A 57671-nucleotide genomic window follows, 5' to 3' on the forward strand; every position below is an offset into this window, starting at 1 on the left:
AAAAATCAAAGCTTTCAGGGCTCAGTTCCGTGGTGTTAAATGCGTTAAGTTTTTCCTCTATAGACTAACGCAATTATATGCTTAATACGTTTATCCCACAACTTTTGGTATTGATCCGAATTATCTACAATCGTGTCAAATCGCAGGAACATCCGGTTGTCGCTCCATAGTCGGGTAGTTAGGATAAAGTGTAAACAAAGAATTTAACTTGAAATGGCTATAAACAACGAAACCTTTCATTTCTGAAAGGTTTCTGATCGATTTTTTGTGAGTACTCGGGGCGGGAATCGAACCCGCACGCCTTTGAAAGCACAGGATTTTAAGTCCTGCGTGTCTACCAGTTCCACCACCCGAGCATTAGCCGCTGCCGATCTCCATCGGCTTGGTTAACTTTAAAATAAATGCCTTCTGGTAGGAAGGCATTTTAGAGCGAAAGACGAGATTCGAACTCGCGACCCCGACCTTGGCAAGGTCGTGCTCTACCAACTGAGCTACTTTCGCATTTACAAAACTGATGTTGTTGTTTCGTTTTGGTGATGCAAATATAGGCAGATTTATATTTCTGTCAAGAGATTTTTTATTAAAAATTTAATATTTAATTTAAATTGCTGGCTTTCAGTACCAGTAAAATTAAATCAGTTTCAAATCCTTTTGCCTGAAGGTAGCTCATCAGCCTATTTTTCCTTTTAAAAGGATCATTTTCACTCAGACTTCGCGCTTTTTTTACCGCTAATTTTTCTATCGTTTGCAAATAATCATCTTCATCGATACTGTAAATTGCTTTTTGCAGAATTTTATCAGGAACACCTTTTAATTTTAGCCCCTGTTTAATTTTAATCCGACCCCAATGTTTGATGTTAAATTTACCTGATGCATAACTTTTGGCAAATCTTTCTTCATTTAAAAAATTGTTAATGATCAGGTCGGTAATAATTTCTTCCAGTTCGTCGCCACGCATGCCCCATTCAACCAATTTATAGCGTACCTCTTTTTGCGAACGCTCCTGGTAAACACAAAAACTTTCGGCTTTAGCCAAAGCTTGTTTTTTATCTAATAATACTGCTTCTTGTTTACCGCTTTTCATAATTAATTACTGAAATTCGTAAAAATAAAAGCGATTACCGTATTTTTCTGAATATAATAGCATGCAAAATCCAATATATACCGTTGCCAAAATAGCTGAAATTTTAAATGCCAATACTAAATTAGTTGATGGCGAGGTTATTATCCACTATCTGGTAATTGATAGCCGTTCGGTTTTGGTGCCTGAAAATTCGATGTTTTTTGCGCTTTCTTCGCACCGCGATGGGCACGAATTTATTAAAGATGCTTATGCAAAAGAAATCAGAAATTTTGTGGTTACCGAAGCAAAATACATTCATGAATATCCTGACTGCAATTTTTTATTGGTAAATGATGCCCTGGAAGCACTACAAAAGATAAGTGCTTATCATCGAAATCAATTTGATTTAAAAACAATCGGTATTACTGGCAGCAATGGGAAAACCATCGTTAAAGAATGGTTGTATCAGCTTTTAACAGCTGATTTCAATATTGTTAAAAGTCCGAAAAGTTATAATTCGCAAATTGGGGTACCGCTTTCTGTATGGCAAATTGAGGCCGACCATACCTTGGGCATTTTTGAAGCCGGTATTTCTGCCGTTAATGAAATGCAGCATCTGGCAGAAATTATCTGTCCTGAAATCGGAATTTTAACCAACATCGGTGAGGCACATGCTGAAGGATTCAGCTCCAAAAAAGAAAAACTCACCGAAAAACTAAAACTTTTTGCAACTTCTGAACTATTTATTTATTCACCAGAGTATGTAAATGAAATTAGCGTAAAAAACCTGCCGGGTAAAAAACAGTTTAGCTGGAGCAGCAAGCAGGCAGCAGATCTGCAAATCACTACGGTTGAACCTATTGAAGGGAAATGTTATTTAAGGGCCATTTATCAAAACAGGGAAATTGAATGCATTTTGCCTTTTAAAGATAAGGCTTCGATAGAGAATGGCATGATCTGCTGGGCAACTTTATTGGCTTTAGGGTATACACCGGATCAGGCCGACCTGCGTTTAGAGAAACTGAGCCATGTAAGCATGCGCCTGGAACTGAAAAATGGCATCAATCAATGTTCCATTATTGACGATTCGTACAGCGCCGATATCTCTTCCTTAGCCATTGCCCTGGATTTTTTAAATCAACAGAACCAGCATCCTAAGAAAACCGTTATCCTTTCCGAATTATTCGAAACCGGAAGAGACGATTTTGATTTGTATACTGAAATAGCAGAGTTGCTCTCGCAAAAAAAGATAAACCGATTAATCGGCATCGGTACAAACATTGCGCGTTATGCCGAAATTTTTAAATTCGAAACCCAGTTTTTTGATGATACCAGTGCTTTTATAGAGGCTTTTCCAGGTTTACACTTTAGCCACGAAACCATATTGGTAAAAGGGGCCAGGCGTTTCGAATTTGGGCGCATTAGTAAATTACTTACGCAAAAAATACATGATACGGTTTTAGAAATCGACCTGAACGCCATGGTGGGCAATCTGCAGTTTTACCGGTCTAAAATTAAGCCGGGCGTTAAAATCATGGCAATGGTTAAGGCCTTTTCTTATGGAAGCGGAAGTTTCGAAATCGCCAATTTATTGCAGTTCCACAAGGTAGATTATCTTGCGGTAGCTTATGCCGATGAGGGTATTGCTTTGCGTAAAGCCGGAATTACTTTGCCTATTATGGTGATGAGCCCGGAAGAATCTGCCTTCGAAGCCATTATCAAACACAGGCTCGAACCTGAAATCTATAGTGTAGAAATCCTAAGCAGCTTCTTAAATGCACTATCAGATTATGATTTCGATTATCCTATCCACATTAAAATAGATAGTGGCATGCACCGCTTGGGCTTCGATCAAGCCGAAATGGATGCCTTATCTGTCTTGTTAAAAGATTCTGCCAGGGTAAAAGTGCAGAGTATTTTTTCCCACCTGGTGGCTAGTGATGCTGCAGCGCATGACGGATTTACCCGGCAGCAGATCGATAAATTTAAAATCGTCGCCAATCAATTGGTTAACATTTTAAGTTATAAGCCACTATTGCATATCTCAAATACCTCTGGGATCTCACGCTGGCCAGATGCGCAAATGGATATGGTTCGTTTGGGCATAGGTTTGTATGGTTTTGATTCTGCTTTAGCCAATAACCGGGGTTTGCAAACGGTAATGGTCCTTAAAACTACGGTTACCCAGGTGAAAACTTTAGCTCCGGGAGAAACTGTAGGTTACGGTAGGAGAGGACTCATGCCAAATGGTGGAAAAATAGCAACGGTAAAAATTGGCTATGCGGACGGATACACCCGATATTTTGGCAATGGCGTAGGCAAAATGCTAGTTAATGGCCATTTGGTGCCTACTATTGGCTCCATCTGTATGGATATGACCATGCTGGATATTACCGGCATAGAGGTGAAACCCGGCGATGAGGCTATTGTCTTTAATAAAGAGCATACTATCATGCAGCTGGCGAAAGATATAGGTACCATTCCGTATGAAATCCTGACCAATATTTCGCAGCGGGTTAAAAGGGTTTATTTCTATGAGTAAGAGTTCATTGGTTCATTGGTCATTAGTGTAGCAAATTGCCTTATTCGCTCTTTTGTTCGATAGTTCATTGGCATGGTGAATTGCCTGGGTAGACGTTAGGTGCAATAAACCAGGTAAATGTGCTAATAAAATCTCTTATACGTATTGCAAGGCTATGCGCCCAGCACAAATGAACTAATGGCTAATGAACCATTGAACAGTATAATGAACTAAAATTTGTTATTTTTGCACCATGAATAAAGTCGGGAAAGCTATTTTAAACTATTTGATTAAAGGTTTATTAATTGTGGTACCCATTGCCGTGAGCATTTTTATTGTGGTTTGGGCAGTTACAACAGTTGATAGCTGGTTAAATGTAAATAATATCTTAGGCGTAAATCCGCATACAGGAGAAAGCCGTAATATTCCTGGTTTAGGTTTATTAACGGTTTTGACCATTATTCTGCTGGCCGGTATTTTTGTAACCAATTTGGTGACCGAACCGATGTACAACTGGTTCCAGCGGATGATGCAGCGCTTGCCTTTACTTAATTTCATCTACTCTTCCATAAAAGATTTAACCGAAGCCTTTGTGGGCGACGAAAAGAAATTTAACCATCCTGTATTGGTTGAGGTAGAAGGCGGTTTAAAAAAGATTGGTTTTTTAACGCAGAACGATTTACATAAGCTCGATTTACCCAATGATGTAGCGGTTTATTTTCCGCTTTCCTATTCGTTTGCTGGTCAGCTATGTATAGTAAAGCGTGATAAGGTTACTGATTTAAAAATGTCAGCAGCGGATGCCATGAAACTGGTGGTAAGCGGTGGTGTAAGTGGACTTTAAATGCTTTCTAAATGATTACGATATACCATAATAAGAGGTGTACTAAAAGCCGGAGTGCCTTAGCTGAATTAGAAAACAGTGGAAAAGCTTTTGAGGCGGTTTATTATCTGGAAACTCCGCCCAATAAGAATGAACTGGAGGGAATTATCAGCAAACTGGACATTAAACCATTGGATTTGATCCGCAAAGGGGAAAAGGTTTTTATTGAAAATTATAAAGGAAAAAATTTAACCGATGAAGAATGGATTGATGCCATGATTACACATCCCATTTTAATCGAAAGGCCGATTATTATTTCAGGAGATCGGGCAGTTATTGCCAGGCCAACAGAAAAGATTAAGGAGATATTAGGTTAATTCAACTTCAGAAGTCTGGGAGCATAAGCGCAAGGGGAAGAGCTCAGAAGTCTCTCTCGTGATACGTCACCCTGAATTTATTTCAGGGTCTTTTTCCAAGATAAATGCTAACGCTAGTCGTAGCGTCTCGCTGCGACATTTTAAAATCAGCAAATATACTATTCAGCATATTGATATTTAACTTGTTAAGTTATGTTTTATTCCCGAGAAACTTAATCGAAATAAAAAGATTCTTCGAAGCGATCAGAATGAAAACTAAAATATGCTTTTAAAAGTGAGTAGTAAGAACAGGCAGATAATCAAGCCAAAAATCAATCTCGAATAATATTCCCGGACAAAAAGTCCACACAAAATTAGTAGATCATCATCTACATTGGTGTGTAACAAACCATTTCCTGTTGAAGCATTGAACAGAATCTGTTTATCTTGATGATTATTTAAAGACCATCGCTTTAACCAGCTATTTTGAAAACTCCAATCAAAAGTATCGCCGGAAGCAAATACAATCTTAGCATGAAAACTAATCCAATCGTAAGTAATTATGGCTAAAACCTCGTTCTGATTGTTTAATAATTTAGTTTCAGGTTTAGAAAACCCTTCACTTTTAAATAGGTAAATACTAGCTTGCGTAGTGGCTATAGCCGAATTTTTCCAGGAAATAAAATTTAGCGAAGACTTTAATAATCCTTTGTTAAATACCTGATAGTTACTGTCAAATAAACCTTTTCTCCAACTTAATATCTGTTCCATCTCACAAAGATTTAAGTTACATCATTAATGATGACGAAGTGTGGATGTCGTAATAATAGGGATTATGCAGGCAATCAGGAGAACGGTCTGCCTATTGTAAACCTGTTTGATAAATAATCCTGCAATGATCAGTAATTTATTATCCGTATCGGAAGATATTACCCCACTATTGCTGCTCGAATTGTACATAATGTGCTCATCTTTATTATTGCTTACCGTCCAATGCGATTTCCAGATGCCGGTTGCTTTCCATTCGTACTGTTCTCCGCTATTTAAGCTGATTACCGCTTTTGACTTCCATGTATCATAATTAATCACCGCAACTACTTCATTTGTTTTTCTATCGATTACCTTTGTTCTCGATTGCCAGAAACCTTCGTTTACAAATTGATAGTTTTTATCTTCAAGCATACTTTCTGCATCGCTTCTCCAGCTGCTAAAAGAAATCATACCTTTTTGAACACCATCTGCAAAAAGCTGAAAGTTCCCGTTAAACCAATTACTTTTCCAGTTGATCAATTTCGACATATTAATTGCGTTTTATTTTAGATACCCTTTTGTTTAAATTGTTACAATAAAAAAGTGCTTATGGTTGGTAAGCACTTTTTCAGTTGGCAGTTTACAATTCTCAGTTAACCGATTTAAACAATAAGCGATTAACCAATTTGAACAATTAACCAGATTACAATTTTCAGTTATCAGTTTACAATTCTCAGTTAACCGATTTAAACAATTAACCGATTAACCAATTTCAACAATTAACCAGTTAACCAATAAAATTAGAAATTCGGTTTAAGTACATATTTATCGTAGAAACGGAAAATATGTTCTGCGGCTTCTTCTGCCGTATCAACCAATCTGAAGAGGTTTAAATCTTCTTCATGAATATTGTGTTCTTTTTGCAACATGGTTCCTTTAATCCAGTCAATTAGTCCGCCCCAATAATCAACGCCAACCAATACAATTGGAAAACGGGCGATTTTTCCGGTCTGGATCAGGGTTAAGGCTTCAAATAGTTCATCCATAGTGCCAAATCCACCTGGTAATACCACAAAACCCTGACTATATTTCATAAACATTACCTTACGCACAAAGAAATAATCAAACTCCAGTAACTTATTATGATCGATGTATTTATTGTGAAACTGCTCAAATGGCAACTCAATATTTAAACCTACTGATTTCCCTCCATTGGAATGCGCGCCTTTGTTACCCGCTTCCATGATACCCGGACCACCGCCAGTAATTACACCATAACCTCTATCGGTTAATAATTTACCGCATTGCTCGGCCAATTGGTAATACCGGTGTGTTTGGGCAGTACGCGCCGAACCATAAATGGTAACGCATGGCCCAATTTTAGCCAATTTTTCAAAGCCGTCTACAAATTCGGCCATGATTTTAAAAATTTGCCAGGAATCGGTTACTTTAATTTCCTGCCAGTCTTTGTTCTCAAAAGCACTTCTAATTTTTTCTTCACTCGTCATATAAAATAATGCTAAATATTAAAACCTGGTTTGCGCATCAGTCTTTTTACTGATGAATAATAAACCTATAAAAGTAATTAAACCGTTAATTAAAATCAGTTCAACACTAAAAACATATCCACCTAAAATTACGGCTGAATTGCTTGCAAGCAAGTAACATAAAAAAGGCGATAATAAGCAAACTATTGGGACTAATTTATCGTGAAGACCACGTTTTTTTACAAACAATCCAAAACTATATAAGCCTAAAAGCGGTCCGTAGGTGTAAGAGGCGATGGTAAAAATCAAACTCACAACGGATGAACTGTTCAACGCATTGATCACGAGAATAACCAGAAACATTAAAATAGAAAAGACTACGTGTACCGTATGACGTTTTTTAACCGCATCTTTAGCATTTACATTTTCTGCTTTAGCCATGCCTAAAAAGTCTACACAGAATGAGGTGGTTAAGGCCGTAAGGGCTGAGTCTGTTGTAGCAAATGTGGCCGCGGTTAAGCCCAGCATAAAAATAATGGCCGGTATAGCGCCAAGGTTGTTCAACGCAATTTCGGGGAATAACAAATCTGTACGCGGTTTACCTGTGATGTGATCTAATGGAATATCGATACCATTTTTTGCTGCGAAAATGTATAATAATGCGCCTACACTTAAGAAGAAAACATTTAAAATTACAAATACGCCAGTAAAGGTGAACATGTTTTTCTGTGCTTCTTTAATGGTACCCATGCTCAGATTTTTCTGCATCAGATCCTGATCTAAGCCTGTCATGGCAATGGTTACGAAAATACCGCCAATGAACTGTTTACTAAAGTAGAATTTGTTCGTTAAGAAATCATCTAAGAAGAATATTTTAGAATAACTACTGCTTTTTATGGTTTCGAATGCCTGCGGAATGCTGAAATTAAGACTGTTGCAGATAAAATAAATAGTAAGGAAAACGGAAAGCACCAGGAAAAATGTCTGCAAAGTATCGGTAATGATAATGGTTTTTAACCCACCTTTAAAGGTGTAAGACCATATGAGTACCAATGAAATTAGTACCGTTAACCAGAATGGGATGCCATAGGTGTCGAATATAAAACGTTGTAAAACAATCACTACGAGGTATAATCTGGTGGCAGAACCCAATGTGCGGCTTAGTAAAAATATCGATGCGGCTGTTTTATAGCTATAATAGCCTAATCTCTTTTCAATGTAGCTATAAATAGAGGTTAAGTTCATCCGATAATAGAGCGGGAGCAAAACTGTAGCGATTATGATAAAGCCGACCGCGTTACCCAGCACAAATTGGAAATATTGAAACTGGTTTCCGCTGGGGGCACCAACTTCTCCGGGTACCGAAATAAAAGTAACGCCAGAAAGTGCCGTTCCAATCATTCCAAAAGCCACCAGATACCATTTAGAATTTCTGTTGGCAACAAAGAAAGTGCTATTATCTGACGATTTTTGAGAGGTTACAAACGAAATGATAATCAGTAGCAGAAAGTAACCAATTAGAAAACACAAGAGAATGGTTGGTGACATAGTTTTGTTTTAAGCTGATAAATGTAAAGAAAACTATCAAATCAAGCAATATTCTTGTTAGTCCGAAGTCCGAAGTCTGGAGTCCGGAGTCAAAACGTCCAATAACCAATATGCAATTATCAATCCCTAATGAATCAATTACCAATAATCAATACATAAATGACCAATAAACGTTACTCAGTTTTCTGTTGGCAATTTGCAGTGACCAGTGAACGAATGACAAGTGAACTATTGAACTAATATTCAGGTTGCAATTTGTAGCTACTAATGAACGATTGAACTTATGGACCAATGAACTAATGGCTATTGAACCAATGAACCTTTTTATCTATTTTTGTATCATGAATTTTTCATCCAAACTGCTAGAAGATGCGGTAAACGAATTCTCAAAACTTCCTGGTGTAGGGCAAAAAACAGCTTTACGTTTGGTATTACATCTTTTAAATAAGGAACAAGAGGAAGTAAATCAGTTTGGTAATACGTTTATAAAACTTAAACAACAGATTAAACATTGCAGTACCTGCCATAATATTTCTGATTATACGGTTTGCGAAATCTGTACTTCGCATAAACGTGATAAAGAAACCATTTGTGTGGTAGAAGATACCCGTGATGTAATGGCCATTGAGAATACCGGCCAATATTTTGGCGTTTACCATGTTTTAGGTGGTTTAATTTCGCCAATGGATGGTATTGGTCCTTCCGATCTGTTTATTGATGGTTTGGTCGCCAGGATGGCAGCAGGAGGGATTAAAGAAGTGATTTTAGCTTTAAGTCCGAATATGGAAGGCGATACCACCTTGTTCTATCTCTATAAAAGACTAAAAGAATTTAATGTACCCGTAACTACCATTGCACGTGGAATTGCATTTGGGGGCGAACTCGAATACACCGACGAAATTACACTGGGCCGATCAATCATTACCCGCGTTCCTTACGAAACCGCGATGATGAAATAGTGATAATCTAACCTATAACAAATTATAATAAAGCAGTATCCAGTCTAGATACTTAATACTCCCTACTTGATACTCAAACCTTGCTAATAAATGAACCTAAAAAATAAAGTAATCATCATCACCGGCGCATCAAGCGGAATTGGAAAAGCCTGTGCAGAAGAGTTTGCTAAGCGCGGTGCCAACCTGGTTTTAGCTGCCCGTCAATACGTTACCCTGTGCGAAATTACCAGTGATTTGGAAAAGAAATATAATATTAGAGCTGTTGCGGTGCAGGCCGATGTCAGTAAAGAAGCCGATTGCGAGCTAATTATAAAACAAACCCTGGTTTCTTTTCAAAAAATAGATATCCTGGTAAATAATGCCGGATTATCAATGCGTGCCCTATTTAACGATTTGGATCTATCAGTGCTAAAAAACCTGATGGATGTTAACTTTTGGGGAACGGTATATTGCACCAAATATGCTTTGCCGGAGATTTTAAAAACAAAAGGAACAGTGGTAGGCGTCTCATCCATAGCAGGGTACCGTGGTTTGCCTGGGCGTACGGGTTATTCGGCATCTAAGTTTGCCATGAATGGCTTTATGGAATCTTTACGGACGGAATTGCTTAAAACCGGTGTAAATGTAATGGTGGCCTGTCCGGGATTTACGGCTTCAAATATTCGGGTAACGGCCTTATCAAAAGATGGCGCAGCACATGGCGAAACCAGTATGGATGAAGGTAAAATGATGTCATCCGAAGAAGTGGCCAGCATTATTGCCGATGGTATTGAACAACGCAAGCGTACTTTGGTTATGACCGGGCAAGGAAAACTGGCGGTGTGGATGAACAAACTTTTCCCGGCTTTTGTAGATAAAAAAGTTTTTGATTTGTTTTCGAAAGAGAAAAATCCGCTGATTTAGCAGATTACCTTGTAAATTATAGATGGAATAGACCCTGAAATAAATCCGATAGCTATCGGATCAGGGTGACGAATATATTCTCCATAAATCCACCCCCGCAACAATTTCGTTTATTAACTGTTCAGTTGGAAAACCTTTATGATGTATAAATACTTTGTTCTGTTAATGCTCTTGTTTCAAACGTTACTTTCTTCTGCCCAGGTTAAAAAGGTAAAAAACATCAATTATGCGGGCAATACCGATGAAGCCAATACGCTTAATATTTTTTACAAAAACGATAGTATCAAAAATAAACCCGTTTTAATTTTCATTCACGGTGGTTCGTGGAGCAGTGGAAAAAAAGAAACTTATTGGTGGTTGGGGAGGAATTTCGCGCGAAAAGGTGTAGTGACAGTCATCATCAATTATCCTTTAGCACCAAACGTTCAATATGAAAAAATGGGCGATGACTGTGCTTTAGCCGTGAAATGGGTTAAAGAGCATATAACCGAATATACTGCAAGTGCACAGAAGATTTTTGTAATGGGACATTCTGCAGGCGGGCATCTGGCTGAATTAATCAATGTTGATCCTAAATATTTTAAGCATGCTGGGATAGCGAATCCGATTAAAGGAGTAATCCTGAACGACCCATTCGGTTTGGACATGCACGAATATTTAACCACAGCCGAAAAAGACCATTTTTATTTCGATTTCGTCCGCACATTTACCGATCAGCCTGCTGTTTGGACAGTGGCCTCACCATTGAATTATGTAAACGACATCAAAAATCCACATCTGCTTTTTTATGGAAGCAAAACTTACGAAGCCATTAAATTGCAAACACCAAGGTTGTATGAAAAGCTTAAAGCCAAAAATATTAAGGTAGAAATAAAGGAGATTGAAGGCAAAAGCCATGTGCCAATGATCAGTCAGATGATTTTTGGCAGCAACCAATTATACAAGGATATTCTGGATTTTATAAGAACATCCTCGTAAGATTTGTCAACTTTCTTGCCTCTTTGTTATTAAAGCTGACAAATCTGGATTCTTTGGAGAGGTTACCGGTAAGGCGGCGTGGTTTTATTTATTGCACTGGCCCAACCCATGTAAACCCGACATAGAATGGTCGTCATCTCGACTGTGGCGAAGCGGAATGGAGAGATCTATCAAGACAGATTTAGCTTCGCTGAGCCTTCGGGTTCTCGACTGCGTTGCACTCCGCTCGAAATGACGGTATCGCTATGGAAATAAAATATTAATAAGCTAGGCAAATAATAAAATCCTTACACCGTCTGCGTAATCTTATCCAACTTACTATAATCCATTACCATTTTACCTTCTTCATTATGGTAATACATTTTTTCAAACTTCGCATCCATTTCTATTTCTTCATCTTGATAGCTGGTTCGGGTATGGATCGTTTGTGCAAAAGTATCATCAAAAGCCTTAAGGATAACAAAAACTTCAACTTCTGCCTGTTGCAGTTCTATTAACGATTTTTCATATAAAGGACTTTCTTCTGTGATAGGGTGTACCAAAGTCCAGTTTAAAGACAGAATGCCAATTTTATCGCGTTCCAGCGCCAAAGGGTAGAACCTTCTTGTATGTTTGCCATCAACGGTTTCATTGTACGACATTACCATTTGAACTTCCACTTCAATGAGCTGATTTCGGCGTAAATTAACCAAACGGCACATCAAACCATGTCCTTTTTCATAAGGTGCAATCACCATTTTTTTACTGAAACTCACTTTAGAGGTAGGTCTGCTGAAACGGCCGTACAATAAACCTGTAGCCAATGCAAAAGCCAACAAGCCCAGCATACTTTCGAAAGCAGCTAAAATGCTGGTCAAAAATCCCTGTGGTGAAATATGACCATAACCCACCGTGGAAATGGTTTGTGCTGAAAAGAAAAATGCATCAAAAAAATGATCGCGAAGGGTTAACCCTGTAGCACCCTCTAAGTTTTCGATCCCAACTACATTATATAATATAGCGAAAATGGTATTCACAATGAGGTAGGCTATGAGAATGATAAAGAAAAAACGTGTCCAGCTCATGGTAACCAATCGGGTATAGGTATCATCAAATTTAAACCAGGGTAGGCCAATTCGCTCGATATTTGCTGAACCATCAGGGTTAAGCATGCGCTGGTTTTTGGTAACGGGATTAGAACCGAAACCTAAATCATCATTAAACTGTACTTTTCTTTTAAAGAAAGCCATATATTTTAGAAAGATTTTGGAATATTAAAAAACAATGTCAATATTTGCTTTATACAAACATGATCATTAAAAACTTAAATAACAATTGGTGGTGGCATAACGAAATTCGTTAGGCAAATTCTATTGTTATATATTTTAAAATATTTTAAACACAATTAAGAGGATTGCCCAAAAAGCAATCCTTTTTTTTATGCCTTCCCCTCCCGTGGAGGGGTGTCCGAAGGACGGGGTGGTTTAAAAAATGGACCTTATGCTGAACTTGTTTTAGCATATATAAATAAGATTTGAAAATATTAAGTGGTCTGTGGAGACACAGACCACGGGATAAAAAACATCGCCACGGTTCGTGTCTCCACGAACCGGAATAACATAATGGTTTGTGGAGACACAAACCATGGCGTAAAAATAAGATAAATGAGAAATGAACCACAGATAAAAAAGATGAACAAGGATACACACAGATTTTATCCGTGTTCATCTGTGGTTAAATAAGATTGAGCAATAAACATGAAAAAAATATTAAACCATTTATTCGAGAACAAAAGCTTTAGCAGGGAAGAAGCCAGGAACATCCTAATCTCCATTTCGGAAGGCGCATTTAATTCTTCGCAGATTGCTGCTTTTATTACGGCTTATGCCATGCGCAACATCACGGTGCAGGAGTTACAAGGCTTTCGTGATGCGATGTTGGATATGTGTGTAAAGGTAGACCTTTCTGATTACAATCTGATTGATCTTTGCGGTACAGGCGGCGATGGGAAAGACACCTTTAACATTTCTACCTTATCATCATTTGTAGTAGCAGGGGCAGGGCATCATGTGGCCAAACATGGTAATTATGGTGTTTCTTCGGGTTGTGGATCATCAAATGTGATGGAATACCTTGGCTATAGCTTTACCAATGATGAAACTATTTTAAAGCGCAATTTAGATACTGCGGGCATCTGTTTTTTACACGCACCACTGTTTAATCCGGCCATGAAAATTGTGGCGCCGATCCGTAAAGAACTTGGGGTAAAAACATTTTTTAATATGCTGGGGCCAATGGTTAACCCAGGGCAGCCTAAATACCAGATGGTAGGCGTTTTTAGTTTGGAACTGGCCCGTTTATATGCTTATTTATACCAGGACACCGATAAAAGTTATACCATTGTACATGCATTGGAGGGCTATGATGAAGTTTCGTTAACCTGTGATGTAAAAACTTTTTCGAATAAGGGCGAGCAGATTTTAACGCTCAATGATATGGGCTTTGAAAAAGTGGAGGTAAATGCAATTAAAGGAGGCGATACGGTAGAATCATCGGCTAAAATATTTATGGATGTACTAAACGGCGAAGCAACTGATGTGCAGAATAACGTGGTATTATGTAATGCTGCATTGGCGATCCGAACCATCAAACCCGAAATGTCTTTCGCTGATTGTTTTTATGAAGCAGAAGAATCGCTGATGAGTAAAAAAGCTTTACACAGTTTTAAACAGTTACTGGCATGTTAAAATTAAAGGTTTGTGGCATGCGTTTAGCAGCTAATATTGCTACGGTGGCAGAACTGCAACCAGATTATTTGGGCTTTATTTTTTATGAAAAATCGCCAAGGTTAATCAGTGATGTTTCTGCAGAATTAATCAAATACATTCCTGCTGAAATTAAAACTGTAGGTGTTTTTGTGAACGAGGATATTGAAAAGGTAAAAGAAAAAGTAAACACATTGAAGTTAAAGGCTGTTCAGTTACATGGAGGCGAATCTCCTGAATACTGTGAAGCATTAAAATTAAGCTTCCCCGCTGTAGAAGTGATTAAGGCTTTTGGAATAGAGGAAGATTTTGACTTCCCGGCTTTGGAAGCTTATTTAGGTTCAACTGATTATTTTCTGTTCGATACCAAAACAAAGACACATGGCGGATCGGGAAAAACATTTAACTGGTCTGTTTTAGACCGATATACGTACGCAAAACCTTACTTTTTAAGTGGTGGAATTGATTTGAAACATACCACAGCCATTAAAAGCATCAAAGATGACCGTTTATATGCGCTAGATATTAACAGCTGCTTCGAAACTGAACCAGGTGTGAAAGATGCAGAGAAGATTAAAGAATTTATAAAAGAAATGAATACAAAATAATGTTATCCTGAGATCTGCTTGCGACAGGTCGTCATTTCGAGCGCAGCCGGGAAATCTGTATTGTAAAATATAGATCTCTCTCCCAACTTAAAGGTCGGGATTGCACTCTGTCTGATAACGATCGGATCGAGATGACGAATTATCTTTAGCAGCTATCAATGTGACAGATTAGCTGATAAAATATTATGAAATACAAAGTAAACGAAAAAGGATATTACGGAGATTTTGGAGGCGCGTACATCCCCGAAATGCTTTATCCGAATGTAGAGGAACTGCGTCAGAATTATTTAAAGATTATTGCTGATCCTGATTTCCAAAAGGAATTTCATCAGCTGTTAAAGGATTACGTTGGCCGTCCTTCGCCATTATATCTGGCTAAAAGGTACTCAGAACGATTTGGTGCCAATATTTTCTTAAAAAGGGAAGATCTAAACCATACCGGTGCACATAAAATCAACAATACCATCGGGCAGATCTTACTGGCCGAAAAATTGGGTAAAAAACGGATTATTGCAGAAACTGGTGCTGGTCAGCATGGTGTAGCCACAGCTACGGTTTGTGCACTGCGTAACCTGGAATGTGTTATTTACATGGGCGAAGTAGATATTGAGCGTCAGGCGCCAAATGTGGCCCGTATGAAAATGTTAGGAGCAAAGGTTGTTCCGGCAAGTTCGGGTAGCAAAACCCTAAAGGATGCCACCAATGAGGCCATGCGTGACTGGATCAATAACCCGGTTGATACACATTATATTATCGGGTCAGTGGTTGGTCCACATCCTTACCCCGATATGGTGGCAATTTTTCAATCGATCATTTCTGAAGAAACCAAAAAACAACTTTTGGAACAAACCGGTAGCGACCAACCTGATTATGTTTTAGCTTGTGTGGGTGGGGGGAGTAATGCCATGGGCATGTTCTACCATTTTATGGATGATGAAAACGTAAAACTGATCGCTGTTGAGGCGGCAGGAAAAGGTGTATCAAGTGGATTTTCGGCTGCCACTACCTATCTGGGCAATGAAGGTGTTTTACACGGCAGTAGGAGTATTTTAATGCAGACGCCAGATGGACAGGTGGTAGAGCCTCATTCAGTTTCTGCAGGATTGGATTATCCGGGCATTGGTCCACAACATGCACATTTGTTTAAAACCGGCCGCGGACAATATGTTTCCATTACCGACGAGGAAAGTTTGGAAGCAGGTTTGCTTTGTACACAATTGGAAGGCATTATTCCCGCTATAGAAAGTGCGCATGCGCTGGCTTATTTAGAAAAAATGGAATTTAAAGGTGGCGAAAATGTAGTGATTTGTCTTTCAGGCCGGGGCGATAAGGATTTGGATACTTATATTAAATATTTTAACTTATAGATGTGAGATAATAGATATGAGATATTAGACTTCCTGTCTGGTTCTCAAATCTCAAATCTCACATCTCATATCTCAGAAAATGAACAGAATCAAAAAACTCTTCCAGGAGAAGAAAAATATATTATCAATTTATTATACTGCTGGTTATCCTAATATTGGCGATACCATTCAGATTGCTGAAGCCCTGCAAAAATCAGGTGCAGATGTATTGGAAATCGGCTTTCCTTATTCTGATCCGGTTGCCGATGGACCTGTGATCCAGGCCAGTAGTAAACAATCGCTTGATCAGGGTATGACGCTTAAGTTGCTTTTTGAGCAGCTGAAAGATTTACGTAAAAATGTAACCATCCCCGTTTTGTTAATGGGTTATGTAAATCCGGTTTTGCAGTTTGGAGTGGAAAAATTTTGTGAGGCCTGTGCCGAAGTAGGAGTAGATGGCTGCATTGTTCCCGACTTGCCGATGGTAGAGTATGAGGAGTTTTATAAAGATTGCTTTGAAAAACATCATTTGAGCAATGTATTTTTAATTACCCCTCAAACTGCTGAGGAACGTATTCGTAAAATAGATGGTTTAACCAATGGATTTATTTACCTGTTATCATCTTCAGCTACAACCGGTAAAAACCTAGAAGTAGGCAATACTACAGAAGCTTATTTTAGCAGGATCAAAAACATGAATCTTAAAAATCCAACCATGATCGGTTTCGGGATCAGCGATAAACAAACTTTTGATAAGGCTTGCTCTTATGCCAATGGTGCCATTATTGGTACGGCCTTCGTTAAAGCCATTGCCGATGGAAATTTAGAAGAAAGCGTGAGTAATTTTATGAAGAAATTTAAGGATTAAAATTCTAATTCCTTTAACGATCGTCATCTGGCGAGTAGCGCAGTAGAGAAATCTAAAATGGATATCTCCATCAAGTGTCTTTCAGGAGATGACGATCATTTTATTACCATTATTGGTGAATTATTTTAGCACTTTCATCCTGTAAAAGCCTGAAATGATTAGGTGATTCCATTATTCAATATTAATTGATCAATAATGCCCGAGATTTTCTGGGCATTTTGATAAACCATAAAATGTGTTCCGTTTTCGATCACGAAATCAGGCATTGCTTTTTTAGAATAGAGGATTTTGTCATTCGTACCGTGGATGTGAAAAATCCTTTCCGGTTTAATTTTATTTTTCCAGCTTAAAATACTTCCGATCGCCCATTTTAAAAAACGAGGGTCAGTATCTTTTATAATCCTGTTCAGTAATATTTTCTCACTAGTGGATTTTGTACCGAAATAATAGTGCTGTGTAAGTTTATTCGATGCTTTTAATAACTTCGCCGGAATTAAGTTTAAAAGTCTAAATTTACCTGCAAAGCGGTATAATGCAGGGAGATGACTGCTCAGTATCGTGCTGGATATAATAACAGTTGCAAAGGTTTTAACAATTTAGCCAGTTCTACTGCAATCATTCCGCCAAAAGATACACCTACCAAAGCAAATGGCTTACTCGTATCTATAATCCGGCTCAGGCGTTCAGCGTAAACTTCGAGTGTCTCATTTTTGTTAGGATTTATCCATTCAACATGAATAATACTGATCTTTTCACTAAGCTTTAATCTGGAGAAAATCCGCTGATCAGCGCCGAGGCCGCTAATAAAATAAGCATTCATTATGCCGGTAAATTCCAGTCAATTGGTCTCTGGTTATTTTGTATCAAAAGCTGGTTTGCTTTCGAAAAATGTTTCGATCCGAAGAAGCCATTGTATGCCGAAAATGGTGATGGGTGAGCAGCTGTCAACACATAATGCTTTTTCTGATCAATTAAAGCTGCTTTTTGCTGTGCATACTTACCCCATAATAAAAATACGATATGTTCACGTTTTTCAGATAAAGCTTTAATAATTTCATCTGTAAAAATTTCCCAACCCTGGTTTTGATGCGAACCTGCTTCTGAAGCGCGAACGGTTAAAGTGGCATTTAACAGCAATACGCCTTGTTCTGCCCAATGAGTCAAGTGGCCATGGTTTGGCGTTTTAAAACCTTCGATATCCGTTTCCAGCTCTTTGTAGATATTTTTTAACGAAGGTGGAACGGCTACACCGCGTTGTACCGAAAAAGAAAGACCGTGCGCCTGGCCGGCACCATGATAAGGATCTTGACCCAGAATGACTACTTTTACCTGATCAAAGGGGGTAGTATTTAATGCATTAAATATATCCGCACCTTTAGGATAAATAGTAGCGCCTCGCTGCTTCTCTTCTTGTAAAAAAGACTTCAGTTTAATCATATAGTCTTGTTCAAATTCTTCTTCTAAAACGGCTAACCATCCGGGTTCTAATGCTGCTGACATAATGTTGATGTAAAATGTAATGTAAAATGGATTTGGAGTAATGTCTTGTAAATAAATTTTATTCAATGGTTTGATAGATCACGGTCAATAGTCGGGTGGTTAAGTAAAAAGCCAATAAGTTATTATGAAAGAGTTAGGCAATCAACTATGAACCATTATAACACGGACAATGAACCAAAAAAACCGCTCTAAAAATTTAAGACTTCTTCTTGTATATCGCCAATAAATCACCCTCGAGTGTGGTTTTAGGTCCTTCAATAATCCGCCCTAATTCTTTACCTTTTTTATCAAAAACAATAAAAGTTGGTACCCTTACGATATCTAAGCCATCCAGTATGCCATTTTCGGCTTTTTTCTTTCCATCAACAGCGATAATCTCTACGTTTTTCTCTTTAAAGTGCAGGGCATCTAAAATTTTAAGAAAGTTGGGTACGTTCGCTTTGCTGTCGCCACACCAGGTTCCTAAAACAATTTTTATTTTTTCGTTTTTGATCAGTTTTTTCAGTTCGATCATTGTTGCTGCATCGGGTACATAGGCCTCATAAAGCGGATCGTACATTTCCTTAAATTCAGGGAAAGCAGTAACGCCCTCGCGCGTACAAGCGTTAATCAATATATCTTTATTGTGAACTTCGTCGTGTATTTTTTTATTCAATTCTTGTGCAGAAACGTTCATTGCAAGTATTATTAGGGTTATAGATAAAATGATTTTCATATTTATTAGACGTTTTTTTTAAACTTTTAAATTTTTATTGAAATTATTGTTTTAAAATCTAATTTCTGCCATTTAAACACGATATTTGCGAAAAAAAATAATTAGAATAATTTATGCCAAATATCATCAGATTAATTGCGGGGTTTGCTTTACTGGGTGGCGCAGTAGCTTTATTTATTTTCGGTTTCTGGCCCTGGGGTATTATTGCCATTTTATTGGGGATAATTGTACTGGTAACTTATTTCTTTAATGAAAACATGCTTTTAGCACAATGGTTTCTTAGAAAAGATAACATGCCCAAAGCAAAAATGTTTTTAGATCGTATTACCAATTATGAAACGCAGTTGATTAAGGTTCAACACGGTTATTATAACTTATTGATCGGTTTAATTGAAAGCAGAACAGCACCAATGCAGAGTGAGAAGTATTTTAAAAAATCGCTTGCTTTAGGTATGCAGATGGATCATAATATTGCTTTGGCAAAACTAAGTTTAGCTGGTATTGCAATGGCTAAACGTAATAAACGTGAGGCAACGATGTACCTTGCCGAAGCTAAAAAAGCAGATAAAAATAAATTGCTGGCCGATCAGATTAAACAAATGAAAGATCAGATGGGCATGATGGACAAACAGCAGCAAGTTCGTTACAGATAAAGTAAAAGCCATTTCTTAACCGAAATGGTTTTTTTGTTTCTGCTCAGTTTGTCTATCTACAATTGCACTTATAAATCACTATTTTTATCAATACTTAACTTTTAATATTCATGAAAAAAGTATCTTACCTACCCATGTTGGCATTATTGGCCATTATGGGTGCCTGCAATACTAAAAAAGACGCAAAAGAAAGCGAAAGCTTTACGGCTGACAATCCTTTTTTTAAAGCAAGCGAACTTGCCTTTCAGGCTCCTGCCTTCGATAAAATTAAAAACGGCGATTTTAAACCGGCATTGGAAGAAGGGATGAAACAGCAAATGGATGAAATCCAGAAAATTGCCGAACAGACCGTGGCACCAAGCTTTGAAAATACCATTTTAGCTATTGAAAAAAGTGGGCAACTGTTGAGCCGGACAAATATGGTTTTTAACCTGCTTACCGGTGCCAATACCAATCCTGAATTGCAAAAGGTTAAAGAAGAGGAGGCGCCTAAATTAACGGCGAATACCGATGCCATTTATTTAAATACCAAACTTTTTAATCGGGTTAAAACGCTCTACAAAAAGAAGGATCAGCTGAAGCTGGATGCCGAATCGTTACGGTTGCTGGAGTATTACTACCAGAAATTTGAATTGGCAGGAGCAAAGTTATCTGATGCAGATAAAGACAAACTTAAGGCGCTGAATAAGGAGGAAGCTACTTTGGGTGCAAAGTTTACTGCTCAACTACAGGCAGCGGGTAAAGGTTTAAAGAATACCACGCAACAGCCCGAATTGCAATCCATGACCGATCGTGCCAAGCGCGAAGAGCTTTTTAAAAAATCATGGAACAGGGCAGAAAAAGGAGATGTCAATGATACGCGTAAAATCATTGCAAGAATTGCACAAATCCGTTCTGCTCAGGCAGCGCTGTTGGGCTTTAAAAATTATGCAGCCTGGAAATTGCAAAATCAGATGGCTAAAACGCCTGAAGCCGTAGCAGATTTTTTTAGCAAAGTTATTCCTGCTGCTACCGCAAAAGCAAAAAGCGAAGCGGCAGATATACAGGCCGTAATTGATCAGCAAAAAGGTGGCTTTAAACTGGAGCCTTGGGATTGGGATTTTTATGCTGAACAGGTGCGTAAAGCAAAATACGATTTGGACGAAAACGAAGTTAAACCATATTTTGAACTTAATAGAGTACTTGTTAATGGTGTTTTTTATGCTGCTACGCAACTCTACGGGATTACTTTTAAGGAACGTAAAGATTTACCTGTTTACCAGGAAGACGTTCGCGTTTTTGATGTGATGGATAAAGATGGAAAACAGTTAGGTTTATTTTATTGCGACTATTTTAAACGTGATAACAAAGATGGTGGTGCCTGGATGGATAACCTGGTTCCGCAGTCTAAGCTTTTTGGTACCATTCCGGTAATCTATAACGTTTGTAATTTTGCTAAACCCGAAGCTGGAAAACCGGCATTAATTAGTTTTGATGATGTTACCACGATGTTTCATGAATTTGGACACGGTTTACATGGTCTGTTTGCTAACCAGCAATATCCGAGCCTTTCAGGCGCGAACGTGGCTCGCGATTATGTTGAATTTCCGTCGCAGTTTAATGAACACTGGGCATCTGATCCAAAAATATTGAAGAATTATGCCCTTCATTACCAAACGGGAGCACAAATGCCACAAGCTTAATTGGATAAGATTAAAAAGGCAAGTTCGTTTAATCAAGGTTATATTTTTACAGAAGCTTTAGCTGCGGCCGAACTCGATATGCAATGGCACACGATTTCTCCGGGCTCACCATTACAGGAGGTAGACAAATTTGAAGCCGAGGCTTTAAAGAAAACCAATTTAAATTTATCATATGTGCCGCCACGTTATCGTTCCAGTTATTTTCTGCATATCTGGAGCAATGGTTATGCCGCAGGTTATTACGCCTATAGCTGGACTTCTATGTTAGAAAATGATGCCTTTTCATGGTTTCAGGAAAATGGCGGATTAACCAGGGCAAACGGTCAGCGCTTTAGGGATATGATCTTGTCTAAAGGTAATACTGAAGATTTGGGTAAAATGTTTTTTAATTTTAGGGGGCATAACCCTGATATTAAACCAATGCTTAGAAAACGTGGCTTATTATAAAACAACATAGCACAAAGGACAATTATTAAATTGTCCCTTGTGCTATTATGAATAATGCTTTAAATCTCTTCCGGATATGGCCTTCCTATAAAAATTCATAATTATAGGTCAATAAATCCATTCTATATTATTGTATTAAACACCCGTTGCCAACCGCTATGCACCCTAGCTGCTCCGTTTCCGTAAAAAATAAAAACCAAAATCTACTTTTCATTGTAGTTTATATAAAATTTCGAAAACTATGGCAACATCACAAGAAGGAAGTACAAACAATACTCAGGAAGAAAATAATATCCAGGATCTGGGCGGTAAAGAAGCTGTTGAAAAGCTAAGAACACTAGCTGAGAAAGCTGAAAGCTGCTTTTTCTGTACCAATATTAAAACAGGCATACCTTTATCGGTAAGGCCCATGGCTATTCAGCAGGTTGATGATGAAGGTAATATCTGGTTTATGAGCATGAAAGACAGTCATAAAAATGATGAAATTTCTGCCGATCCCTTTACACATTTACTATTTCAGGCGGGTGCCCATTCAGGTTTTGTAAATATTTACGGTATTTCAGAAATCAGCAGGGATCAGGCCAAAATCGACGAACTTTGGAGTCCGTTTATTAAAACCTGGTTTCAGGGAGGGAAAGACGACCCGAATATTACACTGATCAAAGTAATTCCTTCAGAAGGCTATTATTGGGATACCAAACACGGTACAGCCGTTGCATTTTTGAAAATGGCCGCATCCGTAATTACAGGTAAAACAATGGATGATTCAGTAGAAGGAACTTTGGATGTTGATTAGCAGGTTTAATCTCTAAATTGGTTAATCGGTTAACTGTTTAAAAGAGTTAACTGGTTAATCTTTTAAATGAACCGCTAACAGCCAATTGCGAACTGGTTATTTATCTCCTAAATAATCAAAACCTTCAAAATCTTCTCTCTGGGCTCTTTTGCTTAAGATATCATCTTCTTCAGCCTGTACTCTTGAGAAGAACAAAGCTTCGGCCTGGATTCTTTTTATTAATTGGCGAACCAATGTTAAATCGAAAGCATCTTTGCTCAATTTAATGCAATATTCTCTTTCGTTGATTTCTAAACTTGACGTATTCATATGGCAACTGATTTAATTATCGATTGCTGTAAATATAGAAAAGGCTTGCTAAACAATTGTTAGCAAGCCTTTTAAGTTAATGTTATGTTTATGTTAAAAACTGGCAAATATGCTGCCTTGTAGGTTAACAAATTAACTATTTCTGTGACAGGAATAAGCCCTCATCTGTTTTGGCAACTTTCAAAATGCCTTTACCAGTTAAGGCTTTTAAAGTAGTATCCCATTTTTTATTGCTCCAATCGGTCAGTTTTGCTTTTACATCCGCTAACAGGTATTGTTCTCCTTCAGCAATTAACGAATATAATTCAATTTCTTCCGGAGTCATTTCAATTTTCTTTTTCTCCGGACGCATCTGCGGGAAGAAAAGAACTTCCTGGATGGTACTTTGGTTGGTCATTAACATCACGATCCGATCAATACCAAAACCTAAACCTGAAGTAGGAGGCATACCATATTCTAATGCACGAACAAAATCATCATCCATTGCCATTGCTTCGGCATCACCACGGTCAGCAAGTTTCAACTGGTCCTCAAAACGTTCTTTTTGATCAATAGGATCGTTCAACTCTGAATATGCATTTCCGATTTCTTTACCATTTACAAATATTTCGAAACGCTCTACCAATCCTTCTGCACTGCGGTGTTTCTTCGCCAAAGGTGTCATTTCGATCGGGTAATCTGTAATGAATGTAGGTTGAATTAAGTTTGCTTCTACCTTATCACTGAAGATTTCATCCACCAATTTACCCCGGCCCATTGTAGAATCGGTTTCGATGCCTAAAGATGCACAGGTTTGCAAAAGCTCCTCTTCAGTCATTTTCGAAACATCGATTCCTGTATATTTTTGGATCGATTCGTACATGGTCAGTTTTTCGTATGGTCCTTCGAAATTAATATCGTTATCACCAACTTTAACTACAGCAGAACCATTGGTTGCAATGGCTACTTTTTCCAAACATTCTTCAACCATAGCCATCATCCAGATATAATCTTTATAGGCTACATAAATTTCCATTGAAGTATATTCTGGATTATGCGTACGGTCCATTCCTTCATTACGGAACATTTTACCAAACTCATATACGCCGTCAAAACCGGCAACGATTAATCTTTTTAGATAAAGCTCGTTTGCAATACGCAAATAAAGCGGCATATCTAAGGTGTTATGATGCGTGGCAAACGGACGTGCCGCCGCACCACCGTGTATAGGCTGTAAGATAGGAGTTTCCACTTCCATCCAACCTTGCTCATCAAAGTAATTGCGCATGCTGTTAATTACCTTGCTGCGTTTGATGAAGATCTGTTTATAGTCTGGATTTACAGTTAAATCTACATAACGCATGCGGTAACGTAGTTCCGGATTGGTAAAACCATCGTAAACATTCCCTTCGTCATCACGTTTAACGATTGGTAGAGGGCGTAATGACTTAGAAAGTACCTTAAATTCAGTTACATGTACAGAAATTTCGCCTGTTTGTGTTGTAAAAACGTATCCTTTAACCCCAATGAAATCGCCAATATCTAAAAGTTTTTTAAATACAGTGTTGTATAGGGTTTTATCTTCGCCAGGACAAAGTTCATCACGCTTTAGGTAGATCTGAATCCTGCCGGTAGAATCCTGTAACTCCGTAAAAGAAGCAGCCCCCATAATATTACGGCTCATAATTCTACCTGCCAATACTACGGTCTTGTATGCTGTCTTATCTACTTCATAATTGGCTAATATATCCGCTGCGTAAGCATTCACTTCATAAGCTTCTGCAGGATATGGCTCAATGCCTAATGCTCGTAATTGTTTTAGCGACTCACGTCGTAATTGCTCTTGTTCTGATAATCCTATACTCATTTCGGGTATTTTTTGCAAAAGTAAGAATTTGCAATGTGTTTATTATTGTAATGGATATCATTTCAAACGTCATTTTTTGAAAAGACACCTTTCGGCAAAGATAAGAAAGGGATTGTAATTAATAAATGCTTTGTTGGAGATAAAAATGTAAAGTCATTTTTTCGATATCAAATAGCAGATTCGAGAATATATTTTAGTATAACCCATCACAATTTTATGAGTAATTGATATCCACTTAGTGTTTTGCGGTTGTTATATTTGTTTGGAATGATTTAGCCCTTTAAAACTATGCCCGATATAAAACAAATACCACCTTCCAGTTTTGAATTTTTAAGTTTATTAAAAAATAACAATGCGCGCGAATGGTTTAATGAACATAAAACAGCCTACCAGAAAGAACTAGCCTACCTGGAATCTTTTGCCCAGTATCTCTTAGATTTGATGAATACTCATGATGTAATAGAGACCCCATCTGTAAAGAAAAGTTTATATCGGATTTATCGGGATACTCGTTTTTCAAATGATAAAACGCCCTACAAAACACATTGGAGTGGAAGTTTTAAGCGGGCAGGCAAACAAAGAAGGGGAGGTTATTATTTCCATATTGAGCCAGGAAATAGCTTTGTGGCAGGTGGTTTTTTCGGGCCTTCTCCCCAAGATTTAAAACTAATAAGGGAGAATATCAGTTATGATGCGCAACCTTTGAGAGAAATATTAAGTGATGAAACTTTTATCTCTTCTTTCGGAACATTGAAAGGCGAACAATTAAAAACAGCTCCGAAGGGCTTTGCAGTAGATCATCATGACATCAATCTTTTACGTCATAAACAATTTTTGTTAATTCATCAATTTACCGATGAGGAAGTGCTAAGTAAAGAGTTTCCCGCGTATTGCAGTCAGGAATTTAAAAACATGCGTCCTTTCTTTGATTATATGAGCGAAATATTAACAACTGATGCAAATGGAATGGATCTATAATAGATTTTTATTAGTGCTGGAAAAACCAGGTGGCATCGAACGCCACCTTTATAGTTACGATTCCGCTTCCACGCCTTCTTCATACATCTCATTAATCGCCTCTGCATATTTCTTTTCCACAATACGGCGTTTAACTTTCATGGTTGGCGTAATTTCTCCTTCATCAATATTGAAAGGATTGCGCTTGATCTTAAAGTTTTTAATCCGTTCAAATTTGGCCAGTTCGTTAGATATTTTTTTGATGTCCTGTTCCATCCAATCTATAATTTCGGGATTGGTGATAAAGGGATCGGCCTCTTCAAAAAATGAAGGTTTAAGTTTAAAGGTTTCTTCTAAAGTCTCGCGGTTTGGAATAATGATTGCCGTAATAAATTCTCTTTTATCTCCAATTAAAAAGAGTTGATCAATTTTCGGACTTTTTAAATAAATGTTTTCTACAGGCGTAGGATATACGTTTTTGCCATATGCATTTACGATCATATTTTTTAAGCGATCCGTAATTTGAAGATTTCCTTTGTAAAAACGGCCAATATCACCTGTATGAAACCACATATCTTTGTCTATGGCTTCTGCAGTTTCTGCAGGTTTATTAAAATAACCTTTCATTACGCAATGGCCACGTACAATTACTTCGCCCTCCGCACATTCAAAATCCTCGTTAAAAGTATGGTGGGTTTGGATACTGATGATTTCTTTACTTTCTACATCCTGTATACCAACTTCAATACCTGGAATAATACGTCCAACCGTACCATATACCTGCCTGTGGTATTCAGTAACCGACATTACCGGTGAAGTTTCGGTTAAACCAAAACCCTCCAAAATTTTAATACCAAGGTCGCCAAAAAACTCACCCACATTTTTAGGGAGTGCAGCACCACCCGAAATCATAAATTTTAAACGTCCGCCGGTTTTTTCCTTAATCTTGCTGAAGACCAGTTTCTCTGCAATTCCTTTCTTAGCCGATAAGATTAAACCCGGATTTTTTCCTGCCTCTTTTGCTACACGGTATTTGTTTCCGGTTTCTAAAGCCCAGGTAAATATTTTCGCTTTTGTGCCACCGCCTGCAGTACCTCCTTTAATCGCTTTATCGTGTATGCGTTCTAAAAGGCGTGGTACGCAACTCATCACGGTAGGACGAACTTCGCCCATATTTTTGGCCAGTAACTCTAAACTTTGTGCAAATGCAATTTTACAGCCCTGGGCGCAGCAAACATGGTAAGTTGCCGTACGCTCAAACACGTGTGATAGTGGTAAGAAAGATAAAAAAGTTTCCGTTTGATCGATCACCGGGATCTGTTGCAAACAAACTTCTACGTTTTTTACAAAATTATAGTGGGTAAGCATTACACCTTTTGGCGTTCCGGTAGTACCGGAGGTATAAATTAATGAGGAAACATCTTCAGGCAAAACCAAGCTTCTACACTGCTCAATTTCAGCCTTTTCGGCAACTGTAACCTGATGTTTAAGTGCTAAAATATCAGAAAATGCGATAACCTCCACATTTACCTCCGCCGGGATGGTCACCTTTTCGAAATCTTTGAAAGCAGGGATAATGTATTTTAGTGCTTTACAGTTTGCGGCTACTTTTAAAACCTTACGGTAAAGAAAATTATTCCCAACCAGAATGGCTTTTATGCCAGAGTCGTTGATAATATAGGCTACTTCCTGTTCAGATAGTGTAGGGTAAATAGAAACGTTAATTGCACCTATTTGCTGGATGCCTTGGTCGTAATATACATATTCCGGAGAATTCTCAATCATTAAACCTAAGCGATCGCCTTTTTTGATCCCTTTTTCCAGGAAAAATGCAGAAACAGCATCAGCTCTTTTTAAAGTATCTTCAAAAGAAATTTCAGTCCAATCTGCACCCTGTTTATGGATTAAAAAGGTTTCCTGCGGTTTGTGGATATTTTTTACAACATTTCGTAATAAGGTAGGAACCGTTGAAAAATCATTTATTAATGGCATGCTCGTAATTTGGTCTGCTGATTATAATTAACAATTATAAGGCTTTTTGGTTTAATAATGCAACAGTATGATAAACCTAGTCTAAAATTAAATAAAAAATGCAACTTTAATTAACGACCAGGGAAATTGCTTAAAACATGTGCAAAAATTAATTAGCTACGGAAAAACAGAAATCATGGAGGAAATTAAAGTTTTTCGTGTTCTTCGTGCTTCCATGGCAAACATAATGCTTAGGCATGCACAGAAAGAAGAAGAATTATCAGAGAAAAGTTAAAAGCGATTTCGCTGATCAAGAACAAAAAAACGTAAGAAAAAAGGACAGCAGTTTTGTTTCAAGATTAATAGGAATACCGGTTTTTAGGTAGATTGATATAGTGGTTTATAGTTATTTTTAATCTATCGGAGCCTGGCTGTTGTATACTGGCACTGCAGTTGCAATTGACATGCTAAACTTATAATTAAAAATTGCATGATGAAAAAAACAACAAACTTAACCAGGATAGCGAAAGGGTCTGCATTCGCTTTAATAGTAGGTGTAGTGCTGCAATTTGCAGCTTGCTCTAAAAGCAAAGATATTAATCCAAGCGATGAAGAAATCCTGACTAAGAAAATAGAAGATATTATTCCGCAACAGTATGTGGATAGCTTGACCAAACTGGGTTTTACGATAAATAAGGGCACTACGCCCCCAAATATTAACGGTTCTTATTTATTTAAGCCCTTCACCATAAAAAGTAGCAATATACCTAACGACTCCTATCAACCGGGTTATGTGCTTATTGATGGCGTAGTTAAATTTTATGAGCAAAATACCAGTGATTTCAGCATTAAAATGTTAGGTAAGAACTTTATTGGTGCAGCAGATACCAGTATGGTAACCGCGATTAGTGGAAATGGAAATAAATTTACGGTATATGGAAAAGTAAAAGCGTACAGAAACGGTGGTTATAATTTTTACGCTTTTTTAATGTCAGGAGAAAAAGACGGAAATAATATTAAAAACGGAGTTGCAGGCATCATGAACATCGACGATTCTCATGCCGGATTTGGCACCATTACAAAGGGACAAGGCAGGGTTGCTTTTGATGGCGATTATACCTCTGAACCCACAGATTTTAATAGCAAAACCGCTACGATTACTGAAAGGGGTGTCATGAGTAGTAAACCGACTCAACTTAAATAAAAAAAAAAGCGGCTCAGAAAAATTTCCTAAGCCGCTTTTTTTGCTGTTTAATTGTACTAATTATACTGAAAAACTTTCGCCACAACCACAGCTCCGGCTGGCATTTGGATTTATAAAGTTGAAACCTTTTCCGTTTAAACCATCAGTGAAATCTAATTCAGTTCCGGCCAGGTAAAGGAAAGATTTCATATCTAAAGCAATTTTAATTCCTTTATCTTCAAAAAACTGATCGCCTTTTTGTTCCTCGTTATCGAAATCTAAATTGTATGATAAACCAGAACAGCCACCACCTTTTACCGAAACGCGTAAAAAGTAATCAGAGCCCATTTCCGAGTCCTGCATTAAATGGCCTATTTTTTCTTTTGCTTTATCTGTTATCGTAATCATATTATTAAGATTTGAGATTTGAGATATTAGACTTGAAACCAAATTGAAAACCTTGAAGTCTCATATCTCAAATCTATCGTCTCACATCTAGTCTAGTGGTGTGATTTTTCTAGCGCAATTGCTTCTAAACCATTTTTAACACGGTAATCGTTAATCGCTGATTTAATTGCATCTTCTGCCAATACTGAACAGTGAATTTTTACCGGAGGTAAAGCCAATTCTTCCACAATATCCATGTTATCGATAGATAAAGCCTCATCAATTGTTTTTCCTTTTAACCATTCTGTTGCTAAAGAAGAGGAAGCAATTGCCGAACCACAACCAAATGTTTTAAATTTAGCATCAGTGATAACGTTATCTTCTCCAACCTCAATTTGCAAGCGCATTACGTCGCCACACTCAGGCGCACCAACTAACCCTGTACCTACAAATTTACTGTCTTTATTTAAAGTACCCACATTACGTGGGTTATTATAATGATCAATTACTTTTTCTGAATATGCCATGTTTTCTATTTCTTAAGCCTCCTTTCGGAGATAATTTTATTTATTAATTATCGCTTTAGCGTTTGGCGAATTGCATAAGGTGTTGGCCAATGAACCTTCTGCCTTAAACCTTCCGGCCCTTTACCTTTTTCCCGGTTTTCAATTACGAGCTTGCTTACTCAAAACCGCAAACTGCCAACTCGAAACTGAACTAGTGTTCTGCCCACTCAATTTTACTCAAATCGATTCCTTCTTTAAACATTTCCCAAAGTGGAGAAAGTTCTCTTAAGTGGTTAACCGCTTTTTGAGTTACTTCAATCGCCTGATCGATTTCTGCTTCAGTAGTAAATCTTCCCAAACCGTAACGGATAGAAGAGTGTGCTAAATCATCAGATAAACCTAAGCTTTTCAATACGTAAGATGGCTCTAAAGATGCTGAAGTACAAGCTGATCCTGAAGATACTGCTAAATCGCTCATGGCCATCATCAAACCTTCACCCTCAACATATTTGAAAGAAATATTAGCTACGTGTGGCAAACGGTATTGTGTATTACCATTAACATAACTCTCTTCCATTTGGCTTAAAGTCGATTCTAACTTATCGCGTAAAGCCGACAAACGAATAGCTTCGCTTTCCATTTCTAAACGGCAAAGTTCGCAGGCTTTACCTAAACCCACAATACCCGGAACGTTTAATGTACCAGAGCGCATACCGCGTTCGTGGCCACCGCCATCCATTTGTGCGGTAACTTTAACCCTTGGGTTTTTACGGCGTACATAAAGAGCACCAACACCTTTCGGACCGTACATTTTATGTGCCGAGAATGCCATTAAATCGATACCATCAGCATTTACATCAACAGGGATTTTACCCACTGCCTGCGTAGCATCAGTCATAAATAATGCACCATGTTTATGTGCAATAGCTGCAATTTCTTTAACAGGTTGTATTACGCCGATTTCATTATTGCCATACATAATCGAAACTAAAATGGTTTCAGGTGTCATGGCCGCTTCCAATTCAGCTAAATCAATTAAACCATCTTCTTTAACACCTAAATAAGTAACACGTGCGCCATTTTTTTCTAAGTGCTTGCAGGTATCTAAAACTGCTTTATGTTCAGTAATCGCAGTAATAATATGGTTACCTTTTTCCTTGTACATTTCAAATACACCTTTAATTGCCAGGTTATCGGCTTCGGTAGCACCTGAGGTAAAAATAATTTCTTTTTCAGTACAGCCGATTAATTTGGCTACCTCCTCGCGGGCGTAATCAACTCCCTCTTCAGCCACCCATCCAAAAGCATGGTTACGGCTTGCAGCGTTTCCAAATTTTTCAGTAAAGTAAGGTAGCATTGCTTCCAGCACACGCGGGTCTAACGGTGTTGTAGCATTATTATCTAAATATATCGGCTGTTTCATCTCTATTCTGTTAATTATAATACAAAGATACGAAAAAACTTATTGAACAATTATAAATAATAGCTATGAGCTTATAGAGAAAAGCTGCATTTTTACATTAACATAACCTTATACACTATGAAAAAGATAGAACACGTCGGTATCGCAGTAAAAGACCTGAACCGTTCCATTGCCATTTACGAGAAACTGCTTAATACCGATTGTTATAAAACGGAGCAGGTTACTGCCGAATCGGTAAATACAGCTTTTTTTAAAATAGGTGAAAATAAGGTGGAGCTGCTTCAGGCTACTGCAGCAGATAGTGCAATCGCAAAATTTATAGAGAAAAAAGGAGAGGGGATTCATCATATCGCTTTCCTGGTTGATGATATTCTGGCGGAAATGGAAAGGCTGCATAAAGACGGTTTTGTACTGCTTAGCGATTCTCCAAAAAGAGGTGCAGATAATAAGATGTTTTGTTTTGTTCATCCAAAAGATACCAGTGGTGTGTTGATTGAGATTTGCCAGGAAATTAAATGGGTGTAGGGGTGGAAGATGGAGAGGTGAAATGGAAGATTGGTAATTTTTGAGAGCTGTCATCCTCGCACATGCGATGTTAGCCATTCGTCACCCTGAATTTATTTCAGGGTCTTTTGAAAACGAATGGTTTAGTATTCCATAGCCTCTTCAGTCCTGCTAACCGCTGTAGTCCCGATGAAGAATCGGGAGCTGCCGCTTTTATCAGGTTTATCTAATTTTGGCCTGTGCTTCTTCGGATAATGTAAATTCCTAAATCTCATATCAATAATCCTATCCTAATAACCTCTGATCTTAAAATCCTGTAATCCTAAAAATCCTATTCCATGTCATTAATTAGTATCATCAGCAAAGATTTCGATATCCCAGATCAACTTTCTGAAAATCAACTGCGCACGGTTCTGGTGGATGCTTTTGCTTACCTCACTGATAACGATTTTCCTAAACTGATCCAGATTTTATACAAAGCTGATGTTGATCAGTATAAATTAAAGGAACTGTTGGAAACGGTGGAGGGTTCAAGTTCAGCTGAAGTAATTGCTGATGCTTATATCGCCCGTCAAAAGGCCAAAATAGAAACCTGGAAAAAGTATAGTCCCAAAAAGGATTAGGTGGTTTCTTCCTGTGCCGGATTAAAGCGGTTATACATATCCATATCAAAAAAAGAAATAGAATTGATCTTGTCGGCTTTTAGTACAAGGTCAGTTTTTAACTCATTCGTATTTGCAACAGATCCATCCTCAATATAACTGGCATAAACCGTTAAATATTGAGTGGTAAAAACCAGTTCCTTGTCGTCAGCCTTGCGGTAACCGCTAAAAGCAGGGGTAATGCGGATGTAACTGGTGGTAAAAGGTTTTGGAAGTTCTTTCACCCATCCAATGTAGAATTTTCCGCTATCCATAGTGAATTGTAAAAGATGCGCATCAAAAAACGAGGTACTTAATAGTAATTCAAACTCATTTCCTGAAGTTGCTATCGCTCTTTTAATCGCTTTAAGGCGGTTGATAAATAAATTGGCGATTTCTGTGGCCGCAACTGCAACGAATAATGATAGACTTGTGGTGCCGAAATAAGGCGCGTGGATGGGGAGTAATTTACTCAGGTATTCAACCGTTTCAGGCCAGATGGCAATAAAAATTGCCCTTAATATAAAACACGCACCAAGTAATAAGATACCCGCAAAAGCAGAGTTTAATAAGATACGCTGACTTTCGAGCCGGTATTGTACATACCGTAAATACCTGAACCTGATTAGTATATAGTAGCCGCCTACAAGAGGAAATAAAAGTAGGTTAAAAGGCATCTATAAAACTATTTCTTGTTTTTATCCTTTTCTATCTTTTTAAAGATACTCGATTGCATTAATGCACCCACCATTTCGATCACCCTGGGCTGTGCAAAAAAATCAGGACTTTTAATATAGAGCTTTCCGCTACTGTTGGCATGGATGATGCCGTCTAATTCGCCGTGTTTTCTCATCTACCAAATTTACATATAATTTTTTAAATATCTGAAAAACAATAATCAGCTTAAAAAGTTTAAGTTTGCCAAACTTAGCAAATGCTACGTTTTCAAGCTTCCGCATGCAGAAAAAGCATATAATTTAAAATTCTTTATTTAGGCTTGTAAATCAAAAATAAAATTAGGATATTTGCATCCTCTAAAATAGAGGTAGAAAGACTAATAGGAAATGTCATAAGCGTTGTTGCCAGCAAATTGCAAGAATGTTCTTGATGCTTTCACACAAATAACTAAAAATAATATTCAAATGAAAAAAGATTTGCACCCAACAAGCTACAGACCAGTTGTTTTTAAAGACATGTCTAACGAATATGCTTTCTTAACAAAATCTTGTGTAGATACTAAAGAAACAATTAAATGGGAAGATGGTAACGAGTATCCTCTTTATAAATTAGAGATTTCTCATACTTCACACCCTTTTTATACTGGTAAAATGAAATTGGTTGATACTGCAGGACGTATCGATAAATTCAAAAACCGTTACGCTAAGAAATAATTTTAGCAACAAAAAGCATTTTTTGAAGTCCCTTTGCCAAAAGCATCGGGACTTTTTTTATTTTTGCTACTTATGACAATCAATTTATTTGATGATGCTTCCTGGATGTCCTTACGTCCGCTTACGTTCACCAGACCTGTGGCCGATTTACGGATTGGTATTTTAACCATTGCCGAAAAATGGGCAAAGTACTTAAAAGCCGATTTTGGTTTTCATACCCAGGATTACCTATCTGTAAAATTTGCGCCAAAGCTTAATGCAGATCTATTTATAAATGGTTCTGTTTGCCCCGATGAAGCCCTACTTCAGGCAATTTCGGGCCTTAAAGTAGGTGAAGCACTCTATAAAAATGATATTGTTCTAGCTTACATCTCTGATCAGCATGATCTTAAAGCAGTTAAGTCGCTAAAGCAGATTGAATATTCTGGGGATTTTACACGAATTGTTTATCCGGAACATATTTTCGGAAATAACCCGGCAGAGATCAGAAAAGATTTTAAACTGTTAACCGAAGGTCGCAGTTCGGCGAAGATTAGTAGTACAAACCAACTGCTCGGTGATGATATCTTTCTGGAAGAAGGTGCAAAAGCTGAATGTGGCGTATTTAATTCCACTTATGGCCCGATTTACATTGGTAAAAATGCCGAGGTTTGGGAAGGCGCCTTAATTAGAGGTTCTTTTGCCCTCTGTGAAAATTCATCCATAAAAATGGGCGCAAAAATATATTCGGGTACTACAATTGGTCCAAATAGCCGTGCTGGCGGCGAAATTAACAATGCCGTGATCTGGGGTAATTCGGCCAAAGGCCATGAAGGGTATCTGGGTAATTCGGTGATGGGCGAATGGTGTAATATCGGTGCCGATACCAACAATTCGAATTTAAAAAATAATTACGCAGAAGTAAAACTTTACGATTACGAAAGTCGGAAAATGCGCAATACCAGTCTGCAGTTTTGTGGTTTAATTATGGCAGATCATGCTAAAGCAGGCATTAATACCATGTTTAATACCGGTAGTGTTATTGGGGTTGGTGCCAATGTTTTTGGCGCAGGATTTCCGCCAAACCATGTTCCTGATTTTAGTTGGGGTGGTGCCGCTGGTTTCGATAGCTATAAACTGCACAAAATGTTCGAAACAACCGAAAAGGTATTTGCAAGAAAAGACGTAGCTTTTAATGAGGCAGAAAAAAACATGCTGACCCAAGTATTTGAATTAACCGAATCGTATAGGCGATTTTAATATAAAACCTGATCTTAAAAAGATCAACCAACCATTAAATAATACAAAATGAGAAAAAAGATTGTTGCCGGTAACTGGAAAATGAACTTAGATTATAATGAAGGCGTTTCGTTGTTCAGCGAAATCGTAAATATGGTTAAAGATGAGCGCAAAGGCGATCAGCTGGCTATTATTTGTTCGCCATTTATTCATTTAAACAGCTTGGCAAAATTGGGTGGTAATGATGTTAAAATTGGCGCTCAAAATATCAGCGATAAAGAAAGTGGCGCTTACACCGGCGAAACTTCAGCTAAAATGGTGAAATCTGTTGGCGCAGAATATGTAATTTTGGGCCACTCAGAACGCAGACAATATTTCGCTGAAAGCGATGCATTACTAGCTGAAAAAACTAAAGTTGCCCTGACGAATGGTTTAACACCAATCTTCTGTATCGGCGAAACTTTAGATGAGCGTAACAACGGCAGTTATTATGAGGTATTAAAGAAGCAATTAGTAGAAGGTATTTTTAGTTTAACCGAAGAAGATTTCAAAAAAATCGTGATCGCTTACGAGCCGGTTTGGGCAATTGGAACAGGTTTAACCGCTTCACCAGAACAGGCACAGGATATCCATGCTTTTATCCGCAGTGAAATTGAGGCAAATTATGGTTTCAATGTGGCTGATGATACCACTATTTTATATGGCGGTAGCTGTAACCCAGGTAATGCGGCGAGCTTATTCTCTCAAAAAGATATTGATGGTGGCCTGATTGGTGGCGCATCGTTAAAATCACGCGATTTTACTGATATTATTAAAGCATTAAACAGCTAGATGCAATACATAAAAGCAATATTTACTTTCAAAAGTATCGAAAACTATCAACAGGATCTCCTTATTAGTGATCTTGCTGATCTGGGTTTCGATACTTTTGAAGATAGTGAGGGTGGTTTTACCGCTTTCGTCATTAAGGATAATTTTAACGAGCAAGAATTAAAAGATCTCTTGGGTAATTACAGAGAAGAATTTGCAGCAGACTACACTTTGGAAGATGTTGCCGACGAAAACTGGAATGCCGAATGGGAAAAGAATTTTACTCCGCTGATTATTGATGATGTATGTTATGTAAGGGCAACCTTTCATGAGCCACAGCCATCATATCCTTACGAGATTGTAATTGATCCTAAAATGGCTTTCGGTACCGGTCACCATCAAACCACCACCATGATGATGCAGTACATTTTAGCTGCCGATTTAAAGGATAAAAACATCCTGGATATGGGGTGCGGAACCGGAATTTTAGCTATTCTGGCGGCAAAACTAGGCGCTAAAAGTTTGATGGCCATCGATTATGATGATATCTGTTACGAGAGTACGGTAGAAAATGCTGCGCTTAACCAGGTAGATAATTTACAGGCACTTTGTGGTAGTAAAGAAGTCATTCCTGATGATGAATATGATGTTATTTTTGCCAACATCAATAGGAATATCCTATTAGATCAAATCTACCGTTATGCTGAGGTTTTAAAACCTGAAGGCAAAATTTTCTTTAGTGGCTTTTATCTAGATCCTGATTTGGCAATGATTACCGCCGAATGTGCTAAATACGGAATTAAATATGTTGATCATAAACAAAATGGTGATTGGGTAGCGGCACAGTTTGATAAAAAGGTAGAGGGGTAGAAGGTGGAAGGTTTGTTCTCAAGTCTCATATCTCAAATCTCACATCTCTTGTCTCAAATCTAAAATAAAAAAATATGCGCATACATTTTATAGCGATTGGTGGGAGTGCCATGCACAACCTGGCCATTGCCTTACATAAAAAAGGTTATCAGATTTCAGGTTCCGACGATGTGATTTTCGAACCTGCAAAATCACGTTTGGATAAATATGGTTTATTGCCAGCTGAAATGGGCTGGGATGAAAATCGAATTTCAAATAATCTGGATGCGGTAATTTTGGGTATGCATGCCCGTATCGATAATCCGGAATTGCTGAAAGCACAGGAATTGGGCGTTAAAATCTATTCTTATCCTGAATATATTTACGAGCAGAGCAAAAATAAACTGCGTGTAGTAATTGGTGGTAGTCATGGTAAAACAACCATTACCAGTATGATTTTGCATGTGCTTAATTATTATAAACGTGATTTCGATTATCTGGTTGGTGCACAACTGGCTGGTTTCGAAACCATGGTAAAGGTTACGGAAGAGGCACGTGTGATGATTATTGAGGGGGATGAATATCTATCTTCACCAATTGATAGAAGGCCAAAATTTCATCTGTATAAAGCCAATGTTGCGGTCATCAGCGGTATTGCCTGGGATCACATCAATGTTTTTCCAACCTATGCCGATTATACTTTGCAGTTTGATAAGTTTATTGATACCATTGAAGCCAACGGAACATTGATTTACTGTCAAGCGGATGCAGATTTGAATGAAATTGTATTGAATTCAAAAGCTGCTGTTACCAAAATCGGTTATGCTATTCCCGAACATGAAATCAGAAATGGTATAACTTACCTGCTTCCGGAAGAAACAGCATTAAAGATTTTTGGTGATCATAACCTGATGAACCTGAATGCAGCTAAATTAGTTTGCAAACAATTGGAAATCAGTGAAGCTGATTTTGATGCAGCCATTTCCTCTTTTACTGGAGCAGCAAAACGTTTAGAGGTTGTTTCAGCTGATGAATCGACGAATGTTTACAAAGATTTTGCACATTCACCATCAAAACTAAAAGCCACTATTGATGCGGTTAAAGCCCAATTTACCAACCGTAAATTAGTAGCCTGTATCGAATTGCATACTTTTAGCAGTTTGAATAAAGATTTTCTGAAAGAATATACAGGTGCGATGGATAAAGCTGATGAGGCCATTGTATTTATTGATATTAAATCGTTCGAACAAAAACGGATGGAGCCTTTTTCTGAAGATGATGTGCAACAGGCATTTGGCAATCCAAAATTGAAGTTTTTTAATGATGCTGCAAAGCTTAAAGACTATTTGTTGAGCTTAAATTATAGCGATGCCAATCTGTTAATGATGAGTTCTGGTAATTATGCCGGTTTTGATTTGCCTGAACTAGCGGCTGCTTTAAAGAAGTGAGATAATAGACATGAGATTTGAGACTGGACATAAGCGCCTCTTAAATCTCACATCTCATATCCCACATCTCACATCTCATATCTCAAATCTCATATCTCAAATCTAAAAAAGATGAAAAGCATTGGAGATCATATTAAACAAAGTAGATTATCACTAGGGCTAAGTCAGGCCGATGCAGCTAAAAAACTGAATATTTCTACTCCAGCTTTTTGTAAAATCGAAACAGGACAGACCGATATCAATATCTCGCGTTTACTCCAGATTTCCAAAACGTTTGAAATTCCTGTAATACAATTAATTACCGGGCAATCAGCGCTATCAGAATCAGATTCCTCAAAAGAACTCATTGCACTTAAAAAAGAGCTGATCGAAAAGGATGAAGAAATTAATAAACTCCGAAAAAAGGTTATTGATCTATACGATAAGCTTGGGATGTAAAATATTGCTTTAATAACCGTGTTGATGGAAACCTTAAAAAAGCAATAAACTGGTAATTCCTAAAAATAATAAATGACAAATTCAAATAAAGGAGCATCACCGGTAATGGTTTACCTCGCTTTTGCTATCGTATATATTGTTTGGGGTTCTACCTATTTTTTTATTCAAAAAGCCCTGGCTGGTTTTCCGCCTTTCATTTTAGGTGCACTCCGTTTTTCTATTGCAGGTGTGTTCATGCTTACTTGGTGCAAGATCAAAGGAGAGGATATTTTTAATCTTAAAACCATCAAAATTGCTACGGTAAGTGGTATTTTAATGTTGGGTTTAGGTACTGGAATCGTAATTTGGGTAGAGCAATTTATCCCCAGTGGTTTAGTGGCTATTATGGTCGCTTCTGCAGCCATATGGTTTGTTGTTTTAGATAAATCGCATTGGAAAGAAAACCTAAGCAATAAATATATCGTATCAGGACTGGTTATTGGCTTTTTAGGTGTGATACTCTTATTTGGCGATCAGATTGTACAGGCACTTGATAAACCTCAAAGCAATTTACAGGTGGTAGGTATGGTATTACTCGTTTTTGGGCCAATAGCATGGGCTGCAGGATCGCTTTATTCAAAATATCATCCTACTACCGATAGTTCGGTTTCCGTTAACACGGGATGGCAGATGTTAATGGCTGGTTTGGTGTTTTTACCTGGAGCATTTTTAAAATCTGAATTTAAATTGCTTGATTGGGGAAGTATCCCGCTTGATGCCTGGCTTTCTATTATTTACCTGGTCTTATTCGGTTCCATTGCGGCATTTAGTGCTTACGTGTGGTTGCTTAAAGTACGTCCGGCTACACAGGTGAGTACCTACGCCTATGTTAATCCCGTTGTTGCTGTATTGTTGAGTTTAACCTTTACCAGTGAAGAGATTGGCTTAACGCAGATAATTGGATTGGTGATAATTTTAGGAAGTGTGCTGTTGATTAATTTGCCGAAATATAAAAAGGCATAAATTATTCTTGAAGATATAGTCCTCGTTTGCAACGAGGATTAGTTAGCGACGCATTTATAATGCGTAATAAGATTCCTACAGAGATAAAATCGCCACTTTCCATTATACTAGTTGTAAACGAGGATGATGCAACAACCTAAAAAAAACTTAAAGATTCTTCGACTACGCTACCATCACACAATCCACTAGTTCGGCCGTCATTCTCGCGCATGCGGGAATCTTAATGCACGTTTTAAGATTATTCACCCGTGTTTTTCTATTCAATGGCATTCATGAGCACTTCGTGGTTCCCAGTCAAGTTTGGAATGACGATTTTGATTGATATTACGTAATTAAATTTATCTGTCAATCATATTGATTTTTATAAAATAAATTATCCCTCAGGATGACAATCAAGGGAGAAATTCTGTATTTTCATCAATCAGTAGCAAATTGGAAAAGGCTCATGGAAACACAACCCTGGCGTTATTTATATAATCGAACGTCATTTCGACTGCAGCGCAGCGAAATGGAGAAATCTGTTAAAAATTTAAAAAGGTTAAATTTATTTACTGTAAATTTCGTGGATTCATTGTGAAAAAAGAAAAAGGTTCGTGGAGACACAAACCTTGGCTTATCAGTGGATTAAAATACTTTCCGCATGGTCAGATGCTTTTTACCAAAAGTAGCACCTGTAGCTTTATGGATGGCAATCATCTGTTCGTTAAAATCGCCGACCCAACTCAATTCTAGCTCTTTATATTGCTTTTTAGGCAATACATATTCACCTAAACGGATAAAGAGTACAGATTCTAAACCGTGTTTTTGGAATTTAGGTTTAGTGCCCATTACAATCGCCCTCATGCGGGTAACGCCCACCCAACGGCGGTACGCGAACTTTAATTTTTCAATCAAACCCAGTTTTCCATTAAAACCTTTAATCATTTGGTTTGCATCGGGAATTAATACTACAAAAGATGCTGGTTCGCCATTAAAGTAGGCAAACTGGATCAGATGTTCATCCATGATGGGTTCCATACTTTTAAAGCTCTCTTCGAGGGTTTCTCTTTTAATAGGAACAAAGTTTTCAAAATTCTGCCAGCCGTCATTATAAATCTCCATTAAATCGTTAATGTATTTTCCGGAATTGGATTTGCTGAAATATTCGAATGTGTACCCTGGTTTATTTCTTACCCAGTTGGCAATTTTTGTAAAACGCTCAGGGAAGGGAATGGTAAGGTTAATATGATTGGTTAACTGCTCATACTCGGTAACAAAACCATATTTCTCAAAAAATTTCTGATAATATGGAAAGTTATAGTTCATGCCGAAAGAGGGAGGGGTGAAGCCTTCAACCAATAGCCCCCAAAAACTATCGTTTTCGCCAAAATTAATCGGACCATCCATCGCTTTCATGCCATTTTCAGCTAACCAGTTTTTGGCCGTATCGAATAAAAGAAATGCAGCCTTTTCATCATCAATGCATTCAAAAAAACCCATACCGCCTGTTGGTTGGTCATAATGGTAGGCTTTTTTCTCATTTATAAAAGCTGCTACACGGCCAATCAGTTTTCCTGCATCATCCTTTAATACCCAACGCGTACATTTTCCATGTGCAAAAAAAGTGTTCTTCTCGGGATCAAAAACATTTTCAACCTCACTATCCAACGGACAGATCCAGTTTTGATCGTTTTTATATAAAATTTTTGGAGTGTTTAGAAAGTCTTTTTTTAATGATGAATTGCTTACGGATATAACTTGCATGTGCAGATTTTAAAATTAAAAAGCATCCGACCAAGCGGTCGGATGCTTTTTCAAATATATGTTTTTTAAATATTAAAAATCGTCGTCGTCATCGTCAAAATTATCGAAGTTGTCAAGGTCATCTAATGGCAAGTCGAAATCATCATCGTCATCATCTTGAGGCTTCTTTTTTATTGTTTGAATATCTTCATCTTCAAAATCGTCATCTTCGTCTACCTGTTTTTTGGCAGTCGGTTTAGTTGGGAGTTTCTTTGGCGCTGTCATAACACAAAAATAAAAATTGCTTTTATAGTTTAAAAATACTAAAAAACTTTTTTTAATAACAACCTGTAAGTAAATAAATTAATTTATTTACTCTGCATTTTCTCCCACAGAATTTTCCTCTTTAACGATATCTTTTAACTGTGGAAGTTGGTTTAAGTTATTTAAGCCGAAATAATCCATAAACAACGTGCTGGTGCTGTATAATATAGGCCTGCCCGGTGTCTCTGCTTTTCCATCAATACTGATCAATTCTTTTTCAAGCAGGCGTTGTACTGAATAATCAGAATTTACTCCTCTGATCTGTTCAATTTCCAATTTGGTAATAGGCTGGCGGTAGGCAATGATGGCAAGTGTTTCCATAGCAGCCTGACTTAATTTTTTCTTGGAGCGGTGTAACTGCAGTTGGTTAACCGTTTCATGGTATTTTTTTTTGGTTAGAAATTGATAGCCATTATTCAAAAATACCAGCTCGATGGCTAAATCATCATGGCTATATTTTTCCCTGATCTGCTCGATGCTTTCGAATATCTGTGCTTCGGTAAATTCTGCATCGAAAACCGCATTTAGGGCAAGTATAATTTCTTGCGTACCAATACTTTGGCTTGAAGAAAATATAAGGGCTTCGATGTGCCTGGTGATATGATGATTGCGCATATACAAAAATAAAATTTTTGACATAAAAAAAAGCGGTCTCGCTTTTAAAAAACAAGACCGCTTTCAACACACAAATGAAACCTGAATTAAGATATAGTTTTAGGTTAGGTTATTAAATATCTATATCAATTCTATAAGAACGTCTTTGATAAACACTATCGTTTATTTCTAACACAAGTTTAAGGCTAAACCAGGTTCAATCAAGATTCTATTTAGTGAGTGGTATTAATAATTGAGTAAACGGTAAATTATCTATTTTAACGGGATGGAAATAGATACTGTTGTACCATTTGTAGCATTTTGCCTTACATTTAAGTGTATTGGTTTTGCTCCAATCTGACCTAAAAGATGTAATCTCTCCTTAGTTAGCTGCATGCCTTTACTAATATGTGTTTCCTTTTTATCTTTTAAAGAGTTGTCTATTCCAATCCCATCGTCAATAATTTCGATGTTAAGATAGAATTCATCCATCAGTTTAATGTTGATCAGGATTTTACCACCAGTCTCTTTTGGCATAATGCCATGCCATATTGCATTTTCTACGTAAGGTTGCAACAACATAGATGGGATAAAAGTTTCTTCTTTGTCGATATCTTCATCCACATTAAAAACATAAGACAATTTATCACCAAAACGGTTCTTCTCCAGTTTCAGGTAGAGATTCAGGTATTCTAACTCTTCTTCCAGTGAGATATAACTTTTGGTACAGATCTCCAAATTTTTTCTGATCAGTCTGGCAAATCCGGTTAACACTTTATTAGCCGAGGCCGTATTCTGCGTATTAATATAATGCTGAATGGAATTCATCACATTGAACACAAAATGTGGATTCATCATGGCCTGCAACGCCTGTTGTTCCAACATCAGTACTTTGTTTTTTAATAACAATTGTGCCTGTTCCTTATCTTTTTGCTTACGGGTAATGTAAACAGCTACTTTGTAAAAAATATAAGCCACAAGTAATATCAAAATCGATAAGAACCATAAGCTTTGCCAAAAATGTTTTTTAATGGTAAAGGTGATTTTTGCAGGTTGGCCCCAGTTACCATTCTGGCTTTTGGCGCTTACTTCAAAAACATAATCGCCCGATTGTAAAGAAGAAAAGTCCAATCGTCTGGTACGGGTTTCTATCCATGCAGAATTTTCATTTAGGCGATAACGGTAAGTGATATCGCTTGTGGTAAAATCTACAGCGCTAAAGGTAAATAGAATGGTATTGTTGCCCGTCTCGAAAGTAAAATTGTCCTGGTCAACAGGCAAACGTTCATTGTCTTTAATTATAGAAGTAACATAGACCTTTGGAAGGTTTTTAACAATGTTTTTATTATTGTATTTAAATAAAATCAGGCCTTTGTTTGTCGCAAAATAAGCAGTGCTGTCATCAATAAACAAACTGTTGATATCATCACTTAACAGGTCTTTCCCATAGTCGAAATTCGCTACATTAAGCTGATTCGGATAGTTGGCTATTTTGTTAACGCCTTTATTGGTTAATACCCATATTTCGTTGTTTTTGATGAATATTTTGGTACAGATGTTATTGGTTAAGCCATCTTTTTGGGTAATTTGTCGGGTAATCTGGTTATTCTTATAAAAAATTAAACCATAACCATCAGTAGCCAGAAGCAATGTGCCATCTGCAAGCTGTCGTATATCGTTGATCCTTTTGGTCAATAGGGGATGATTTTCATAATGTTTAATCAGTTTGCCTTTCGAAAATTGAGAAAGTCCGTTAACGTTTGAAAACCACAAATTGCCTTCTCGATCATAAAAAACATGGTAAGATCTATCTTTAAAAAAATCTTCTTTTTCACGGTATTTTGCAGCGTTAAACTCAAATTTATTTCTTCTGTCTGATAAAAAAACAACGCCAGATGACAGGGCCAGGGCAAGATGATTGTTATTTTCGGCAACGCTAAAGTGTTTGATCACAAACATCGAGTTATTAGATTCCTTCAAATAACTAACATCGTTGCTGCTATTGTAGATATTTTTGAAAACACCCATTCCGTAATCTGATGCAAAATATATAGATTGATCTTGTGGATCAAATGTAATCTGTTTAATGGTTTTGTACTTTTTAAAATCGTCTAACCCAATTTCATCAACCTGATAATTATTAATGGTTAATACATCGATAACCGCATCATCGGTACCTAGCCATAATCGGTTTTTCCCGTCTTTGGTGATGCTTTTAATCACATTGCTGCTCAGGCCAGATTCTGCATCAATAATGGATAAGCGGTTATTTGCATTAGGTAGCATGTAAATGCCCTGGTTGGTGGCAAACCACATGTTCTGGTTATTGTCTTTGATAACCTGGTTAACCGAAATATCCTGGAGATACTGTACTGTTTTTCCGCTTTTATCGAGCGCGAAGGCTCCATTGGCGTTCGATAGCCAAACCTCTTTGCTGCTCACATCGTAATAAAAATATCCCGACATGTTTTTGATCAGGTTTTGAGGAATGGGGATAAGATCATTAATGCTTCCGTGCCTGTATTGTTTTAACCCGCCATTATCCAGATAAAATAAAGACTTTTGAATGCTATTTGTAGCGGTCATGTAAGATAGCGGCTGCACCTTTGACTTAATTATGGAAAATGTTTTTCCATTAAATTGTTGCACACTTAAATCGCTATATGCAAATATATTACCTTGATCATCTTCATGAATAAAGGCATTGATAAACTTATCATTTTGATTTGGAGAAATGTATTTTTTAATGGTTTTACCATCCCAGCAAACGATCAGGTTGGCGTTTGTTCCGAGCCAGATCCGGCCTGACTGATCGATTAAAAAGGAAACAATTACGGTATTGAAATTGAGCTTTTTAAGTAATTCATCATTGTTCTGGTTATAAAACTTTCCCTCTTTTAAATAACTGAGTTGACCATTTAGTGCAAAAAACCATAAGCGGCCCTCTTTATCTTCTTTCATTTGAAGGATCTGGGTATCGGGCAGACCATCTTCTATGGTGAAATTCTGAAAATTAGTGCCATCAAAACGGCTCAATCCATTATCGGTGGCGATCCATATAAAACCTTTTTTATCCTGTAAAATGTAATAGCAGTTATTGCTGGCGAGTCCGTTTTTGGTGTTATAATGGGGGAGGTATGTGGTTTGTGAAAAAAGTTCCTGAGGTGCTGTAAAGCTTATGATCAAAAATAAAAAAGCCATAAAGGTATGGCTGAAGCGGGGCTTCAGGATAGCTTTTTGCGCTAATCTTCTTATTTTTATCTGCGGTCTATTAATCACTGTTTGCTTTAGTAAATAACTTTATTTTTTCAAAAAAATCGCTTGCCCTTCTTCTGGAAATATTGATGATTTCGCCGTTTTTCAGGAAAACCTGTAGTCCGTTTCTAGAATTGTATTCCTTTAAGTGGTTAAGGTTAATAATGCTTGATTTGTGGATCCTAACGAACTGATCGGTTGGCAATAGTTCTTCAAACTCCCTCAATACTTTAGAAACGGTAATTTTTTCATGGTTGTTTAAGTGTACAATGGAATAATTGCTATCGGCTTCAATATAGATGATGTCATCAATGTCAATCATTTTAAAACCCTGACCATAAGGGAGCGTAAGTTTCCTGATTTCAGATCTCGAACTTAAACTGGAAGCCAGATTATTGATTCGTTCATCATTTTCGTTCTGGCTTTTAAACAATTTGATGTGTTGGGAAACTTTGTCTACCGCTATTTTAAGTTCATCAATATCAATGGGTTTCAACAGATAATCGAGTGCATTTGCCTTTATTGCTTTTAAGGCATATTGATCATAGGCCGTGGTAAATATAACCGCGGCATGGTGTTTTTGCGCATCGGGAATCAATTCGAAGCCATTTCCCCCAGGCATCGCAATATCCAAAAAAATCAGATCAATAGGATGATGAGCCAAAATATCTTTTGCCTCGGCCACAGATCTTGCAATGCCGGTAATTTCTACCTGCTGGCAATTCTGCTGCAGTAAAAAAAATAATGATGATCGTGCAAACTCCTCATCATCAACAATAATGGCCTTTAATGTAGTCATAGCTATAGGTTGGTGAATGTATTAAAATGCTCTTACAAAAAAAAATGCAAATCGAAAAAACCAGTATGCAAATTGTCACGTATGTATCATCAAACGTATTCAAAACCACTAAAACATAGATGACTATGAAAAACAATGAACTAGAAACAAAAAGCGAGCTTCAGGAGAAAAGTTTGTTTGACAAGACTGTGGGCAGAAGATCTTTTCTTCAGTATGCAGGTGCAGGTGCTGCAGGTATTGCTTTAGTTGCTGCGGGGTGTAGCAAAGATCGCGGTTACGATAACCCAACAATGAGTGGTGCAACACTGGATTTTAAAGACGATTTTGGCGTATTAAATTATGCTTATGCTTTAGAGCAATTAGAAGCAGCATTTTATATTAAAGTTGCTAACAGTAATACTCAATTTACAGGAACAAATGCTGCTGCAAAAAAAGCATATTTCCAGGATATCCAGTTTCATGAAATAGCGCATAGAGAGTTTTTTAAAGCTGCTTTAGGAACCGCTGCAATTGGAAGTTTGGAAGTTGATTTTTCTTCAATCGATTTTACCAGCGAAGCAAGCGTTTTATCAGCTGCGATGGCTTTTGAAGATTTAGGTGTTGCTGCCTACAATGGCGCTGGTCCAAGACTAAAAACCGGTACTTACTTATTATTAGCTGGTAAAATTGTATCAGTTGAAGCCCGTCACGCTGCTTATGTTCGCGATATAATCTCCAACGGATCATTTGCAGATCTGAATAGCCTTACCTCACTAGGTGCAAATAACGCAAGTGGCTTAGACGCGGCATTAACGCCAGATAAAGTTTTGGCTGCTGCTTCGAAATACATCAAAACCAAAATTAACGTAATCAATCTTTAAAACTTTAAACTAGAAATCATGAATATCATAAATATATTAGAAGAAATTGAAAAAGTTGATGGTGAGGTTTATGAGCGTTTAAACCCTAGAAGAGCTGCCATGAAAAGCTTTTTCAATATGGGTAAAAAAATCTCATTGGCTGCTATGCCTCTGGCTTTGGGCTCTATGTTTCAAAAAGCATATGGACAGTCGACTTTACCATCAGGTGTTGTTGACGTATTAAACTTTGCCTTGTCATTGGAGTATTTAGAATATCATTTTTATAATCACGCATTATTAGGTACTGATGTTACTTTTACTTACCCAACAGCAGCAGCTAAAACCGCAATCACTACCATTCGTGATCATGAAAAAGCACACGTAGATTTATTGGTAGGTGCTTTGGGAAGTTCTGCCCGTACACCAATTGCCTATGCAGATACCGATTTTAGAGCAGGTGGCACATTTGCTAATGTGTATACTGATTATAACACCTTTTTGGCCGTAGCACAGGGTTTTGAGGATACAGGTGTTAGGGCATATAAAGGACAAGCTGGAAACTTGTTGGGTAGTCCAGTATTACAAACAGCACTTCAAATCCATTCTGTTGAAGCACGTCATGCATCTCATATCCGTCAAATGCGTACAGCTGCAGGTTCTACCGTTTATAAACCATGGGTTAGTCTTGGTGCTTCAGGACAAGCAAATGATTCAGGTGTAGCAGCTGTTGATGCTGTATATGCAGGCGAGGATTTAACCGTACAGGCTGGAGCAAATATTGTGGGGATTGGCGGATTCTCAGGTATTACTAAGGCAGCGGCCGTAGAAAGTTTTGATGAACCTTTAGATAAGGCAAGCGTGGTAACAATTGCTAACCTGTTTTTACAGCCAGGTAAAAAGTTATCATAGTACACCAAAATATTGACATTATTAATTAGGTAATGTTTCGTTTAGGGTAGGGAGGTAGAACTTTAGTTTTACTTCCCTTTTTTATATGCTTAAAAAACGGCATTACCTAAATATGTTCGTTTTATTGCTGTACAACATTGAGTTGTGTAATTTATTACCTTTAATTGTAGTTTTTATTTTGTGTTTTGTATTTTTAACTATTACTATAGTTACTTATTTTAATATAACATCTAAAAGCAATGAAAAAAAACATCTTATTAATGCTACTCATTTGTGCTATCACATTAATGTTTTCTTGTAGAAGGCAAAATTTAACAGAAGAGTTTGATAAAACGACCTCGGTTAAAAATTCCAGAATACCTGATAGTTTACAGTATTTAGTCAATTTTTTAGTGTCAAGGGGCGAAAAAGCCAACAATATTACATTTTCGGGTTTAGATTCATCGTTTGTAATTGATAATGATGTTTTTATGTTCAAAAAGGATGTAAAGCTTGCAATGGAAATAGAATTAGGAAACAATAGTTTGAATAAAAAAAACTTAACAATTGATCAGTTAATATCCCTAAGAAAGTCCGCTGTTAGGCCTGATGTGATCGGCCAACGTCAATTTTTAAACGGAGACAATGGAAATCCCTGGTTTGTTAATGATCAGTTTATAATTAACATCAAAGTTAAAATTAATGCTACAACGCCATCTTGGAGAAATGCAGCTCAATTAGCCATTTATAACTTCAATCTTAATAGTTTAACAAGTATAACCAAGATAAAGATAAGGGAAGTTTTGGATGGACAGAATGTTACAATTTCTGAGACTGGAACAACAAATGCAAATTCGGCTGTAATTGCTGATGCACAAAGGCCACATTATGCTATAACGCCGCCAGGACAATATATTGTCGCTCCCGGTTCATATATCAGAATTTACAATAACCATGATTATTTTACATTGGCTCAGAAAACTTTAACAATTACTCACGAGTTAGGACATGTTATCGGTTTGGCCCATACGAATGGTACTGCTTCTGATGAAATGCAAATTGCAGGTACCGCTGCGTCTGATTCGTTTTCTTATATGAACAGTTCTTTAATACTTGATTCTTTTGAAGGCTTTACTAACAATGATCTTATTGCATTACGAACAATGTATCCTAAAACTATAGGCAATTGGGAGCTTCTTTCTGGAAAAGCAACTAATATATCCATAGGACATAATAATGATATTTATTCTGTAGGAAATAATGTTACATCTACAGGCGATTATAATGTACAATGGTGGAACGGTAGCGGTTGGGTTCAGCAAACAGCCGGAGGTTGGTTTGGTAATGGTACTGCTACTAAAATTGCTGTACCAGCTAACGATAGAAATCCTTTCTGGATTGATAATTCAAAGCAAATTTATAGTATGGGCTATCCCAGCCCAATAACTTATCCGGGAGCGGAAGCGTTGGATATAGCTACAAATGGAGATGGAGAGTTGTATGTTGTTAGTACCGAACCCAGTTCAAATGGATATAATATAAAAAAATGGAATTCAGCTACTTCTGCTTGGGAAAATATTAGTGCACCTGGTGCATTAAAAATTGCTTCTGGTTTAAACGGAGGAATGGCTATAATCGATAACGCGGGTAATTTTTACATTAAAAGGGAAAATACCAGCTTTTTTTATACTTCTACACAATACATAAATTTTAAAGAGGTAGCATTAAATGGTGTTACTGGTTTACAAGGTCACGTTTTTGCATTAGGTGGTGCTGCAAATGCAAATGGAGATTATCAGTTATTTCGTTGGACTGGCTATGATTGGTATAACGTTGGCGCTACTGGGTATACTATAGCTGTTGATAATGAAGGACATCCTTGGTTAACTAAAAAGAATGGAGATATCTATCGAAATTTGTCTTTATAAGGAGATAATATTTTTTAAAGAAGCCACAAGTTAGAAAATTTGTGGCTTTTTTTAATAAGTAATCACCTGCTCTTCCAAATGTTCTGGTAAATCCCGGTAGTTGTACTTTTGTCCGCGTAACTGTGGCTCAAAACCAGCCGCTTTAATAGATTGCTGGATGCCATTAGCAGTGAAACGGTGTGGTGCACCAGCAGCAGATACTACGTTTTCTTCAATCATGATCGATCCGAAATCATTTGCTCCGGCATGTAAACACAATTGGGCAGTCGTTTTTCCAACAGTTAACCAGCTCGCCTGGATGTTTTTGATGTTAGGCAACATGATGCGGCTCAAGGCAATCATTCTGATGTATTCATCGGCAGTTACGGTATTGCTAATTCCACGGAGCCTTTTTAATAAAGTACCATCGTCCTGGAAAGGCCATGGAATAAAGGCCAGAAATCCGTTTGCATCGGCGGGTTTTTCGCTCTGTACCTGACGGATCCAAACCAAATGCTCAAAACGCTCTTCAATGGTTTCAACATGGCCAAACATCATGGTTGCGGAGGTAGTGATATCCAACTGGTGACAGGCACGCATTACATCGAGCCACTCTTGTCCACCACATTTACCTTTAGAGATCAAACGCCTTACACGATCGTTTAATATTTCAGCGCCAGCACCAGGTAGAGAATCCATTCCGGCTTCTTTAAGTGTTTTTAATACTTCAGTATGCGTGATTCCTTCCAGCTTGGCTACGTGGGCAATTTCCGGCGGACCTAGTGCATGAAGTTTTAAATCTGGATATAATTCTTTTAATTTTTTGAATAGATCAGCATAAAAAGCCAAACCCAAATCGGGGTGGTGACCACCTTGCAACAGCAATTGATCGCCGCCTAAGCGGAAGGTTTCTTCTATTTTAACCTTATAGGTCTCAATGTCGGTAATATAACTTTCATCATGACCAGGTCTACGGAAAAAATTGCAAAATTTACAATTCGCAATACAAACATTGGTGGTATTTACATTACGGTCGATCTGCCAGGTTACTTTGCCACTCGGCACTTGGATTTTTCTAAGCTCATTGGCTACAAACATCAATGATGCAGTATCGGCATGATGGTATAGGTATACACCTTCCTCTTGCGTTAAAAAATCAAAATGTAATGCCCGTTGCAGTAAATCGGCTGTATTCATAAGGCAAAAATACTCGAAATTAGTATCACTATAATCACAGGATTATAAAAAAACAATGCAGCCTAATTATTTTTTGTGTTACCTGTTTTACGTTTAAAGAGGTTTAGCAAGTCATTTCCCTGCTTTTTAATTTCTTCTAAATGCTTTTTTGTGCTATCGTTAACTTTTTTTAAACCTCCATTGGCCTTGATAATGTTATTTTTAACTGCATTTTGACAGACAGCAACTGCATCTGAAACCTGTTTAACCTTGCTCTCGCCGGTTGCAATAGCACCAATAACCTGTTTGCTTTTTTATCGGCATTAAATTTAGTACTATCTATAAACTTCTCGGCTGCAGCGGCTACAAGTGATATTATAGTAGAAGTGAGCATATTTTTTCAATTTTTATCAAAGTATATAATTAGATGTCATAAAGAAATTACAAGGTTGTTTGCATTATTTTTTTTAAACAAATAACAAATAATAATCAGTTTACTTGATTAAACAATTTAGCAATTCAACAATTCGTTTATATTTGTCACTTATGGTAGATTTTAATCGTTTTACGCTGGCCAATGGGTTGAAAGTTTTGGTGCATGAGGATGCAACAACTCCAATGGCAGTTCTAAATATTTTATATGATGTAGGTGCCCGGGATGAGGATCCTGAAAAAACGGGTTTTGCTCACTTATTTGAACATCTGATGTTCGGTGGATCGGTAAACATTCCCAGTTACGACGAACCTTTGCAACGGGTAGGGGGAGAAAATAACGCTTTTACGAGTAATGATATTACCAATTATTACATCACTTTGCCAGCAGAAAATATCGAAACTGCTTTTTGGCTGGAAAGCGATCGGATGCTGAGCCTGGCTTTCTCCGAAAAAAGCTTGGAGACCCAGCGTAATGTGGTAAGTGAGGAATTTAAACAGCGTTATCTTAATCAGCCTTATGGCGATGTTTGGTTAAAGTTACGCCCATTAGCTTATAAAAAGCATTCCTATCGATGGGCAACCATCGGGAAAGAGCTTTCGCACATCGAAAATGCAACAATGGATGATGTGAAATCATTTTTTAAGAAACATTATACGCCACAAAATGCGATTTTGGTTGTTGGCGGGAATGTGAAAACAGCTGATGTGAAAAAACTGGCCCAAAAATGGTTTGAGCCAATCCCTGCTGGTGAGAAATATAACCGGAATTTAGTTCAGGAGGAACCGCAAACCGAAGCCAGAAAAGAAACAGTTAAGGCTAACGTACCTTTAAATGCGATTTATATGGCTTTTAAAATGCCAGGAAGGTTAAGTCAGGATTATTACGCTTTTGATTTATTGTCGGATATTTTATCACGTGGACAATCTTCGCGTTTATACAACAGCCTTTTGAAAGAACAGCAACTTTTTAGCGATATCAATGCCTATATTTCGAGCAGTTTAGATCCGGGTTTATTTATTGTTGAGGGTAAATTGGTGGAAGGCGTAACCATCGAAACGGCAGAAAAAGCCATCTGGGCAGAACTGGAAAAGATAAAAACAGAACTGGTTTCTGAAGCTGAATTAACTAAAGTGAAAAACAAGGTAGAGTCAGTACTTGTTTTTTCTGAGATGAGTCTGCTGGACAAAGCAATGAACCTGGCTTACTACGAGCTGTTGGGCGATGCTGCTATACTGAACCGTGAAACCGAAGAGTTTTTAAAAGTAGAGGCAGAAGATATCAAAAGGATATCCAACGAAACTTTTAACCAAAAATCATCATCTACTTTATATTACTTAATTGAAGAAAATGCTTAACAGACAACAGGCACCTGATTTTAAACAGGTATCTACCATAAACTTTATCCAGCCAGAAAAAAAAGTATTGGATAATGGTGTACCCGTTTATACCATTTATTCCGGAGAACAGGATTTGGTACGCATCGAATTTATTTTTGATAATGTAAACTGGAAACTCGAAAAACCATTGCAGGCTATAGCGGTGAGCGCATTAATCAATAACGGAACAAATAAATTATCAGCCAAAGAGATCGCCGAAAAAATTGATTTTTATGGTGCATTCTTTCAAACAGAATATGTGCAGGATCAATCCTCGGTTACGTTATATACCTTAAATAAACATTTACATTCGGTATTACCGATTGTGAAAGATGTTTTATCAGAAAGTCAGTTTCCGCAGCACGAACTGGATATCTATATCCAGAACCAGAAGCAGAAGTTACAGGTTAACCTGAAGAAAAATGATATCCTTTCGAGAAAGGAATTTGCCCATGCGTTATTTGGCGATACGGCTTATGGTGTAAACATCCAGGCAGAACATTATGATGCCTTAAAGCGTGAAGATCTGCTTGATTATTTTAAGGCCGCTTATACCCCGAATAATTGCACTATTGTGGTATCAGGCAAGTTTGACGAAGCTGGATTCAACCTTTTAAATGATTTTTTTGGCCGCGATTGGGAAAAAAGTAATGCGGTAAAGAATAGTTTCAGTTTTACGGCCAGCGATAGAAAAGTAGTTTATACTGAAAAGCCAGATGCATTACAATCTGCTATCCGAATAGGGCAATTCGCCATAAACCGTAAACATGAGGATTTTTGTGGACTTCAGATTCTTAATACGATTTTAGGTGGCTATTTTGGTTCGCGTTTAATGAACAATATCCGCGAGGATAAAGGTTATACCTACGGAATTGGTTCTGGCATTTCTTCGCTGCAACAGGCAGGTTATCTATTTATTGCTACCGAAGTGGGGGCGGATGTATGCTCAGCTGCACTAACTGAGATTTATAAAGAGATCGAGCTATTGAAAAATGAACCGGTAGACACAGCAGAACTGGACCTGGTTAAGAACTACATGCTGGGATCGATGTTAGGCAGTTTGGAGAATGTTTTTTCACATGCCGATAAATTTAAGAATATTTATTTTTCAGGACTGGATTATGATTATTATACTAAATACATCGAAAAAGTAAAGACCATTACTGCCGAAGAGTTGTTGGCATTGGCTAATAAATACCTTACTACAGAAAATTTTACAGAAGTAGTGATCGGGAAGAAGTAAGTAGAAATTAAGTCTATAGAGGCCGTCATTTCGAGCGAAGTGCAACGAAGTCGAGAAATCTATCGGGATAGATCTCTTCCCGCCCGTACGGGCAGGCAATCACTGCGTTTCAGTCGAGATGACGACTTTTTTAAATTTATCTATACTGGCATAAATATGCCGTTTGTACAATCGTTTTTACTTTGAACGATGAATTTGCCGGAACTTCGAATTTACTGCCGGCTTTAATGCTTTGCCATTCAGTAGTTTCAGGAAGTAAGGCTTCCAATTCGCCCTCTAAAACATGCATTATTTCTTTTTGAGCTGTACCAAAGGTGTATTCTCCCGGATTGATCACACCAACGGTCGATTTTCCCTCAGTGGTTTCATAGCCTAAAGATTTAACGTTGCCATCAAAATATTGGTTTTCAGTAATCATATGCTAATTTATAAAGTTTTAGTTAAAACTGCTTTTTGCTTATCTGCCTGATAAATCTTTTTATAAAAATCTACATATTCACCATACTTTTCTGGTGGATATTTTTTGTTGTTCATGGTTTGTGTACGGCTATAAACAATTATATTATCCTTAACACTGAATTTTGCCGTATATGTTCCAAATTCAGAACTAATTGTGATATCTTTTGGAATAAACTCTACCTGGTATCCTTTTGGTAAGATATAATTAATTTCATCATCATCATTATAACCAAAGGGAACAGCAAAATATGTTTTTCTTCCTTCTAATTTAAGCGGAACGCTTTCGCGTCGGTTAATCTGGTTAACCACTAAAAACAGTTTATCTCCACCTTTGGTTAACAATGGGTTGGTTTTAAAAATAATTTCTTCAGTAAGCACCGGGACTGTTTTATCTGGTTGTAAATACTTATAACTAATCAGCTCCGCTACCGGAATAGCGCTTTCTTCAATTATTTTTTTGCGGAGATCAACAGGCTCCATCAATGTCATCGAAAAATTTTCTTCAAACTGTGCGTTACCATAAGTAGCTTTAATCTCTGAACTTGCTGTACCATCTTCCGCCAGCGTAATTTTGGTTTTTCTGACCTGATAATTTTCTTTGGGCTGGTAAACCGGAGTATGCACCAGTTTTCCTCCGTCTTCAGTCACCATCAGTACATTCCGGTCAGAATTGCCATAGCCGATAAAGCCCATTGGGTTATACTGACTGGTACATTCTAGAAAGGTGGTATCTTTTGCAAGGGGAACACATAAAATCATGTGGTTAGCCTGTCCCAAACTTGAGTAGTTGGGATTTAAACTAGGCATATCGTTTCCAATCATAATTAAATTTGAGGCAATTCCCGCTTCATTTAGCAAAGCTTTCATATAATTAGAAAGTGCTTTACAATCTCCATAATTTACCTGTGCAACCTTTTCAGCCAAAATCGGCCTAAAACCGCCAATTCCTAACTGAACGCTAACATAACGGGTATTTTGTTGCAAATGGTTGTATAAAATTTTGATCTTTTCTTTTGGTGTTTTAGCATCTTTGATCAAGTTTTGTACCATCAATTTAGTTGCTTCAGGAAGTTTATTCCCTCCCTGATTTAAATTGAAGATCCACGAACCGAAATTTTTCCAGTTATCAAAATTCCCTGTAGAACCATCATATTCAAACTGATTAGGAGAAGCTTTAACCCATGCAGAAATGTTGTCAAATCCTGTACTTAAAGGTTCGTTAGCAATCGCTGCAACATTTGTACTTTTCCATTTATACTGTAATTTCTCGCCATTGATTACCGAGTCAGTCTGTAAATTTGAACTGGTAATGTACCTCATTTTGTAGTCTTTTGCCCTTTGAATCGTGTAGGCAGATTTTTCTACAGCTATGCCAAAACCTCTCAGGTCACGCCATGAAGGAAAAGAGAGCAATCCTTTATAGTCCTGGCTGTAGCTATATTCTATGGTGTACGGATAGGTTAAACTTACAAATTTTAAGAGCTTAAGTCTGTTGTCTTCGAAGATTGAAAAGTCCGAAATAAGGCTTTGGTCTTTAATATCTGAACTTTTATAGTCTTTTACTTTTTTTCCGGATGCATCGTAAAGAGCAGCCTTAATGTTGTAGATGTTGCTAAACTTATCGTAAACTTCTTCCATTTCACCATATGTTTCACCAGCTTTGTTCAAAATGGTTATTGCTACTTTATAATCCATTTTTGCAGCGCCCAGCCCCTTAACATCAAAAAAAGATTCTTCATTTCTGATGACGGCTACAGCATCCTTTTTCAGATTTTCGGGAATTTTTGCTACATCGTAATCTATCTGGGCAAATGTGGTATTAATAATTGCAGTAGCGAACACCAAACTTAAATAATACTTCATTATACTTTCTTTTTAAATACGATTTGTTCGGCTTGTTTTTCTACGATAGCTTTAAATAACGCTTGCAGATCGAAATATTCTTCTGGCGTATAAAATGATTTATTTACGTTGATGTTACTTCTTACCAGTAGTGTTTTACCTTCTGTTACATAATTAATGGTGAAAGTGCCATTATCCTCAGGAAGTTTAAAGATCCCTCCTTTAGGAAGTTTGTCAATCTCGTAATCGTCTGGAAAGTTTACGGTGATGCGGTAGCTTTCTTTAAATGGATAGGCAAAATCAACCGGAAATTTACGCTGCTCCAATTTAAATAAATTTTCTTTTGTCCTTTCAAAAAGGAGCGGCGTAAAGTATACCAGATTGCCGGCTTCCTCTACATTATCTTCTATAACCGCATCCATGCTTTCACTTAACAGCTCATCAAGGTTATCCAGGTTCTCTATTTTGTATGCAGAAACCTCCAAACCCGTTTTATCTTTTTTAAAGCCCTTTATAAATTCGGTTTCGTTATTTGTGGCCCTGTATTTATTGCGCAGGTTTAAAGCGGCATAACCCTTGGCATATTGATTTATTTTTCCGCTGAGTTTATGTTCTTTATCCAGCACCATATTGTACACAAAAATCTTTTCACTCGGAACATTGGGTTCTGTAGAAAGCCATTTGCCATCGTTGTTTTTTAAATCCATGTAAAAACCATTGTGACTCAGGTTTTCATAATCCAACATTCCGATAGGTAAATCTTTATCTGTAGCGTCAAGATAATAAAGTTCATTTCCAATCTGTGTAACAGCAATTACATTGTTAAATGCGGAGATTAATGGATAACCAGGATGTGTGCCATTTTCCCTTGTGCTGATCAATACCGGATAGGCTTCAATTTTGGCTTCTTTTAGTAAACTCAATAAAGCAAGGTTAATATCGCCTGATGATCCTGTTTTCTTTTCAAAAAGATTTTTAGGATTAGTTTCGTTTGAATATTTCGAATATTGCTTGTTCCATTTTAAACTGTTCTTAACATAGTTGAAAATGAGTTTAACGGCGGCGAGCGTATCTTTTTCGCCTTTCAAAATGCCAGGAAGTACCGATTTTGCATAACCATTACGGTTAATGTAACCACCAAAGTTTTCATCCTGGGCAAGCTCAGTAATGATTTTAGACCA

55 protein-coding genes, 2 tRNA genes and 1 pseudogene (1 of these 58 running past the window's edge) are annotated in these 57671 nt (G+C 37.5%); 29 read left to right on the plus strand and 29 right to left on the minus strand.

The annotated features are described in order from the left end of the window. Positions 1 to 272: 272 nt before the first annotated feature. From BLR60_RS00005 to BLR60_RS00015, 3 genes are all read right to left on the minus strand, one after another. Positions 273 to 356 (minus strand) — tRNA-Leu (locus BLR60_RS00005). 72 nt (positions 357 to 428) lie between these two features. After that, positions 429 to 501 (minus strand) — tRNA-Gly (locus BLR60_RS00010). Between the two features lie 94 nt (positions 502 to 595). After that, positions 596 to 1084 (minus strand): regulatory protein RecX, encoded by a 489-nt coding sequence (locus BLR60_RS00015; RefSeq protein WP_090496024.1) that lies wholly within the window; start codon positions 1082 to 1084, stop codon positions 596 to 598. A gap of 61 nt (positions 1085 to 1145) precedes the next feature. Between BLR60_RS00015 and BLR60_RS00020 the strand changes: the two genes are divergently transcribed. The 3 genes from BLR60_RS00020 to arsC all read left to right on the plus strand — a co-directional run bounded on the left by BLR60_RS00020 (position 1146) and on the right by arsC (position 4784). After that, a complete protein-coding gene (locus BLR60_RS00020; protein ID WP_090496025.1) occupies positions 1146 to 3605 on the plus strand; it encodes a bifunctional UDP-N-acetylmuramoyl-tripeptide:D-alanyl-D-alanine ligase/alanine racemase in 2460 nt (819 codons plus the stop codon). A gap of 232 nt (positions 3606 to 3837) precedes the next feature. Beyond that, positions 3838 to 4428, plus strand: coding sequence for a DUF502 domain-containing protein (locus BLR60_RS00025; protein WP_090496026.1), 591 nt, complete (start codon positions 3838 to 3840; stop codon positions 4426 to 4428). An 11-nt stretch (positions 4429 to 4439) separates the two neighbouring features. After that, positions 4440 to 4784: an arsenate reductase (glutaredoxin) gene (arsC, locus tag BLR60_RS00030; protein ID WP_090496027.1), complete on the plus strand. Its 345-nt coding sequence runs from the start codon at positions 4440 to 4442 to the stop codon at positions 4782 to 4784. A gap of 255 nt (positions 4785 to 5039) precedes the next feature. On the opposite strand, the gene BLR60_RS00035 is transcribed toward arsC, so the two are convergent. The 4 genes from BLR60_RS00035 to BLR60_RS00050 form a co-directional block, all read right to left on the minus strand. Further along, a complete protein-coding gene (locus BLR60_RS00035; RefSeq protein ID WP_090496028.1) occupies positions 5040 to 5534 on the minus strand; it encodes a hypothetical protein in 495 nt (164 codons plus the stop codon). 24 nt (positions 5535 to 5558) lie between these two features. Next, a complete protein-coding gene (locus BLR60_RS00040; RefSeq protein ID WP_090496029.1) occupies positions 5559 to 6062 on the minus strand; it encodes a hypothetical protein in 504 nt (167 codons plus the stop codon). A 251-nt stretch (positions 6063 to 6313) separates the two neighbouring features. Next, the gene (locus BLR60_RS00045; protein WP_090496030.1) at positions 6314 to 7021 is read right to left on the minus strand and encodes an LOG family protein; all 708 of its coding nucleotides are present in this window, start codon (positions 7019 to 7021) and stop codon (positions 6314 to 6316) included. An 18-nt stretch (positions 7022 to 7039) separates the two neighbouring features. Further along, a complete protein-coding gene (locus tag BLR60_RS00050; protein ID WP_090496031.1) occupies positions 7040 to 8548 on the minus strand; it encodes a sodium:solute symporter in 1509 nt (502 codons plus the stop codon). Between the two features lie 341 nt (positions 8549 to 8889). On the opposite strand from BLR60_RS00050, the gene recR reads away from it, so the two are divergent. The 3 genes from recR (at position 8890) to BLR60_RS00065 (ending at position 11388) form a co-directional block, all read left to right on the plus strand. Next, a complete protein-coding gene (recR, locus tag BLR60_RS00055) occupies positions 8890 to 9507 on the plus strand; it encodes a recombination mediator RecR (RefSeq protein WP_090496032.1) in 618 nt (205 codons plus the stop codon). Positions 9508 to 9597: 90 nt separating this feature from the next. After that, entirely contained in the window at positions 9598 to 10410 is an 813-nt protein-coding gene (locus BLR60_RS00060) for an SDR family oxidoreductase (protein ID WP_090496033.1), read from the plus strand. A 138-nt stretch (positions 10411 to 10548) separates the two neighbouring features. Next, positions 10549 to 11388, plus strand: coding sequence for an alpha/beta hydrolase (locus tag BLR60_RS00065; protein ID WP_244155547.1), 840 nt, complete (start codon positions 10549 to 10551; stop codon positions 11386 to 11388). A gap of 287 nt (positions 11389 to 11675) precedes the next feature. On the opposite strand, the gene BLR60_RS00070 is transcribed toward BLR60_RS00065, so the two are convergent. After that, positions 11676 to 12617 (minus strand): ion channel, encoded by a 942-nt coding sequence (locus tag BLR60_RS00070; RefSeq protein ID WP_090496035.1) that lies wholly within the window; start codon positions 12615 to 12617, stop codon positions 11676 to 11678. A 507-nt stretch (positions 12618 to 13124) separates the two neighbouring features. On the opposite strand from BLR60_RS00070, the gene trpD reads away from it, so the two are divergent. From trpD to trpA, 4 genes are all read left to right on the plus strand, one after another. After that, complete coding sequence (gene trpD, locus BLR60_RS00075; RefSeq protein ID WP_090496036.1) at positions 13125 to 14114, plus strand: anthranilate phosphoribosyltransferase; 990 nt, start codon at positions 13125 to 13127, stop codon at positions 14112 to 14114. Next, on the plus strand, positions 14108 to 14740 hold the full coding sequence (locus tag BLR60_RS00080; RefSeq protein WP_244155548.1) for a phosphoribosylanthranilate isomerase: 633 nt from the start codon (positions 14108 to 14110) through the stop codon (positions 14738 to 14740). The genes trpD and BLR60_RS00080 overlap by 7 nt, the downstream gene beginning before the upstream one ends. Positions 14741 to 14925: 185 nt before the next feature. Continuing rightward, complete coding sequence (trpB, locus tag BLR60_RS00085) at positions 14926 to 16107, plus strand: tryptophan synthase subunit beta (RefSeq protein ID WP_208600538.1); 1182 nt, start codon at positions 14926 to 14928, stop codon at positions 16105 to 16107. Positions 16108 to 16186: 79 nt separating this feature from the next. Next, positions 16187 to 16954 carry a tryptophan synthase subunit alpha gene (trpA, locus tag BLR60_RS00090; protein ID WP_090496038.1) on the plus strand — a complete coding sequence of 256 codons (768 nt, stop codon included), beginning with the start codon at positions 16187 to 16189 and terminating at the stop codon, positions 16952 to 16954. 550 nt (positions 16955 to 17504) lie between these two features. Here trpA and BLR60_RS00095 read toward each other — a convergent pair. The 3 genes from BLR60_RS00095 to BLR60_RS00105 all read right to left on the minus strand — a co-directional run bounded on the left by BLR60_RS00095 (position 17505) and on the right by BLR60_RS00105 (position 19169). Next, positions 17505 to 17774, minus strand: a complete 270-nt coding sequence (locus BLR60_RS00095; RefSeq protein WP_090496039.1) for an alpha/beta fold hydrolase — start codon at positions 17772 to 17774, stop codon at positions 17505 to 17507. After that, positions 17774 to 18454: a uracil-DNA glycosylase gene (ung, locus tag BLR60_RS00100; RefSeq protein ID WP_090496040.1), complete on the minus strand. Its 681-nt coding sequence runs from the start codon at positions 18452 to 18454 to the stop codon at positions 17774 to 17776. Before ung ends, BLR60_RS00095 begins: the two co-directional genes overlap by 1 nt. Positions 18455 to 18650: 196 nt before the next feature. Next, positions 18651 to 19169, minus strand: a complete 519-nt coding sequence (locus tag BLR60_RS00105) for a TlpA family protein disulfide reductase (protein ID WP_090496041.1) — start codon at positions 19167 to 19169, stop codon at positions 18651 to 18653. Positions 19170 to 19282: 113 nt separating this feature from the next. Here BLR60_RS00105 and BLR60_RS00110 point away from each other — a divergent pair, with 113 nt between their 5' ends. The 3 genes and pseudogenes from BLR60_RS00110 to BLR60_RS00120 all read left to right on the plus strand — a co-directional run bounded on the left by BLR60_RS00110 (position 19283) and on the right by BLR60_RS00120 (position 22747). After that, positions 19283 to 19822, plus strand: coding sequence for a hypothetical protein (locus BLR60_RS00110; protein ID WP_090496042.1), 540 nt, complete (start codon positions 19283 to 19285; stop codon positions 19820 to 19822). Between the two features lie 419 nt (positions 19823 to 20241). Continuing rightward, positions 20242 to 21951: pseudogene (locus BLR60_RS00115) on the plus strand (M3 family metallopeptidase). A 241-nt stretch (positions 21952 to 22192) separates the two neighbouring features. Further along, positions 22193 to 22747 (plus strand): pyridoxamine 5'-phosphate oxidase family protein, encoded by a 555-nt coding sequence (locus BLR60_RS00120; protein WP_090496043.1) that lies wholly within the window; start codon positions 22193 to 22195, stop codon positions 22745 to 22747. Positions 22748 to 22843: 96 nt separating this feature from the next. Here BLR60_RS00120 and BLR60_RS00125 read toward each other — a convergent pair whose 3' ends face one another. Further along, on the minus strand, positions 22844 to 23056 hold the full coding sequence (locus tag BLR60_RS00125; RefSeq protein WP_090496044.1) for a hypothetical protein: 213 nt from the start codon (positions 23054 to 23056) through the stop codon (positions 22844 to 22846). A gap of 136 nt (positions 23057 to 23192) precedes the next feature. Beyond that, positions 23193 to 24902: a lysine--tRNA ligase gene (gene lysS, locus BLR60_RS00130; protein WP_090496045.1), complete on the minus strand. Its 1710-nt coding sequence runs from the start codon at positions 24900 to 24902 to the stop codon at positions 23193 to 23195. A gap of 288 nt (positions 24903 to 25190) precedes the next feature. Between lysS and BLR60_RS00135 the strand changes: the two genes are divergently transcribed. Next, positions 25191 to 25880 carry a DUF2461 domain-containing protein gene (locus BLR60_RS00135; RefSeq protein WP_090496046.1) on the plus strand — a complete coding sequence of 230 codons (690 nt, stop codon included), beginning with the start codon at positions 25191 to 25193 and terminating at the stop codon, positions 25878 to 25880. A gap of 54 nt (positions 25881 to 25934) precedes the next feature. Here BLR60_RS00135 and BLR60_RS00140 read toward each other — a convergent pair whose 3' ends face one another. Then, positions 25935 to 27851, minus strand: coding sequence for an AMP-dependent synthetase/ligase (locus BLR60_RS00140; protein ID WP_090496047.1), 1917 nt, complete (start codon positions 27849 to 27851; stop codon positions 25935 to 25937). 469 nt (positions 27852 to 28320) lie between these two features. On the opposite strand from BLR60_RS00140, the gene BLR60_RS00145 reads away from it, so the two are divergent. Beyond that, positions 28321 to 29034 carry a hypothetical protein gene (locus BLR60_RS00145; RefSeq protein ID WP_143008997.1) on the plus strand — a complete coding sequence of 238 codons (714 nt, stop codon included), beginning with the start codon at positions 28321 to 28323 and terminating at the stop codon, positions 29032 to 29034. A gap of 60 nt (positions 29035 to 29094) precedes the next feature. Here the strand turns inward: BLR60_RS00145 and BLR60_RS00150 are convergent, their stop codons facing one another. The 3 genes from BLR60_RS00150 to BLR60_RS00160 form a co-directional block, all read right to left on the minus strand. Beyond that, complete coding sequence (locus BLR60_RS00150) at positions 29095 to 29421, minus strand: HesB/IscA family protein (RefSeq protein WP_090496049.1); 327 nt, start codon at positions 29419 to 29421, stop codon at positions 29095 to 29097. A gap of 92 nt (positions 29422 to 29513) precedes the next feature. Continuing rightward, positions 29514 to 29927, minus strand: coding sequence for a Fe-S cluster assembly scaffold IscU (gene iscU / locus BLR60_RS00155; RefSeq protein WP_090496050.1), 414 nt, complete (start codon positions 29925 to 29927; stop codon positions 29514 to 29516). Positions 29928 to 30117: 190 nt separating this feature from the next. Next, positions 30118 to 31329, minus strand: coding sequence for an IscS subfamily cysteine desulfurase (locus tag BLR60_RS00160; RefSeq protein ID WP_090496051.1), 1212 nt, complete (start codon positions 31327 to 31329; stop codon positions 30118 to 30120). A gap of 117 nt (positions 31330 to 31446) precedes the next feature. Here BLR60_RS00160 and mce point away from each other — a divergent pair, with 117 nt between their 5' ends. Together mce and BLR60_RS00170 are read left to right on the plus strand one after the other, a co-directional pair. After that, a complete protein-coding gene (gene mce, locus BLR60_RS00165; protein WP_090496052.1) occupies positions 31447 to 31854 on the plus strand; it encodes a methylmalonyl-CoA epimerase in 408 nt (135 codons plus the stop codon). Positions 31855 to 32171: 317 nt separating this feature from the next. After that, on the plus strand, positions 32172 to 32456 hold the full coding sequence (locus BLR60_RS00170) for a hypothetical protein (protein ID WP_090496053.1): 285 nt from the start codon (positions 32172 to 32174) through the stop codon (positions 32454 to 32456). On the opposite strand, the gene BLR60_RS00175 is transcribed toward BLR60_RS00170, so the two are convergent. After that, a complete protein-coding gene (locus BLR60_RS00175; protein ID WP_090496054.1) occupies positions 32453 to 33151 on the minus strand; it encodes a hypothetical protein in 699 nt (232 codons plus the stop codon). The two genes, BLR60_RS00170 and BLR60_RS00175, sit on opposite strands and share 4 nt — an antisense overlap. A gap of 8 nt (positions 33152 to 33159) precedes the next feature. After that, positions 33160 to 33327, minus strand: a complete 168-nt coding sequence (locus BLR60_RS24740) for a hypothetical protein (protein ID WP_167354647.1) — start codon at positions 33325 to 33327, stop codon at positions 33160 to 33162. A 289-nt stretch (positions 33328 to 33616) separates the two neighbouring features. On the opposite strand from BLR60_RS24740, the gene BLR60_RS00180 reads away from it, so the two are divergent. From BLR60_RS00180 to BLR60_RS00210, 7 genes are all read left to right on the plus strand, one after another. Then, positions 33617 to 33865, plus strand: a complete 249-nt coding sequence (locus BLR60_RS00180) for a type B 50S ribosomal protein L31 (protein WP_025142617.1) — start codon at positions 33617 to 33619, stop codon at positions 33863 to 33865. Between the two features lie 72 nt (positions 33866 to 33937). After that, the gene (locus BLR60_RS00185) at positions 33938 to 35104 is read left to right on the plus strand and encodes a putative sugar nucleotidyl transferase (RefSeq protein WP_090496055.1); all 1167 of its coding nucleotides are present in this window, start codon (positions 33938 to 33940) and stop codon (positions 35102 to 35104) included. A gap of 48 nt (positions 35105 to 35152) precedes the next feature. Continuing rightward, a complete protein-coding gene (gene tpiA, locus BLR60_RS00190) occupies positions 35153 to 35914 on the plus strand; it encodes a triose-phosphate isomerase (protein WP_090496056.1) in 762 nt (253 codons plus the stop codon). Next, positions 35915 to 36763, plus strand: coding sequence for a 50S ribosomal protein L11 methyltransferase (gene prmA, locus BLR60_RS00195; RefSeq protein WP_090496057.1), 849 nt, complete (start codon positions 35915 to 35917; stop codon positions 36761 to 36763). It begins immediately after the preceding gene. A 74-nt stretch (positions 36764 to 36837) separates the two neighbouring features. Beyond that, positions 36838 to 38190 (plus strand): UDP-N-acetylmuramate--L-alanine ligase, encoded by a 1353-nt coding sequence (locus BLR60_RS00200; protein ID WP_090496058.1) that lies wholly within the window; start codon positions 36838 to 36840, stop codon positions 38188 to 38190. A 111-nt stretch (positions 38191 to 38301) separates the two neighbouring features. Beyond that, positions 38302 to 38628 (plus strand): helix-turn-helix domain-containing protein, encoded by a 327-nt coding sequence (locus tag BLR60_RS00205; protein ID WP_090496059.1) that lies wholly within the window; start codon positions 38302 to 38304, stop codon positions 38626 to 38628. 72 nt (positions 38629 to 38700) lie between these two features. Then, positions 38701 to 39630 (plus strand): EamA family transporter, encoded by a 930-nt coding sequence (locus tag BLR60_RS00210; protein WP_208600539.1) that lies wholly within the window; start codon positions 38701 to 38703, stop codon positions 39628 to 39630. 624 nt (positions 39631 to 40254) lie between these two features. Here the strand turns inward: BLR60_RS00210 and BLR60_RS00215 are convergent. From BLR60_RS00215 to BLR60_RS00235, 5 genes are all read right to left on the minus strand, one after another. After that, positions 40255 to 41373, minus strand: coding sequence for an N-acetyltransferase (locus BLR60_RS00215; protein WP_090496060.1), 1119 nt, complete (start codon positions 41371 to 41373; stop codon positions 40255 to 40257). 72 nt (positions 41374 to 41445) lie between these two features. After that, positions 41446 to 41637 (minus strand): hypothetical protein, encoded by a 192-nt coding sequence (locus tag BLR60_RS00220; protein ID WP_090496061.1) that lies wholly within the window; start codon positions 41635 to 41637, stop codon positions 41446 to 41448. An 87-nt stretch (positions 41638 to 41724) separates the two neighbouring features. Beyond that, positions 41725 to 42291 (minus strand): SMC-Scp complex subunit ScpB, encoded by a 567-nt coding sequence (scpB, locus tag BLR60_RS00225; RefSeq protein ID WP_090496637.1) that lies wholly within the window; start codon positions 42289 to 42291, stop codon positions 41725 to 41727. A 252-nt stretch (positions 42292 to 42543) separates the two neighbouring features. Then, positions 42544 to 45471: a ligand-binding sensor domain-containing protein gene (locus BLR60_RS00230; RefSeq protein ID WP_090496639.1), complete on the minus strand. Its 2928-nt coding sequence runs from the start codon at positions 45469 to 45471 to the stop codon at positions 42544 to 42546. A 70-nt stretch (positions 45472 to 45541) separates the two neighbouring features. Further along, on the minus strand, positions 45542 to 46324 hold the full coding sequence (locus tag BLR60_RS00235) for a LytR/AlgR family response regulator transcription factor (protein WP_090496062.1): 783 nt from the start codon (positions 46322 to 46324) through the stop codon (positions 45542 to 45544). Positions 46325 to 46449: 125 nt separating this feature from the next. Here BLR60_RS00235 and BLR60_RS00240 point away from each other — a divergent pair, with 125 nt between their 5' ends. From BLR60_RS00240 to BLR60_RS00250, 3 genes are all read left to right on the plus strand, one after another. Beyond that, positions 46450 to 47184 carry a ferritin-like domain-containing protein gene (locus BLR60_RS00240; protein ID WP_090496063.1) on the plus strand — a complete coding sequence of 245 codons (735 nt, stop codon included), beginning with the start codon at positions 46450 to 46452 and terminating at the stop codon, positions 47182 to 47184. 18 nt (positions 47185 to 47202) lie between these two features. Next, positions 47203 to 48072: a ferritin-like domain-containing protein gene (locus BLR60_RS00245; protein WP_090496064.1), complete on the plus strand. Its 870-nt coding sequence runs from the start codon at positions 47203 to 47205 to the stop codon at positions 48070 to 48072. A 239-nt stretch (positions 48073 to 48311) separates the two neighbouring features. Beyond that, on the plus strand, positions 48312 to 49979 hold the full coding sequence (locus BLR60_RS00250) for a zinc metalloprotease (RefSeq protein ID WP_143008998.1): 1668 nt from the start codon (positions 48312 to 48314) through the stop codon (positions 49977 to 49979). A gap of 51 nt (positions 49980 to 50030) precedes the next feature. On the opposite strand, the gene BLR60_RS00255 is transcribed toward BLR60_RS00250, so the two are convergent. Together BLR60_RS00255 and BLR60_RS00260 are read right to left on the minus strand one after the other, a co-directional pair. After that, a complete protein-coding gene (locus tag BLR60_RS00255) occupies positions 50031 to 51155 on the minus strand; it encodes a CofH family radical SAM protein (RefSeq protein ID WP_090496066.1) in 1125 nt (374 codons plus the stop codon). Between the two features lie 169 nt (positions 51156 to 51324). Next, positions 51325 to 51528 carry a hypothetical protein gene (locus tag BLR60_RS00260; RefSeq protein ID WP_090496067.1) on the minus strand — a complete coding sequence of 68 codons (204 nt, stop codon included), beginning with the start codon at positions 51526 to 51528 and terminating at the stop codon, positions 51325 to 51327. Positions 51529 to 51680: 152 nt separating this feature from the next. On the opposite strand from BLR60_RS00260, the gene BLR60_RS00265 reads away from it, so the two are divergent. Together BLR60_RS00265 and BLR60_RS00270 are read left to right on the plus strand one after the other, a co-directional pair. Continuing rightward, entirely contained in the window at positions 51681 to 52925 is a 1245-nt protein-coding gene (locus BLR60_RS00265; RefSeq protein WP_090496068.1) for a M16 family metallopeptidase, read from the plus strand. Beyond that, a complete protein-coding gene (locus BLR60_RS00270; RefSeq protein WP_090496069.1) occupies positions 52918 to 54189 on the plus strand; it encodes a M16 family metallopeptidase in 1272 nt (423 codons plus the stop codon). The genes BLR60_RS00265 and BLR60_RS00270 overlap by 8 nt, the downstream gene beginning before the upstream one ends. Before the next feature lie 136 nt (positions 54190 to 54325). Here the strand turns inward: BLR60_RS00270 and ppnP are convergent, their stop codons facing one another. The 3 genes in view from ppnP to BLR60_RS00285 are tightly spaced (at most 8 nt apart) and all read right to left on the minus strand, a layout consistent with a single transcriptional unit that may run on beyond the window. Further along, a complete protein-coding gene (ppnP, locus tag BLR60_RS00275; RefSeq protein ID WP_090496070.1) occupies positions 54326 to 54607 on the minus strand; it encodes a pyrimidine/purine nucleoside phosphorylase in 282 nt (93 codons plus the stop codon). Between the two features lie 8 nt (positions 54608 to 54615). Further along, positions 54616 to 56511: a DUF3857 domain-containing protein gene (locus BLR60_RS00280; protein ID WP_090496071.1), complete on the minus strand. Its 1896-nt coding sequence runs from the start codon at positions 56509 to 56511 to the stop codon at positions 54616 to 54618. Beyond that, a protein-coding gene (locus BLR60_RS00285) for a DUF3857 domain-containing protein (protein ID WP_090496072.1) crosses the window boundary here: on the minus strand, positions 56511 to 57671 show its 3' portion. It continues 846 nt past the right edge of the window; the window shows 1161 of its 2007 coding nt (coding positions 847-2007); its start codon lies off the right edge, out of view; it ends in the stop codon at positions 56511 to 56513. Before BLR60_RS00285 ends, BLR60_RS00280 begins: the two co-directional genes overlap by 1 nt.

The sequence above is a fragment of the Pedobacter terrae genome (assembly GCF_900100705.1).
Classification (GTDB): domain Bacteria; phylum Bacteroidota; class Bacteroidia; order Sphingobacteriales; family Sphingobacteriaceae; genus Pedobacter; species Pedobacter terrae.

What these genes read in the sequence shown, in the direction of transcription:
- BLR60_RS00015 (WP_090496024.1), bottom strand. Translation starts at nt 1,084, where the DNA reads ATGAAAAGCGGTAAACAAGAAGCAGTATTATTAGATAAAAAACAAGCT.
- BLR60_RS00020 (WP_090496025.1), top strand. Translation starts at nt 1,146, where the DNA reads ATGCAAAATCCAATATATACCGTTGCCAAAATAGCTGAAATTTTAAAT.
- BLR60_RS00025 (WP_090496026.1), top strand. Translation starts at nt 3,838, where the DNA reads ATGAATAAAGTCGGGAAAGCTATTTTAAACTATTTGATTAAAGGTTTA.
- arsC (WP_090496027.1), top strand. Translation starts at nt 4,440, where the DNA reads ATGATTACGATATACCATAATAAGAGGTGTACTAAAAGCCGGAGTGCC.
- BLR60_RS00035 (WP_090496028.1), bottom strand. Translation starts at nt 5,534, where the DNA reads ATGGAACAGATATTAAGTTGGAGAAAAGGTTTATTTGACAGTAACTAT.
- BLR60_RS00040 (WP_090496029.1), bottom strand. Translation starts at nt 6,062, where the DNA reads ATGTCGAAATTGATCAACTGGAAAAGTAATTGGTTTAACGGGAACTTT.
- BLR60_RS00045 (WP_090496030.1), bottom strand. Translation starts at nt 7,021, where the DNA reads ATGACGAGTGAAGAAAAAATTAGAAGTGCTTTTGAGAACAAAGACTGG.
- BLR60_RS00050 (WP_090496031.1), bottom strand. Translation starts at nt 8,548, where the DNA reads ATGTCACCAACCATTCTCTTGTGTTTTCTAATTGGTTACTTTCTGCTA.
- recR (WP_090496032.1), top strand. Translation starts at nt 8,890, where the DNA reads ATGAATTTTTCATCCAAACTGCTAGAAGATGCGGTAAACGAATTCTCA.
- BLR60_RS00060 (WP_090496033.1), top strand. Translation starts at nt 9,598, where the DNA reads ATGAACCTAAAAAATAAAGTAATCATCATCACCGGCGCATCAAGCGGA.
- BLR60_RS00065 (WP_244155547.1), top strand. Translation starts at nt 10,549, where the DNA reads ATGATGTATAAATACTTTGTTCTGTTAATGCTCTTGTTTCAAACGTTA.
- BLR60_RS00070 (WP_090496035.1), bottom strand. Translation starts at nt 12,617, where the DNA reads ATGGCTTTCTTTAAAAGAAAAGTACAGTTTAATGATGATTTAGGTTTC.
- trpD (WP_090496036.1), top strand. Translation starts at nt 13,125, where the DNA reads ATGAAAAAAATATTAAACCATTTATTCGAGAACAAAAGCTTTAGCAGG.
- BLR60_RS00080 (WP_244155548.1), top strand. Translation starts at nt 14,108, where the DNA reads ATGTTAAAATTAAAGGTTTGTGGCATGCGTTTAGCAGCTAATATTGCT.
- trpB (WP_208600538.1), top strand. Translation starts at nt 14,926, where the DNA reads ATGAAATACAAAGTAAACGAAAAAGGATATTACGGAGATTTTGGAGGC.
- trpA (WP_090496038.1), top strand. Translation starts at nt 16,187, where the DNA reads ATGAACAGAATCAAAAAACTCTTCCAGGAGAAGAAAAATATATTATCA.
- BLR60_RS00095 (WP_090496039.1), bottom strand. Translation starts at nt 17,774, where the DNA reads ATGAATGCTTATTTTATTAGCGGCCTCGGCGCTGATCAGCGGATTTTC.
- ung (WP_090496040.1), bottom strand. Translation starts at nt 18,454, where the DNA reads ATGTCAGCAGCATTAGAACCCGGATGGTTAGCCGTTTTAGAAGAAGAA.
- BLR60_RS00105 (WP_090496041.1), bottom strand. Translation starts at nt 19,169, where the DNA reads ATGAAAATCATTTTATCTATAACCCTAATAATACTTGCAATGAACGTT.
- BLR60_RS00110 (WP_090496042.1), top strand. Translation starts at nt 19,283, where the DNA reads ATGCCAAATATCATCAGATTAATTGCGGGGTTTGCTTTACTGGGTGGC.
- BLR60_RS00120 (WP_090496043.1), top strand. Translation starts at nt 22,193, where the DNA reads ATGGCAACATCACAAGAAGGAAGTACAAACAATACTCAGGAAGAAAAT.
- BLR60_RS00125 (WP_090496044.1), bottom strand. Translation starts at nt 23,056, where the DNA reads ATGAATACGTCAAGTTTAGAAATCAACGAAAGAGAATATTGCATTAAA.
- lysS (WP_090496045.1), bottom strand. Translation starts at nt 24,902, where the DNA reads ATGAGTATAGGATTATCAGAACAAGAGCAATTACGACGTGAGTCGCTA.
- BLR60_RS00135 (WP_090496046.1), top strand. Translation starts at nt 25,191, where the DNA reads ATGCCCGATATAAAACAAATACCACCTTCCAGTTTTGAATTTTTAAGT.
- BLR60_RS00140 (WP_090496047.1), bottom strand. Translation starts at nt 27,851, where the DNA reads ATGCCATTAATAAATGATTTTTCAACGGTTCCTACCTTATTACGAAAT.
- BLR60_RS00145 (WP_143008997.1), top strand. Translation starts at nt 28,321, where the DNA reads ATGATGAAAAAAACAACAAACTTAACCAGGATAGCGAAAGGGTCTGCA.
- BLR60_RS00150 (WP_090496049.1), bottom strand. Translation starts at nt 29,421, where the DNA reads ATGATTACGATAACAGATAAAGCAAAAGAAAAAATAGGCCATTTAATG.
- iscU (WP_090496050.1), bottom strand. Translation starts at nt 29,927, where the DNA reads ATGGCATATTCAGAAAAAGTAATTGATCATTATAATAACCCACGTAAT.
- BLR60_RS00160 (WP_090496051.1), bottom strand. Translation starts at nt 31,329, where the DNA reads ATGAAACAGCCGATATATTTAGATAATAATGCTACAACACCGTTAGAC.
- mce (WP_090496052.1), top strand. Translation starts at nt 31,447, where the DNA reads ATGAAAAAGATAGAACACGTCGGTATCGCAGTAAAAGACCTGAACCGT.
- BLR60_RS00170 (WP_090496053.1), top strand. Translation starts at nt 32,172, where the DNA reads ATGTCATTAATTAGTATCATCAGCAAAGATTTCGATATCCCAGATCAA.
- BLR60_RS00175 (WP_090496054.1), bottom strand. Translation starts at nt 33,151, where the DNA reads ATGCCTTTTAACCTACTTTTATTTCCTCTTGTAGGCGGCTACTATATA.
- BLR60_RS24740 (WP_167354647.1), bottom strand. Translation starts at nt 33,327, where the DNA reads ATGAGAAAACACGGCGAATTAGACGGCATCATCCATGCCAACAGTAGC.
- BLR60_RS00180 (WP_025142617.1), top strand. Translation starts at nt 33,617, where the DNA reads ATGAAAAAAGATTTGCACCCAACAAGCTACAGACCAGTTGTTTTTAAA.
- BLR60_RS00185 (WP_090496055.1), top strand. Translation starts at nt 33,938, where the DNA reads ATGACAATCAATTTATTTGATGATGCTTCCTGGATGTCCTTACGTCCG.
- tpiA (WP_090496056.1), top strand. Translation starts at nt 35,153, where the DNA reads ATGAGAAAAAAGATTGTTGCCGGTAACTGGAAAATGAACTTAGATTAT.
- prmA (WP_090496057.1), top strand. Translation starts at nt 35,915, where the DNA reads ATGCAATACATAAAAGCAATATTTACTTTCAAAAGTATCGAAAACTAT.
- BLR60_RS00200 (WP_090496058.1), top strand. Translation starts at nt 36,838, where the DNA reads ATGCGCATACATTTTATAGCGATTGGTGGGAGTGCCATGCACAACCTG.
- BLR60_RS00205 (WP_090496059.1), top strand. Translation starts at nt 38,302, where the DNA reads ATGAAAAGCATTGGAGATCATATTAAACAAAGTAGATTATCACTAGGG.
- BLR60_RS00210 (WP_208600539.1), top strand. Translation starts at nt 38,701, where the DNA reads ATGACAAATTCAAATAAAGGAGCATCACCGGTAATGGTTTACCTCGCT.
- BLR60_RS00215 (WP_090496060.1), bottom strand. Translation starts at nt 41,373, where the DNA reads ATGCAAGTTATATCCGTAAGCAATTCATCATTAAAAAAAGACTTTCTA.
- BLR60_RS00220 (WP_090496061.1), bottom strand. Translation starts at nt 41,637, where the DNA reads ATGACAGCGCCAAAGAAACTCCCAACTAAACCGACTGCCAAAAAACAG.
- scpB (WP_090496637.1), bottom strand. Translation starts at nt 42,291, where the DNA reads ATGCGCAATCATCATATCACCAGGCACATCGAAGCCCTTATATTTTCT.
- BLR60_RS00230 (WP_090496639.1), bottom strand. Translation starts at nt 45,471, where the DNA reads ATGGCTTTTTTATTTTTGATCATAAGCTTTACAGCACCTCAGGAACTT.
- BLR60_RS00235 (WP_090496062.1), bottom strand. Translation starts at nt 46,324, where the DNA reads ATGACTACATTAAAGGCCATTATTGTTGATGATGAGGAGTTTGCACGA.
- BLR60_RS00240 (WP_090496063.1), top strand. Translation starts at nt 46,450, where the DNA reads ATGAAAAACAATGAACTAGAAACAAAAAGCGAGCTTCAGGAGAAAAGT.
- BLR60_RS00245 (WP_090496064.1), top strand. Translation starts at nt 47,203, where the DNA reads ATGAATATCATAAATATATTAGAAGAAATTGAAAAAGTTGATGGTGAG.
- BLR60_RS00250 (WP_143008998.1), top strand. Translation starts at nt 48,312, where the DNA reads ATGAAAAAAAACATCTTATTAATGCTACTCATTTGTGCTATCACATTA.
- BLR60_RS00255 (WP_090496066.1), bottom strand. Translation starts at nt 51,155, where the DNA reads ATGAATACAGCCGATTTACTGCAACGGGCATTACATTTTGATTTTTTA.
- BLR60_RS00260 (WP_090496067.1), bottom strand. Translation starts at nt 51,528, where the DNA reads ATGCTCACTTCTACTATAATATCACTTGTAGCCGCTGCAGCCGAGAAG.
- BLR60_RS00265 (WP_090496068.1), top strand. Translation starts at nt 51,681, where the DNA reads ATGGTAGATTTTAATCGTTTTACGCTGGCCAATGGGTTGAAAGTTTTG.
- BLR60_RS00270 (WP_090496069.1), top strand. Translation starts at nt 52,918, where the DNA reads ATGCTTAACAGACAACAGGCACCTGATTTTAAACAGGTATCTACCATA.
- ppnP (WP_090496070.1), bottom strand. Translation starts at nt 54,607, where the DNA reads ATGATTACTGAAAACCAATATTTTGATGGCAACGTTAAATCTTTAGGC.
- BLR60_RS00280 (WP_090496071.1), bottom strand. Translation starts at nt 56,511, where the DNA reads ATGAAGTATTATTTAAGTTTGGTGTTCGCTACTGCAATTATTAATACC.